Genomic DNA, 54,180 nt, shown 5'->3' with positions numbered 1-54,180 from the left:
TCCTACTGGTCCTACTGGTGATACTGGCCCTACTGGAGCTACTGGTGATACTGGTCCTACTGGTCCTACTGGCCCTACTGGAGCTACTGGTCCTACTGGTCCTACTGGAGTTACTGGTCCTACTGGTCCTACTGGTCCTACTGGAGCTACTGGAGCTACTGGTCCTACTGGAGCTACTGGTGATACTGGTCCTACTGGTTCAGGATTAAATTCTTATGGTTATGTATACCAGCTTGCTACAATTGGAAATGCCACTGTAGCTGGAGGTGCTGATGTTCCATTTAGTAATAATGGCCCATTAGCTGGTGGCGTAAGTCACACTGCAGGTACAACTACTGTTACAGTTCCTAATACTGGTGATTACGAGATTATTTACAGTGTCAACATCACAGCCGGAGTCGGTGCATCAATCGCAATCGCTGTAAATGGTACAGTTGATACCTCTACTCCCGTTACTGCTCTTGTAGCAACTGGAGAGGTAACAGGTCATGCAATATTATCGTTAGCAGCTGGAGATGTATTAACATTAAGAAATAACTCTGCAATACCACTTACCACAGATCTAGCACCAGCTGTTGGAGCTCAATTAGATATTCTTCAAACAGATTAATTTGTCTAAATTTAAAATTTTGTGGAAAATTATATGTTTTAAAATATAGCAGTAAAAGACAAAGCATAGATGGCTTAAGCCATCTATGCTTATTCTTTATCATTCAGAATTTTTTTTACTAATTCAAAGATTTGAAACCCTTTGTATGAAATTATTTGATTTTTCAATTCTTTGATCCTAACTTTTAGATTTTAGGCTTTCAAAATACTTCTTATTATATTGAACTGCTCTACTATCTGGCTTAATTTTTTCAGCTAATTCATTACACTTGATTGCTTTATCAGTATTTCCAATTTTATCATAACAAACACATAGTTCTAGTAAAGGTATATAGTCCCAGGAATCATGACGAATAAATCCCCAGGAATCTTTAGGTTTCTCAAGCTTCATTGCTAAATCAAACCAGAATATAGCTTTATTATATCTTCTAAGCTCTTTATAGTAATACCCTATTTCACAGCACACTTCAGCCCTAGGAGTATCATACTCAAAACTCCTAAACAATGCTCTCAATCTCTCTTTAGAGTCTCCAATATTCTTATAAACTTGTGATAGATCAAAGCATGCACTTATATTATCTTCAATCCACCCTCTACCAGTTTCTAAAAACTTTTCATAATATTCTATGGACTCATTATATTTTCCATTAAAAAATAGCTCCCTTGCATAATAATATAGATTCCTGGGACTAAATTTTCTATTTTCCTTAATCATCTTTTCAAATATCTTCATATTTCTTCCTGGAGGATTAGGATGTATCTTTTTATGAGTAATACAAATATCTGTATTTATTTTTTTTCCTGATATAGCAAGATATTCATGGATTGGATCAATCCACTTGTAATTTTTAGCCCTTTTACTTAGCCTTTCTCTATAGTATGATAAACAAGGTTTACCTTCTTTATTACATCCCAAATTATATTTCATATAAACAGCGTCTATATCAGGAGCAAGAGTTTTCTTTAATTCTAGAAATTTTTTGCGGTCTTCTTCTAAAATCACGTCGTCAGCATCTAACCAGAGTATATAATCCATAGTTGCCTTTGAAAAAGAATAATTTCTAGCTGCTGAAAAGTCATCAATCCATTCGAAATCAAACACTTTATCTGTATAATCATTTGCTATTTCTTTTGTATTATCTGTTGACCCTGTATCTACAATTATAATTTCATCTACTAAATCCTTAACAGATTCAAGACACCTCCCTAAAGTATCTTTTTCATTTTTTACAATCATACAAAGACTTATTTTAATCATTAATATCAACTCACTTTATAATATAATAAATTTCAGCCTTTATGAATCAGTCGCTATTAAATTTCCGCATAATATTATATGTCGCTTTCTCCTATTTTGTCATAAATTAATAAATCCCTTAGCATATTTGATTTTCCAAGCTCCCATTGTAATATAATCTTAATATTGTTGTCATAAAATGGTAATGTTATTTTGTTATTATATAATTACAAAATTAATAAAAGAACTGAGTCCCCCTTTTAACTCAGGAGCTTCTGCTTATTAAGTAGAAGCTTTTTATTTTGCTTTATTGACATTAATGCAATTTTAATTTAATATTTAAGGTAATAAAACAAAAGCGGTGATAAAATGGATTTTAGACAACTTGAAACCTTTGTAGAGGTAGTAAAACTTAAAAGCTTTTCTAAAGCGGCAGATAAACTGTATTTAACACAACCTACTATAACAAATCATATTCAAAATCTCGAAAATGAATTGGGCACTTTACTTATTAATCGACTTGGAAAAAATATTTCAGCTACTGAAGCAGGCACGCTATTATATAAGCATGCTTTAAATATTATTAATATGAGAGACATGGCTCAATTCGCTATAGGATCATATAAAGGAAAGATTCAAGGGCATTTAAACATAAGCTCTAGTTCTATTCCTAGACAATATGTTTTACCTTATATTCTAAAGGAATTTTCTCAAAAATATCCAGAGATTACTTTTTCAATAAATGATAATGATTCAAGAAATGTTATTGAAAATATCCTTTCAGGAGTTAATGATTTTGGAATTGTCGGCGCAAAGTTCCACTCTCCTCATTTAGATTATATTGACTTGATAGAGGACGAATTAGTAGTCGTTGCACCTAGTGATAAGAAATACAATTTAGCAGATAAATCCACCCTTGATTTAGATACGATACTTCAGGAAAACGTTATATTAAGAGAAAAGGGTTCTGGATCGAGGTTGTTATTCGAAAAAGCACTTAAAAATAGTGGTGTTGACCTCAATAAGTTGAATGTAGTAGCATGTATTAAAGATACAGCAACTATTAAAAAATTTATTGAGTTAAAGACTGGTATAAGTATTATTTCTAAGCGAGCAATAGAAAGAGAAGTTGAGTTGGGTTTATTTAAATCCTACGATATAAAGAATATTTCTTTAAAGAGAAATTTCTATTTTGTATATCATAAAAATAGACATTTGTCTCCATTAGGTCAAGCATTCAGAAACTTTGTAATTGAGTATGTTTCAGTAAATAGGAATATATAAGTAGAAACTCTGGATAAATTATTATCCAGAGTTTCCTTTTACTATTTAATTCATAAATCAATTTAACAAGATCTTATGCTAGATAGAAAGCTTTATATCCCTTGTAAGTCATATAAACATCTGCTTTACTTACAAGTTCATAAGGTGCATGCATACTTAACACTGGCACTCCACAATCAACTACTTCCATACCATAGTTAGCAAGCATATAAGCGATAGTTCCACCGCCACCTTGATCAACCTTTCCTAATTCACCCATTTGCCAAACTACATTATTCTCATTAAAAATTCTTCTAATATCGCTGATGTATTCTGAGTTAGCATCATTACTTCCTGCTTTTCCCCTAACTCCAGTAAATTTAACTAAAGTTATACCCTTTCCTATATAAGGAGCATTTCTTTTGTCAAGTACCTCTGGATAATTTGGATCAAATCCAGCAGAAACATCTGCAGATAATACCCTTGAATTAGCCATTGCCCTCTTAGTTTTGATTTCAGAATACTGACTATCCATAAGAGCCACTAATTCAGCTACCATATTTTCAAAGAATTTAGACTGCATACCCGTATTTCCAACGCTACCTATCTCTTCTTTGTCAACAAATAGTCCTACAGCAGTTCTTCTTGGCTTATCTACCTCTAGAATAGCTTTTAAAGATGTAAATGCGCAAACTCTATCATCGTGACCATATGACCCAACTAAACTTCTATCTAATCCAACGTCACGAGATTTACCAGCTGGAACAGCTTCTAATTCAGCAGTAGTAAAGTCTTCTTCAGTTATACCATATTTTTCATTTAACATACTTAAGATATTAAGCTTAATCTTATCTTTAAGGTCATCTTCATTATAAGGTATACTTCCTATTATAATATTTAAGCCTTCACCTGTTATACCTTCACCTAGCTTTTTAGCATATTGATCTTTAGCTAAATGAGGAAGTAAGTCTGTAATCATAAAAACAGGCTCATTTTCATCTTCACCTATAACAATATCAATTTTTTCTCCATTATTTTTGATTACTGTACCATGTAAAGCTAATGGTAAAGCAACCCATTGATATTTCTTAATTCCACCATAATAATGAGTCTTTAGTAAAGCTAATTCTGAATCCTCATATAATGGGAATTGTTTTAAGTCTATTCTAGGAACATCAATGTGAGAACCTACAATATTCATACCCTTTGTTATATCCTCTTCACCAATGACAAACATTACTACTCCCTTATCTTTGTTATCAGCATATATTTTAGTACCAGGGCTTAATTCAATATTTTTTTCAATCGCTTCATCAATACTTATGTATCCATTTTCTTTTGCTATTCTAATTATCTCTCTAGCAGATTCTCTTTCTGTTTTCCCTGTATCAAGAAATGTCTTATATTCATCATTAAAGCTGAAAACCTTTTCTTGTTCACTTTCACTAATTTTTTCCCAAACATTGCTCCACTTGTGAGTTAACTTTTCCTGTAATTTTTTGCCTTCTGATTTTTCTGACATGTATATCCCTCCAATATATAAATTTAGTGTTCCTAAATATTATACTACAATACGTGACAAAAAAATGTCAAATAATATTAAAAAAAGTTATAACTTCTTAATATTATTTTTATATGCAAATATAGCAGCTTGAATTCTATCACATACTTCTATTTTTTTGAATATATTAGAAACATGATTTTTCACAGTCTTTTCACTAATAAAAAGCTTCTCAGCTATTTCTCTATTATTTAATCCTTCAGCAATTAATATTAAAACTTCATATTCTCTTTTAGTTAATGCTTCAATTTTTAATTGATCTTCTGTTTTAGTCTCTTCACTGCTCATTTCTGATGCCAAAAGACTAGATATACTAGGCTGAATGTATGTTTCTCCGTTGGCTACATCTCTAATAGCTTTAATTAAGCTATCGGATTCGGCATCCTTCAAAACATATCCATTAGCACCGATATTTATTGTCTCATTTAAATATTCCCTATCATCATGTATAGTTAAAATAATAACCTTAGTTTCGACACCTATATCTCTTAATCTCCTTAATGCTTCAATTCCATTCATCCTAGGCATATTAATATCTAACAAAATAACATGAGGTTTATGCTCTAATGTCTTTTTTACAGTTTCTTCACCATCTTCTGCCTGTGCTACTACCTCAATGTCCTTTTCTAACTCTAAAATCTTTTTTAATCCCTGTCTCATTAGGGAATGATCGTCAGCTATTAATACTTTTATTATTTTACTCTTCATTTAAATCATCCTTCCCATTTAAAGGTATTTTTACATTAATTTTAGTACCATTGTTTACTGAGGATTCAATATCTATTGTACCGCCTAATAACTCAGCTCTTTCCTTTATTCCAATTAATCCAAAACCACCACTTGGCGAGCTATTAGCTTCCGATACTTTATCCATATCAAAACCTATTCCATCATCTTCAATATAAAGGTTAAGATTTTCTTGATTTGTTTCTATCTTGACCTTTATATACTTAGCTTTAGAATGTTTCCTAATATTGTTTAATGATTCTTGAATTATTCTAAAAGCTGCTATTTCCACATATTGATTAATTTCTTCCTTATCATTTGATAATTGTAAGTCAGAATTAATCCCTGTCTCCTCAGAAAAAACAGAAACATATCTCTGAACCGTAGGCACCAATCCAAGGTCATCTAAAGACATGGGCCTTAAATCATATATTATTTTTCTTACGTCTTTTAGATTACTTCTAACTATTTGCTTCAGTTTTCTTAGTTCTTCTTTAGCTCTATTAACGTCAATGGATAAAAGTTTCTCACATAATTCAGCATTTAACGCTAGATTAGCCAAAGATTGGGCTGGGCCATCATGAATATCCCTTGCAACTCTTTGCCTTTCCTCTTCTTGTGCTTCTATAATTTTAATGCCAAGGAATTGCTTCTTATTCATATTATCAATAGTGTCAATTATATTATTTAAATTACCACTTAAATAGCCCATTGCAACACTAACTTGAGTTGTAAGTCTCTCAGCTCTTTCCAGTACTTCTATAGAATCCTTTAACCTCAACTCTAAATTCTTTCTTTTTTCAATAATAGCTTTTTCTTCTTCTCTTTTCAAAACAAGCTTTACCCTCAAATCGTTTGCCTTTTCATATGCTTCCTTTATATCCTTTTCAGAGTAAGTTTGAAAATCTTTACTAACTATTACTAATTTCTTTCTCCGTCTTCTCTCTTCGGCTCTTAATAAGTCAACTTCTCTAATTATTTTACTAGCTTTCTCTTGCAATTCATCCAACTCTTGTTTTGTTCTATGGTAGTTCTCTCTTACTTTTTCAGTAATAGCAAAAATTTCTTCCTTGCTACTTTCAATGGTATCTAATACACCTTTAAGTATTTCATTAATCCTATTTTTATCTAAATTTTTCTCCATATCTTACTCCTCATCCTTATATTTCATAAATAAGAAGATAATAAATTAGACTAGATATCTATATCTATTCTACTTTAAAGCTTAATTATCCTTTATTATGTAAAAATAATATCATAATTTTAATTATTTGTTCAAATATTGTCAATTAATGTAAATCATTCTGTTTTTTTATATCAAAAAAGCAGAGGATTTCCCTCTGCCACTTTATTCAATTACTTCAATATTATAAATATAATATCTTTCCTTTTGCTTTAATAATTTTATCTTATATAAAAAATCTTCCTTTGTTTGTTTATCTTTATAAGCTATTTCCCACTCTAATACTAAATAAAGTTCAACGTTTGTTTCTTCATATTTAACACTTTCGACAGACTTTATTTTCAGCCCAAAAGGATAGCTATAATCTGTAGGTAGCTCTCTTGATTTTTTAATGATATTAATATCCTCTAAAAGGAGTTTTCCTCTTTCTATCCCGGTAAGCTTTTCCTCTACAGTATCAATATCCATTTGATTAAACAAGCCTTCATTCATAATATGCATTCTCTCACTCAATAATTCTTCTATATTTGATAACTCTATGTCATTAAACTTATCTTGATAAGAAAAAGCTTGTACACTTAATCGGCTAGAAAACACAATTGCTATAAAAATAAGCAATGTAAGTAAAATTTTAAACCTTCTCACAAATAAGACCCCCTATAATAAATATACTAATTTTATTATAGGGGATTAATCGCAAAAAATTTATCAACTACTGTAGGCTACAATAATTTTCTTTAGACATTTTATTTATTCATTAAACATCCATAGACTCTATTTTCTCTTTTTCTTCTTCAGTTAACACTTTTTCCAAATCTATTAAGATAATTAACCTATCTTCCTTTTTTCCAACGCCTGTAATATATCTTCTCTCAATGCTACTTACAATATCTGGAGCTGGGTCAACATCCTTGTCTTCAAGTCTTATAGTTTGAGATGCTTCATCTACTATAAAACCTATCTGTCTGTCATCTAAATTAATAACTATTATTCTAGTGTTACCATCAATTTCTTTCTCTAATAAATCAAATCTTTTCTTAAGATCTACAATAGGTATAACCTTACCTCTGAAGTTAATAATACCACTGACAAACTTAGGTGCATTTGGAACCTTAATGCTTTCTTGATGAGGAACTATCTCTCTTACATTCATAATATCTATACCATATTCTTCATTACCAAGCTTGAATACTACATATTGGTTTTCAGCCATGAATAAAACCCCCTTTATTTTAATCTTAATCGTTACAACAGCTTTATATATATCTTAATTCTACATTTTTCGCACATTTCCTGCCTTTCAAGAAAAAAAATTGATATTTAGTCAACTATTTCAATATTATCTAATTGTTTTCTAAAGCTTTCTCTAAAGTTTTTAAGATACTCTTTTCTAAGTTTCTGTTGTTCTTCTTTCTCTTCATCAGTTAATCCTTCTTTTTTCGATTTATTTGCCAAAAAGTTTATTCTAGCAATCTTTTCTTTAGATAGCATAATTATCACTCCTTTAACTGTTCTTTAAACATTAAGTGTAAATCTAATCTATTCTTAATGTTAATACCTCTAAAGTAGGTATTTAAACAATTTTAATAAAAATAGATAGTAAACACAAATTAGTATCTACTATCTATTATAACTACTTAATTATACATTTATAATTTTCCCATTGTCAACAACAAGTTGACCATTTTTAATTACTTTGTCAATATGATTAATTCCAAAGTGATAAATAATATAACTAATATTAGGAGAATCAAATATAGCTAAATCTGCTTTTTTGCCTACAGCTATGCTTCCGATTTCCTCTTGTCTTCCAATTGAGCAAGCACTATTTATTGTTACAGCTGTAATTACCTCTTCTGGTGTCATTTTCATTCTCAAGGATGCCAAAGTCATTATGAATTGTATGTTTTCTGTAGGGCAGCTACCTGGATTATAGTCCGTAGACAACGCCACAGGAACTCCTAGCTCTATCATTCTTCTAGCATTAGCAAATTTACCCATTCCAAGATTAAATGATGTTCCAGGTAGTAAATCAGCAATTACTCCTTTTTCTGCCATCATCTCCATACCCTTTTCGCTAGCTGCTACTAGATGGTCAGCAGAGATTGCTTCTACATCTGCTGATAATTCTGCTCCTCCTAATGGCTCAATTTCATCGGCATGTAATTTTGACTTCATACCATATTTTTTAGCTGCATTTAGAATTTTTTTCGTTTGTTCTACAGTGAAAACTCCCTCTTCACAGAAAACATCACAAAAGTCAGCAAGCTTTTCCTCTTGAACCTTAGGCATCATGTCATTAACAACTATATCAACAAATTCATCAACATTTCCTTTATATTCTGTTGGAATTGCATGGGCCCCCAAAAAAGTTGAAACTATATCAGCAGGATGATTTTCATTTAATTTTTTTGCTACCCTTAGCTGTTTTAATTCCGTTTCTGTATCTAATCCATACCCACTTTTTGCTTCTACAGTTGTCATACCAAATTCTAGCATAGTATTTAGGCTCTTTTCTGCCTTTTTATATAACTCTTCAAAGCTAGCACCTTTAGTAGATTTAACTGTACTGTGTATTCCACCGCCGGCCTTTAGAATATCTAAATACTTTGCTCCCTTTAATTTCATATCCAATTCGTTCTCTCTAGATCCTCCATGAACCAAATGAGTATGGGGATCTACTAAGCCTGGAGTAACTGTTTTACCTTTTCCATCAATTATTTGTGTATCGTTATCCATTTGTATATTCGATGGAAGTTCTCCTTGACCTACGTATTTTATTACTCCATCTTTTATTGCTAATATACCATTTTCTATCAAGCCTATTTCCATCATTTCCTTACCAACTCTAGGTCTATTTTCTCCTTCTAGAGTTATTAGCTGAGAAATATTTTTAACTACTATATCAGCTATCATAGAATCCTCCTATTCATAAATTCTTTTTTCAAGCAATTGTTCATCTGAGAAATCTTCAAGCTTTAGGTAGTAATCTGCACAATTAATTAATGCAGCTGTAGGAAGAAGTCCTATTATTTCACTACCTATTACATTTACTCCATATCTATTAGCTTCTCTTTCAATTAAATCAAATACTCTAAATAAAGGAGTTTTTGTGTAGTCAACCATATTCATAGATACTTGTACTATATCTCTTTCCTTAATCTCTATACCTATTGCTTTACAATATTTTAGTCCTCCACTGCTTCCTCTAATACCTCTAGCAATTTTATTTGCTATTTTAAGGTCATTAGTATCTAAATTCACATTAAAAGCTACTAACGGCATTCTAGCTCCAACAGCAGTAACTCCTGATTTTGTATTTAATTCAATTGGACCAAAGTCTGGTTTCCACATTTCTTCCTTCATCTTTTCATTCATACCCTCATATTGGCCTTTTCTAACTTTTGCTAAATTTGATCTATGGGTTGCCGAAGCAGATTTCTCATATAAGAATACTGAAATACCTAATTCATTACCTATTTTTTCACCCAATTCTTTAGACATATCTATACACTCATCCATAGTAACTTCTGATATAGGAATAAGAGGTATAACGTCTGTTGCTCCCATTCTTGGATGCTCTCCTGAGTGCTTTGACATATCAATAAGCTCAGATGCTTTCTTACATAAATTAAAAGCTGCTTCCTTAACTGCACTAGGATCACCTATAAAGGTAACAACGCATCTGTTATGGTCTTTGTCAGGTGCATAGTCTAATAACTTAGTTCCCTCTACTTTTCTTACCTCTTCAACTATCTTCTCAATAATATCTTTATCTCTACCTTCACTAAAGTTAGGTACACATTGTACTATCTTTGCCATTTTTATTCCTCCTTATTTTGTCTCTCTAGAATATTGAAACATTGAAATTATCTTAGCTTAAAACTATATAGTTCTTTTTTTAATGTAATTCAAAAGAATGTGAAGAATCAATTCTTTTAAATTAATTCTTCACTTATTATATGCAAATTACTAAGACTAAAGCTTCAATAAACTACTTAGTTGTTTTTCAAAGCCTTTTCTACTAAATTTTCTACTAACCCTTTTTTAGGAATATACGGTAATGTAATATGGTCCTTTCCATCATTGATTTTATTGTATTCAATAGATGTTTCTATGGAATTTTCATTTCTAGCCCAAGCTCTTCTTGCTACTCCTCCCATAACATCCCATGGGATAGATGATTTGATTATTTCATCAACTTCTTTACTTCCATCAAGCACTAAACCAAATCCACCATTAATTGACTTACCAATACCAACTCCACCACCATTGTGAAGGGCTATTAAACTCATACCCCTAGCTGCATTACCTGCAAAGCATTGTGTTGCCATATCAGCCATTATATTACTTCCATCTTTAATGTTAGCTGTTTCTCTAAATGGTGAATCTGTACCCCCTGTATCATGATGATCCCTTCCAAGCATGATAGGTCCTACTTCACCATTTCTAACCATCTCATTAAATTTAAGGGCTATATCCCTTCTTCCCAATGCATCTTGATAAAGAATTCTAGCTTCTGTTCCTACAACAAGCTTGTTATTATCTGCATCCTTTATCCATACATAGTTATCTCTGTCTTGTCCTCTTCTATTTGGATCAATAATATCCATTGCAGCTTTATCTGTTTTTAATAAGTCATCATGCTTACCACTTAAGCAAACCCATCTAAATGGTCCATATCCATAATCAAAAAGCATAGGTCCCATTATATCCTCCACATAAGACGGAAATACAAAGCCTTCACTTTCATCTACACCATTTTTAGCAATCTCTTTAACTCCTGCATCATATACTGCTTTCATAAAGCTGTTACCATAATCAAAGAAGTAAGTACCTCTATCAACTAATTTCTTAATTAAATCATAGTGCTTGCGCAGGGATTCATCGACTAACTTCTTGAACTTTGCTTTATCATTTTTCAATAGCTCTGTTCTTTCATCAAATGATAAACCTTCTGGGCAATATCCTCCATCATAAGGTACATGGCAAGATGTTTGGTCTGATAATAGCTCTATATGAACGTCGTTCTCCACTGCATATTCCAATAATTCTATAATATTTCCATGAAATGCGATTGATAATGGCTCTTTTTTCTCCATATACTTATGGGCCAAATCAAAGGCTTCCTTAGGACTCTTAGCTATTTCGCCTACCCAGCCTTGTTCATGTCTAGTAACTATTCTTGAATAATCTACTTCAGCAACTATAGCCACACCATTTGCTATCTCTGCTGCTTTAGGCTGAGCTCCACTCATTCCACCTAGTCCTGAACTTACAAATAAATGTCCTCTTAAATCTCCATCCTCTGGAACTCCAAGCTTCATTCTACCAGCATTAAGGATTGTATTAAAGGTTCCATGTACAATACCTTGAGGACCTATATACATCCATCCACCTGCTGTCATTTGACCATAGTTAGCAACTCCCATAGCTTGGGCATTATGCCAGAAATCTTGATTGTCAAAGGCTCCTATCATTAGAGCATTAGTTATTATTACTCTAGGTGCTTCCGGTCTAGATTTAAATAATCCTAATGGATGTCCAGAAGCAATAACTAATGTCTGCTCATCAGTTAATACCTCCAAATATTTCTTTATTAATCTATACTGCATCCAGTTTTGGCACACCTGTCCAGTCTCCCCATAGGTAACAAGTTCATAGGGATATAGGGAAATATCAAAATCTAAGTTATTATCAATCATTACTTGGAATGCTTTACCTTGAATACAATTACCCTTGTAATCATCAATTGATTTAGCCTTTATATTTCCTTCAGGTCTAAATCTATATCCATAGATTCTTCCCTTTGTAAGTAGTTCTTCCAAAAACTCTGGTGCTAACTCTTCATGTAATTCTTCAGGTATATATCTCAACGCATTTTTTAAGGCAAGCTCAGTTTGATGTTTATTCAGTCTGAATTCTCTCTTTGGTGCCCTTCTAATCCCCTCAACAAATTCAGGCATTTTAGGCAAAGTATTGTCTAATTTAATTTTCATTGCTTGTGAAACGTCAACATTGTTAATCATAAAAACTCTCCTTTCATATTAATGGATTTTGAAACTTGAGGAAATTACATATTTACATCTTAAATATATTTCTATATGAAACTTCCGCACTTAATAAAACTATAACAAGTTACCAATGGCTTTTTCTACTTCAGCCACAATCTCATTAGATTTAATTAAATCTTCACATTTATTTATCTCTTTATACATTATTTTATCATCTACAATTTTATCAGTATTTTCCCTTATAATTTTATAGGCTATACTAGTACCTGCACCTAATTGCTTTTTACCTCTCAAGTCTATAGCTTGGCATGCCCCTAGAATTTCCATAGCTAAAACCTTTCTTACATTCCCTAGTATTTCTCTTGCCTTTCTAGCTCCAATAGTTCCCATAGAAACATGGTCCTCTTGATTTGCTGAGGATGGTATGGAATCAACACTTGAAGGATGGGATAAAACTTTATTTTCAGATACAAGTGAAGCAGCTGAATATTGTACAATCATAAAACCTGAATTCAAACCTCCCTTTTCAACTAGAAAAGCAGGTAGGTTACTTAAAGCAGGATTTACTAATCTCTCTAATCTTCTCTCAGAAACATTGCCTAGCTCAGCTAATGCTATACTTAAAAAGTCAAAGCTTAATGCCATTGGCTGACCATGGAAATTACCACCAGATATAACTTCTTCAACCTCTTCAAATATAAGTGGATTATCAGTGGCAGAGTTAATCTCTATATTTATCTTTTCAATCACATAATCAATAGCATCTTTACTTGCTCCATGGATTTGAGGGATACATCTAAGTGTGTAAGCATCCTGTACTCTTATCTCACCTTGCTCAGAAGTCATTTCACTTCCATTCAAAATGCTTAGAATATTTTTTGCTGTATTCATTTGTCCATTATGAGGTCTAACACTATGAACCTTTTCATCAAAAGCAGTAACTATACCATTTAAAGCCTCCATAGTTAATCCTGCTGCAATATCAGCCATTTTTGAAATATTTATAGAATCATATATAGTTAAGGCACCAATAGCAGTCATAACCTGAGTACCATTTATTAAAGCCAATCCTTCTTTAGATGTAAGTCTAATGGTATCTATTCCCGCAGCTTCCATAGCCTTCTTACCACTTAATCTTTCTCCTTTATATATTGCTTCTCCTTCTCCCAATAACACCAGTACCATATGAGAAAGAGGTGCAAGATCTCCACTGGATCCCAATGAACCCTTTTCAGGAATAATTGGATGAACACCTTTATTAACCATCTCAATAAGCTTTTTCAGAGTTGAAAGTCTAATCCCTGAAAAACCCTTTGCAAGAGCATTTGCTCTCAATAGCATTACTGCTCTAACAATTTCCTCATCTAGTTGTTCTCCAACCCCACAAGAGTGACTTGTAATCAAATTAGTTTGAAGCTGCTCAGCTTCTTCCTTAGAAATAACTACATCACTAAATTTTCCAAATCCAGTTGTAATACCGTATACTACCTTTTCACTATCAACAAATCTATCTACAAGCTTTCTTGATTTATTGACTTTTTCTACTGCAGCATCTGTTAATTCAACAGTGTAGTTATTTCTAGCAACATTTATTACGTCTTGTATTGTTAAACTATTACCATCAAGTATTACTTTATTCATATGATCATCCCTTCTTTTAAAATTTTCATTAATTAAAATATTCTGTATTTGATTAAAATATCCTGCAAAAAATATAAAAAGATTGTGTATTTTTCAAGCTTTATCGGTTTTTCTCTTTACTTTGATAAAGCATTAATTTGATGATTAGCTGAACCTCAATTGAAGATAACAACACTCCTATAACAAAAAAATCAAAAAGGATAGAGTGAAGTTTATTCACTTCAGTCTACCCCTTTAAAAATTTAAAATATTTTATTTTCTTAATATCTTTATAAATATTTATACTATGTAATTATTCTAGAAATTATTAATGTCTTTCCTATATTATAAAATTAAAAATAAAGCTATTATACTTCCTAATAAGTTAAAAAATCCTATGAACGTAAGAGCCTTAGATAGATACTTAGTTTTCTTGGATTTTTCCAACACCTCTTCATCATTAGTCTTAAGTGACTTTTTAAATAATGACCAGGCTCTACTTCTTGCAAAAACTGCAAATATTAATATCAATAGTGATACAGCAAACAAATTATCTGAAACTATTTTTACCCTTGCTTCTTGGGTATCAGCAAATAAACTTAGAGTAACAAATATTAAAAGAATTATAATTGAAACAATAACTACTTTAAAAAAATGCTTACTTCTAAAAAAACTTACTTTGTTTTCTTGATTGCTTTCTCCAGTCATATAATCCCCCTTCCAACATTATTAATAATGCTATTTTACCAATTTTCATTATTTAATTCAATCTAAATAAATCTTTTTTCTCAAATTAACTTATTAAATCTTTAATATAAATTAAAGTTATATATCTAATCTTTTGATTTTAAATAAAACAAGCAGCAAAAAGCTGCTTATCTTAAATTTGAATTAATGTAATTGTAAATATCTTCTGGAGTTCTTCCCCTTGCATCTACTACCACGGCATTTGTAAGGGTATCTTGCATTCCTGAAAAGTTTTTATCTTGTCCTGATATAACAACTGCATCGCAGTTATCAATATCTGACTCATTGCCTAAACTACTTACTTCACAACCTTGGCTTCTTAAATAGTCTGAAACGTTTCTTAAACTATCTTCAACAACAACTCTTCTCATCAAACCTTCACCTCCAAATATTTTCATAAAATATTATTAGTCCAGCAAAGGTTTTTTATACTTAAAAGCTTATAAAAGAGCTATTTTCTTTTCCTGCAACTTTCCCTTGATAAAACTTTATGAGGTAATACAATATCTTTATTCGTAATTTCTTCCCCCTTTAATTCTTTGATTATTCTTCTTATAGCAACTGCTCCAATATCATAGAAAGGTTCTCTAACAGTTGATAGTTTAGGTCTAAAAATAGATGCTAGATTAATATCTCCATACCCTGAAACTGATATATCATCAGGAATTTTTATTCCATTATCATAGAAATAATTCATAACACCGATTGCAAGTTTATCACTGCTACAAAACACTGCTGTAACCTCATTAAAATCACACGATATAGCCACCTCATATCCATCCTTTATTTCTCTACCTTTAGCATATGCTACATCAATTACACTACTATATTCTTCTACGGCTTTCTTATAACCATTAAATTTTATTCTCTCAACGGATTCATCATCACTATCACTGCTCTCTTTATGCATTATGTATTTTACCTTTTGATGATTTAGCTCAAACAGATATTTAGTCATTTCATATGTAGCTTCAAAATTATCAATAGACACAGTAGAATGATTTCTTATATTAAAGAACCTGTTTAAACAAACAAATGGAATATCATGTTCAGTCAAGAGATTATCTATATCTTCATTTGGATCATTTGAAATAAGTATTATTCCCTCTACCTGTTTCATCTTTAAAAGATGCATATATCTCTCTTCCATCTTTTTATCTCCATATGTACTACATAGTAAAATATCATAGCCGTACATTTTCCCGATTTCCTCTATTCCTCTTACCATTTCTGTAACATCTGAGTTGCCAATGTCTGTAACTATTACTCCAATTAAAAAAGATTTTTTCGTAACCAGTGTTCTAGCTATTTCATTAGGTCTATAATTTAACTCCTTGATAACTTCTAAAACTTTTCTTTTAATCTCTGGACTTACTGGCTTTGAATTATTGATTACCCTTGACACTGTTGAAATGGAAACACCAGCTGATTTCGCTACGTCTTTAATAGTTGCAGTCATATTATCACCACCTTATATTTTATAATTTCTTTTATATCCTATTATAATACATATTCCCAATTTTTGAGGACAAAATCCAATAATTTTATTAGATATAGAAATGCGACTATCATTTATATAATAGCCGCCATAATATCTCCAACTGTTCTTACAAAGTTGTATGTGTTATAGTCGAACTCTTTTTCTTTAATGGGAACAGAAATCAATAGTACTCCTTTAGTTCGACCTTGGTCTATTAGAGGAGTAACAATTATAGATTGCCAATTAGGAGTTCCTGTTAATACGTTAATATTTTCAACATCCTCCCAATCAATGAGAAATTCACCTTCACCTTTGTTAACGACTCTATTGATGACCTCTCCATTATATCTAAATTCATTAATCCATTCTTCTTTAAATATTTCCCGGGCAAATACTTCACTAATGTTTTTATCTTCTTCTATTATAAATAAAGCCCCTTGTTTACCCTCAACTATTTCTATAAGCCTACCTAAGAACCTGTAGATTTTATCTTTTTTACATGCCTTTTCTTTAATAAGGTCAATAATTTCTACCATGGCTAATATATTTCTTTGGTCTTGAACAGTATTCCCTGATACAATTCCTACCAACCTATCTAATCTCTTTCTTGATCCTCCAATATCACTACTCCACATAACAAAGTTATTTCTACCGTTTTGTTTTGCATGATAAAGAGCTTGGTCAGCTTTTTCTATTAATTCTTCTTTATACTGTCCATGTTTAGGTAAAATAGATATACCTAAACTAATTGTTAATGGATGCTCCTCACCTAATAATTGCGCCTTTTCAATTTTTTGTCTAATCTTCTCAGCTACCTTTATACTATCTTCTTTACTTGTATTAGGAAGCATTATAATAAATTCTTCTCCCCCATATCTTCCTACTATATCTGTATCTCTCACATTGTCTAAAATAATATCTCCGACTTTACTTAGTACTTCATCTCCTGTTCTATGACCAAATGTATCATTTACTACTTTAAATTTATCAATATCTATCATAATCACTGCAAGGCTCAATCCTGCTTTTTTATTTTTCTTTAATATTTCTCCTGATAATATATCGAAATATTTTCTAGTATAAGTTCCTGTAAGCATATCTATTGAAGAAGTCTTCTTTAAATTATAGTTATCTATATTAATGAATGATAAATAAGACAGAGCTTCTATAAGTTCAAACCTCTCCTGATCAAATCTGTTAAATAAGCGGTCTGAGTCTAAATAGATGTAGCCAACAATCTCACCACTATTGAAATTATCACAGCCTTTACGTCTATCATCATCTAATGACATAGAGCTTTCTCTGTTTCTTTTCTTCTTATATATAGGTACACAAATCAAAGACTTAATATCTTCTTCCAAATATACGTATTCTTTATGAAATTTTGCAGTACTTTGAATTAATAATCCTGATTCTTTTTGCTTAACCCTTGATATAACTTGATTTATAATCGTCATATCATAATTTCCTGTTGAGGATTTTAGAATCTTCAGTTTATCTTTTTCTCTATCATAGATACAAATAAATCCCCTACTTGCAAAGGTTTCTTTCATCGCAAATTTTAAGATTAAATCTAGGTTATCTTCATAACTACCTGTAAAATGCTTAACTAGTTCATCTAAATCGTCAATATTATCTAATGTAGTTTCATTGAAATGAGCAAATACAGCATAATAAAACTCTTTTTTATTAAACAATTCTCTAAAGTCAGCTAAGTCAAAGTGTTCTTCAAAGAAAATATCAACAGTTATATCATTTTCATAACTCTCTACAGCTAGAGAACCCATTATGAAATTAATCTTCTCTAAGAGTCTATCTATATTATTAGCCTTTAATAATAGCATAGCCATATCTCGACTAGAGATTTTCTTAATAGCTCTATGCATTAAATCTAAAGTAATAACAAAATAATATATGGACTGATAATAGTTTTTCTTTTTATAATACTCAATCCCTAGTCTTCTGTTAATAATCATGTCACAGTCTAAATATTTATTTTTCTCATTTTTTTCTATATTAAGTAATTCACTAATTGGGTCTTCAACAAAGTATGTCAATAATAAGTTTCTTTTTATATTTAAGTAATCTGTTGTAAATTCAGATAATATTTTCTCATCTTCATTTAAGATTTGTCTTGCATATTCAATATCTCCTGAATCTATTGATATCCTTGCAAACTCAAGCAAAGCAAACCTTCTTATACTTTTCAAATCACTATGCTCAAGACTAGCCCTCAACTCATTTATAGATTTTTTATCTAACACATTTCCTTTGATATACTTGATAACTAACATTCTACTTTCTGCTAATAATGTGAGTTTAAGCTTATTGTTATTCTCAATAGATTTTTGACAAGCATCTAACGCCTCGTCCCATTGTCCTATATAGATATTGAATTCACTTAGAAAATCGTAATACTCTCCTATATTTTGTCCCTGTTCAGGCTGCTTGTAAAACTGTTCCTTAACAGTCTTGTATATTTTATATGCCTTTTCAAAATCTCCCATATTTAAATAAATTCTGCCTAAATCAATATTTATTAAGAATAAGTCTATCTCATCCTGAATTTCTGTAGCTAGTTTCCTAGCAGAATTTATATATTCTTTCGCTTTTTCATATTGATTTAACTGTATATACGTTTCTCCAATATTAATAAAAAATACTATTTCATTTTCAAATGAATTATACTTTTGACTAACATTTAGCCCTTTTTCAAAGTATTCCATTGACTTATCTAAATCATCATAATGATCTGCATAAATTACTCCTATGTTATTTATAGCTTTTGTTGATTCAATGAAATCCTGAGCTTTATTGAAATACTCTATACTTGATGCAAAACATTTCCTTGCTTTTTCAATATTATAATGGAACATATAATAAACCCCTAAATGATTATAGAAATGGGCTACATGTGTATAAAGCTTTTCCTGTTTCGCAGTATCTATATATTTATTAGTTGTATTTAAAATTTTACTATATTCATTTTTCTGGAAGTAAAGCTTATTCATTAATCTTGCACCTTCGATATATCCCTCAACATAATTAACTCTTTTTGCTAAATCCTGCGCCTGACTTATATGTTCTTCTGCCTCTACCAGTGCATTTCTCCAAAGATATATATCAGCAATGGAATTTCTAGCAATAACAATAAACCTCTCCTCACCTAATAATATTGCTCCTTCAAGAGCCTTAAAAAGCTGATCTAAAGCCTTATCATTAAGTCCTTGGAAAGAATACAATCTACCCAAGTTTACTAGAACTTCTAGCTTATTTATATCTATTCTATCCTTTAATAGCTCATCTGCTTTTTGCCATAGAGATATGGCTTGAACATTTCCAACAAAGCCTTCCATCCTTTTTGCTAAATCAACTGTATACCTTATTGCCTTTTCCGTTTGGTTCGATAAGGTCAAATGATATACTAATTCGTCAATATTTCTTCTTTTCCCATCACTATAAACATCTTCAAGAACTTCAGAAATTAATTCATGTAACTCTTGCTTCTCTTTTTTCTCTATTCTATGATAAATATATTTCTTAGTTTGAAGATTATAAAAATCATAGGTATAACCCCAGTCTTCAACTTTTTCATCAATTATCTTAATTGCTAGAAGCTTATCAATAATGTTATCAAGGTCTTCAATATCCAAACCTAAGATATTTGATAATATTCCCTTAGAAACTGAAGTTCTGAATAGTGAAATAATTTTAGCTACTTCATACATTTCATTTTCTAATAAATCTATTTGTCTTTTTATAGCCTCATTAATGTTAGATGGAATGTATATATTAGAATATATTTCTGTTTTTAAATCCCAATTACCTATTTCATCTATAAAAAGCTCTCCTGTTGCATGGAAATTCTTTATAACCTCTTCAATATGTCTAGGATTGCCTGCTGTTTCATTCATAAGTCTAGCGCCTAATTTCACAGGCATGTTTCTAAGACCTAAAATATTTTTAATCATAAGTGCTGTTTCTTGAAGATTAAATTTCAATAGGTCAATCTCTTCAACCTTATGGTAGCTAGACCATTTATTTATAATGCTATCTAGCTCTTTATCATTTTCTATCAATGCTTCATTATATGAAATGATAAACAATAGTGAGGAATTCACCTTGTTCCTAATGAAATAATTGATCAGTCTCAAAGTATCAATATCACTATTATGAAATTCATCAAGAATGATATAAGTCGGTCTACCCTTAATAAAGTCTACGATAAAATTAGATATCCTATCATATAATCTTAGCATCTCACGCTCTCCACTTAAGGCTGAAGAAGGAGCAATATCATTAACAGCACTTAATTCTGGTATTATCTTAACTAGCTCACAGCCATATTTATCAATTAAATCACTATCACAGTTTTTAATCATCTGTCTGAGTATCTTCTTTATTGGACCTAACTGACTTGTATTGCCATCAGTAACTGTTGTATAGTAAACAGATCTTCCCTTCATTCTTAACAAGAAATCTAATTCTTTCAATAATCTAGTTTTTCCAACTCCTTCTTCACCATGTATCGAAAAAACTTTTTTTTCATATACTCTGTTTTCAAATTCTTCATCTATTTTAAATACTTCATTAAGCTCTTTTTCCCTTCCAATTATTTCAGTAGAAAAATTCAAGTGATTTCTTTCATTTTTAAAGTCTAAATTATAATTGGTTTGCGAAATGCTATTTATAGACTCAATAATAAGTCTCAAGTTTGCTTCTCTACTATTACTATCTTTACTGGTCATCCTATTTATCAAATCTTTTATAATTCTTATACTATGTTCCTTTTTCATTATCTCGTCAGGATTTTCCTTAATAAATCTATCTAAAAGAAAGCTAAGAATCATACCTATGGAATAAATATCACTTCGTAAATTTTCCTTTTCTTTACCCATAAAAAACTCTGGAGCTATAAATGAACGACTATTTTCTCCATACTCATCTCTTATTTTCAATTCGTAAATAGATGCAATATCTTTGACCTTAATATTGATATTGTCACTTTGTCTTATACAATAAATATTGTTTGGATTCAAAAAGTCATATGTTATTCCTCTAAACTGAAAATAGTCAACTAAATCACATATTTGCCTTGTAATATCTAAAATTTCTTCGAAGGACAGGCTGCCAGAACTATTAATTAAGGTACTTCCATCGGCGTATTCCTTAGTGTAATAGAATTGATTTCTAGTAGTCTTTTTATTATCAACTACACTTAATATATCAAATTTGCCGTTTTGTAGAAGATATTTATTTTTTATATTTGTAAGATTTAAAAAGCTATTACAAAAAAAATCAAAAATCTTTTTATTAGCTAAATTTTTCTCACAAATTTTTAGTAATATTTTTTTATTGCCACTCCATAAGTCAATAACCTTATAGACAGTACCATTAGTCTCTTCTACATGAATACCTTCAATTTTGTATCTATTGTTCAGTAATTGCATGTTTAACACTTCCTTCAAAAAAAATAAACTTTAATATTGCTCATCTCTAAATTATACCATAAATAGTAATTTATAATAAGCTTCTGAAGAAAAAATATGTAAATTTGTTGATAAATACTAAAAACCTAAGTGTACTTATATTCATACTATAATTGATAGCTGGTATAATACCATTACAAATAAAAACATGAATAATAGTAAACTTAGGTTAATAATCTATTCCTCTTCTGTTTGGTTGTCACCTTTCATAGCTAAATACAAAGACTCTAGACTTTTCATTAAAAAGGTCTTATCCTCTTCTTTAAAATTTCTTAGCTTGTCAGATAAGAAAAGTCTTCTTTTATCTAGAACCTTATCGACTACATCGTGTCCCTTCTTTAGAACTTGTATTCTTACGACCCTTTTATCTTTCTTATCCTTGGTTCTTACGACCAATTCGTTTTTCTCCATTCTATCAATTAAATCTGTTATGGTACTGCATGCTAATTTCATCTTCTGACTCAGTTCTCCAATAGTCAAGTCTCCATCACTTATTAGCCATTGCAATGCGATAAATTGCGGACCCGTTATATTAAAGTCTTTCAGTATTTCCCTTCCTTTTTTTCTTATAATATGATCAGTCTTTCTTAAGTACCTCTCTATGCCGATTACACTTTCTCCAACATCTATATTTTTCAATTTTCGAACCTCCATTTTACTTCGGTATACTAAATATATTATCATTTTATTTACTTCTTAGCAACACTTCTAAGTTTCCACTCTATGAAAATTATTATTTTAAAAATAGTACTCTGGTCATATTATTGAACTTGTACACATATTTTTGTCAATAAAAGAAGGTTTTCGATTTCTTTTATAGAATATTATTTCTACGAAGAAGAATTTTTGTAAAAGGTGGGAGCAGCGTGAATTCAAAAAACACTAGGTCTAAAAAATCAAAATCATTTTCACTATTAATAGTTCCCCAATCTAATGATGTTAAGCAATTTAATGTGGCATCGTGGATACCAAAGCTTCTGATATTACTTATTATTATAACCATATCCTCCTCAAGCTATTTTATTTGGGATCTGTATACCTCTTTTAGTGATTTACAAGATGACTATATTGTTAAATCAAAGAGGCTGGATACTCTAACGAATATCACTACAAATCAGAAAGAAGAAATCAAGGTCTTAGAAGCTACTATCTCTGAATTTAATGACGAATTAGAATCAATATCAGAGTTACAGCAAACTGTAAAAAGTCTAGTTGGTCTTGATGGACAACCTAAGGAAGAATCGAAGGAAAGTAATGATTCGTCTACGGAATCAAAAAATACAGATGCAAAATTAAAAAGCTCTACTTCTATTACTAGAGGTACTATTCCTATCCTAAGAAAGGATTCGCTAAAGTTAGAGGATATACCTAGCACCCAAATACAAATAAACTCAATATCTCAAATGTTAGAAAAAAGTCAAACAGATCTTAATGTTCTAATTGAAGATGTTGAACAAAGACTTGATTATTTAGAGGCTAAACCTAACTTAGAGCCAACTAAGGGAAGTATTACTTCTCCTTTTGGTTATAGAAAAGATCCCTTCACTGGTGGTACAGATTTCCACTCAGGGATTGATATCGCCAACTGGTATGGGACAAAGGTTAAAGCCGCTGGAAGTGGAGTTGTAACATTTGCAGGATATAATGGTAGCTATGGATATGTTATTGTTGTTAAACATGGCTATGGATATGAGTCGATATATGCTCATAATAGGAAGCTCTTAGTTAAGGTTGGCGACAGAATTAAAAAGGGACAAGTAATATCTGAGATGGGTAGTACAGGAAGAAGTACTGGACCCCACCTTCATTTTGAAGTCAGGTATCATGGAGATCCAGTAAATCCATTAACTGTTTTAAACAATGATGATTAACATCTGATGAGGAGGTAATAAAATGCTAGGAAAAGGTTCAAAGGTATCTAATAAAATGGATACACTAATAGGTCAAAATACTAAATTAGAAGGTAAAATTGAAGCTAAAGGTACTGTAAGGCTTGATGGCGAACTTGTAGGTGATTTAGTAATTGAGGGTAGTATAATTATAGGAAATAAAGGTGTAGTTAAAGGTAATATTATCTGCAATAATATTGTTATTTCTGGTACTGTTGAAGGAAATATAGATTGTAAAGAACAATTACATCTAACAAACGCCGGACATATTAATGGTGATATTAAGGTTAAATCTTTCATTGTAGATGAAAATGCAGTTTTTGAAGGAAAATGTAAAATGCAAATTGATGGGAAAAGCTCAAATTCTTTAAATAAAGGAGATAAAAACCCTTCATCTGAAAAGAAATCGCAAAAAGCTGACAAAGGAGCCTAATGGCTCCTTGTTTATTTTATAAATATTTTAAAACAACCTGGTACTACTTTAAAAGTTGCAGGTAATTCACCACCATATTCTCCATCTATATCTACATCTATTGGATTATCACAATCAATAGTAATCTTTTCAGTCCTAAAATATTTAACTTTTGGATGATTTATGTGCTCGCCTTTTATTAAGTCTATTAATATAGTAATAATATCTTGAATTTCAGATTTTCTAATAATGATAGTATCAAGTTTACCATCCATTATATCTGCCTTCGGAGCTAGCTTTTTAAATCCGCCAATATAAGAGCTATTAGATATTAAAAACAAAGCTATCTCTTCACCCATTATGGAGTATTCTTCACTTTCAATATTTACCTTAAATGCATTAAACATTTGCCTCGGTATTTCCTTTAACCCTTCCATATAATATGCCATCCTTCCTAGAACTGTTTTCACTTCACTAGGAACCTGATGGGCAATGTTAGTCAACAGACCTCCAGCAGCCACATTAACAAAATAGCTATCATTAATTTTTCCAAGATCAGCATCAAGTGTTTTCCCATTCATTATCATGTTGCAAAACTCTTTAGCATCTTTAGGTAATCCTAAAGAATTTGCGAAGTCATTTACTGTCCCAGCTGCTAATATAGCAACCGGAATCTTTCTCTCACTCTTAGCTATACCACTAGCTACTTCATTAATTGTTCCATCTCCTCCACAAGCGACAATTATATCCCAGTCTTCCTTGCATGTCCTTATGGTTTCATTCATTGCATCATATTTCTTTTCTGTTGCAAATTTACCTAATATGTATCCATTATCTAGTAGTATTTTGCATATCAAATCTAGTCTACGTTGAATAGTCTGAGTTCCTGAAGATGGATTATATATTACTCTTATCTTTTTCATAATATTCTCCTACCTTAATAATCTAGTTTACACATATATTCCCTATTTATAAATTATAAAACATAATAAATCATTATATATCAAATAAAGAAAAAAATCCAGACAGTTAAATTTTAACCACCTGGATTAAAAGTATACTTCTATGGTTATCCATTTACACCCATATAATTTGCAATATTAGCAGACTTAGACACTTTTCCTATAATCTTATTTTCTTTACAGGTTAAAATAGTAGTTATGCCAGGCCCATGACCCATTTTAATACAATCACTATGTATTACAACACCTATACTTATTGCACCTTTCAGATATCCTCTACCATAACTATTATCACAATCTCTCAATAACACCAAATCTCCAAATCTTAATTTATCTAACCCCCACTTTTTGACTTCTTCTTTATCAGCAGTCATTATATCATAGTCTCCATTATAACTACTTGAAGAACCAATTCCTGATCCCATAAGGTATGGAGGTACCTCTGCCACTACAGGAACACTTATTTTCCCATCTAAATCTTCAATTCCCAGCTTTGAGAACAACTCTGGATCAATATTCATAACCTTTATGTCTGGATAATCCAATAGTTTCATTCCTTGTCCCCAAGACTTAATAAGTATCTTATCATCCGTAGTCATTTTCTCTAAATCTTCTTCAGAAAAATAAACCAGTACATGTTCGATTCCACCATGAGTACCTGTAACAAAACCTTTTGCACCTTTAGCATCCCCTGTGACGATCCTAGCTTCATTTCCAATACAAGATAAAAGATTTAACCCTCCATTTGCATATTTATCACTATTTTTTATACTCACTCCTGGCTCTACATGGTCACCTACCCAATCCATCGCTGAATCACCTATCTTAACATTATAAGTAATTCCTCCCGTTGCAGGTAAGGCCATAGACTCTCCTTCATGACTTAATCTATAAGGATTAAGAGCCATGGGATGATGTACCTTGCCTTGAACTGATTGCTTCACTAATTTATCTTTATTAGTTTTCATCATATCATACCTCCTCTAGTATATTCCTTCTAATATCTTTTTAGCTTTATCTGGATAATTTGTGATAATACCATTTACCCCTAAATCTATGACTTTCTTCATGTCTTCATCACAATTTACAGTATATGTATTAATCTCAACATTTCTTTCCTTGCATTTTTTTATAAGATCAGGATAAAGTGCAAAATAAATTGGGTGTATGACATCAATATTTAATCTAATTACATAATCCCAAGGATTTACTAAGCCACACATATACAATGCTCCTGTCTTAATACTGCTATTTATTTCTTTTATTTTGATTAAACTATAATGATTAAAAGAAGATATTATTGTTCTATCCATTAATTTAAATTTTTCTAGAACTCTTATTACTTTTTCCTCTATTTTGTCATATTGAATTATTCCATTTTTCAGCTCAATATTAATAAGAATATCTTTCCCTTGAAATAAATACAAAACCTCTTCTAAGGTTGGTATCTTCTCATTAGCATACTTTTTATCATACCAGTATCCAGCATCTAACTTCTTTATCTCATCTAAAGTAAGATCCTTTATAAAGCCTATTCCATTAGTTGTTCTATCTACTCTTTCATCATGACAAACTATTAACTTGTCATCCTTACTTATATGAACATCTAGTTCTATTCCATCGGCCCCCATATCTATTGCTTTCTGAAAGGATATCATAGTATTTTCAGGGGCGTGTCCCGATGCTCCCCTATGAGCAATAACAAAAGTCTTCTTCATCATTATCATCTCCTACTGCGCTAATGACTTAAATAAGTTAAATGGTACGTAAATTAGATTTGACAGATATAAATCTAACACTATAAAAAATATAATATATGGAAAATATTCACTTTTCTTACGCTCCTTATAAAATAAATATGTAACCAATCCCGTAATTAGATTTATAAGGATAGGCATTACATACGGTACTATAGAGGTTGTCAAAATATCTGGCATCATTGCTATAGCTGAGGATAAATAAAAATTATTATCAAATCTAATAAAGTTTATTAAGATATAAGTTATTATAAATAAAGCTAACTTTAATTTTTCTTTCCTGATATTTAACATCTTAATTATAGCAAATACTCCTAGGAAAGCAAATACTATGTATGTTATATTTATAATTCCAGTTGTCATTATTATATATGTAAATGCAAAGATTGGGGCTGTTATAGCCTTTAAAAATGCACTGATATAATCAGATTTTGTTAGTTTCTGAGCATTTGCTACGAAAATATCATTATTGCTATTTACATTTAAAGCATACTGGGTCCCTGAAGTAATATCTAAAAATATTAAATATTCACCATGATTTGTTGCCATAATCGCTGGCTTAATAGAGATGCTCTCAGTATTACTTAGAAATTCCGGTTCAGAAAGATTACCATCCTCTTTAATTTCTAACTTAAATACATCAGGCTTTACAGCATATTTATTTTTTTGATTCAGTCCCGTAGTTATTAACTGTACCTTTGAATCATTTTTGTGTAATAAGAAATCTTCACCTACTTCACTAACATAATCAATGTCACCTTGCATTATATACTTTTTACTTTCTTCATTTAATGTGTTTTTATCAATGATTCTTATATCACCATATACACTTCTAGCTCCACCAGAAACTTGAGTTGCTTCATAAAGTAAATAATATTTGTTATTAAGCTCAGTTATTTCAAAATCATTAAGACTAGAATTAGTACCTAGCTGTTTCTCTCCTAATTTTTTTATTTCTTGCGCTTCTCCATTTTCAATACTACTATATAATACTTCCACCATATTATTGTTTGGTTTATTTACTAAGAAAATATATTGTTTATTATCAATCTCTTTATAAATTACCTTATATAGATTCCATATGTTATCAAGGGTTATGATATTCTTGACCTTTCCGTTTATCATCTCACTAATATAAACCTTGTCTTTATTAAATGCTTGAATAACGGATTTATTGCCAATTTTATTAGCATCAAATTTAGTAACTTCTTTAAAGACAGTTTTTGGATTTCCAAAACCAGCTTCACTCTCAAATTGATTTAAATATAATGTTTTACCTTCCACATAAAACAATTTATCATCTACCAAATCTACATTCCATTTACTTGTAACCTTTATTGTCTCATCTTCTACTTTTCCACTTTTTATTACTTCCCCACTTTTTTCTAATAAAAAATAGTTTATGCTTCCATCTTTATTAAAAGTAGTTGTTAAAAGCTTGTCTCCCAGATCCCCTATCAAAGGATTCCAACTATTTTCACTAGTACCAACCTGTATACTTCTTCCCCATTCTTCTGAAAAAGTCTGAGTCTGAACACTTAAGTTAAACATCATATGTATCCCTATAATGACCAAAGATATGATTAATATTGCAATAATCGTTTTATAATACTTTCTATTTTCACCATATGTAGTCATCAAATTCCCCCTTTTAGTTGATGCATTTTTGTCATAATGATAGTCATATATTTAATTTGTGCTATTATTCCTCCTTTTTTAATTAATTAGACATAAATTATTAGTTTAGAAACTATATATTTGTAAATTAATTCTATTTTTCCATAAATTTTAATTTACAATTTCTTTAGTTAATAATTATGTGCTATATTTTACTTTATTATTATAATTATACCAATGGTAATAAAAAAAGTGAATTATCAGAATGTTTTTAATTATTACACTTTCTTAATAATATTAGTTGAAATTAGTTAAAAAAGAAGTGGCATGATTGCCACTTCACTTTTAAAATACCAAAAAATTATTTTCTATTTTCTGTTTTATCCAAAATTGCTTGTAATCTTCTAGCTTGCATTCCAGTCTCTTCAGCAAACATTTTAAAGGTCTCCGCTATTTCTGTATCACTGGTATTTTTGGAAAACATTTCATAATCTCTAACCATTTCTTGTGCATCTAATAATTTCTTTTTAATCATGTCTTTTTGATCCATATTCATAAAAATTCCACCTCCTAAGATTTTATCTATATTATTTTTTCTTACATTAGACTTTTATATGTACAATGACTTTTTATTTATAATAAAAAATAAGTTACAAAAAAATTAGAAATATTACTTTTTTTTAATATATAATATTTTTATATGAGAAGGTAATATATTTTGAGTATCGAAATAATTTATAGAGAATAGTATTTTTTATATTTATTTTGACCGAAAAGGAAGAGGAGGTATGACATGGGAAGCTTTAAGACTCTTAAGGATTTTTTTATTAAACATAAGTGGTACTATATTATAGGCATAGTTTGGTTGCTTATTGTAGATATAGTGCAATTGATTGTTCCTCAAATTTTAAAGACAGTTACTGATTTATTAGAACAAGAACTGCTAACCACAAGTGAGTTGTTAAAGTATGCTGGATATATTATTCTAACTGGATTAGTTATTGGTCTAGGAAGATATTTCTGGAGAATATATATCCAAGGTACTTCAAGAAAGCTAGAGTACTATATAAGAAACAAGCTATTTCAACATCTTCAAACTTTGTCTACTAATTATTTTAATAGACATAAAACAGGAGATTTAATGGCCCACGGTACTGAAGATATTAACAGAATTAGAACGGCATTAGGGCCAGGTATTGTTATGATAACAGATGCTATTTTTATGACAGTTGCAGTTTTATTTATGATGATAAAAACAACTAATTTTAAATTAGCTATACTAGCCCTTATTCCATTGCCTTTCCTGGCAATTACTGTTGGTAAGTTTGGAAAGATTATATTTAAGCGTTCAAAGTTGGTACAAGAATCATTTTCTGACCTTTCAGACAAGGTTCAAGAGAATTTTTCAGGTATAAGGGTAGTTAAATCCTTTGTGCAAGAAAAACAAGAAATTGAGAAGTTTACTGAATCAAATCAACGTAATTTTAGTGCTAATATGCATCTAATAAAAATTCATGGTTTATTTGACCCAATGGTTAACTTTATTTCTGCTCTTAGTTATCTAATTGTTATATGGTATGGTGGAACCTTAGTAATAAGAGGTACCATATCATTGGGAGATTTTGTTGCCTTTACTAGTTATTTAGGCTTGCTAGTATGGCCAATGATGGCATTAGGATTTGTCATAAATATACTTCAAAGAGGTGCAGCTTCAATGGATCGTATAAATACGATTCTTGGTGAAAATCCAGAGATTTACGACCATGAAAACATAATAGATAAAACAAATATACAGGGAGAAATAGAATTTAATAATGTATCCTTTAAATATCCAAGTAGTAATGAATATGCCCTTAAAGATGTTAGTTTTAAGATTCCTAAAGGCTCCACTCTAGGCATTGTTGGTAGAACTGGAAGTGGAAAGACTACAATTGTTAATTTATTATTGAGATTATTTGAAATAGATGAAGGGGAAATCTTAGTTGATGATATACAAAGCTCTAAAATTCCACTAAAAACTCTTAGAGAACATATAGGTTATGTATCTCAAGATAATTTCTTATTCTCTAATTCAATAAAAAGTAATATTGCCTTTGCATTTGAAACTGAGGTTGAGGATAGTAGAGTTCATGAGGCAGCTAAAATTTCAGAAGTATACGATAATATAATGGAGTTTCCAGAACAATTTGAAACTGAACTAGGAGAAAGAGGTGTCACACTTTCTGGTGGCCAAAGACAGAGAACAGCTATGGCAAGAGCCATTATTAAAAACCCTAATATTTTAATATTAGACGATAGCTTATCAGCTGTTGATACTCAAACCGAAGAAAGAATCCTAAGTAATTTAAAAAATGTAATGGAAGATAGAACCAATATAATTATTGCTCATAGGATTTCCACTGTTAAAAATTCAGACGAAATAATCGTATTGGATGAAGGTAAAATTATAGAAAGAGGAACCCATGAGGAACTATTAAAAGTCAATGGACTTTATAGAGACATTTATGAAAAACAATTGCTTGAAGAAAAACTAAAAAATGAATAAGGGGAGGGGATAATATGGCAAATATACATAACGAAGAAACCCTCGGTAAGGCCTATGATTCTAAGCTTATGAAACGATTACTTTCTTATGCTAAACCTTACTGGTTCTTAATTTTAATATCAATCATACTGGTAATGTTTGTCACTGGAACACAACTGGCTAGACCTTATATTATTAAGTTAGCTATAGATGATCATATTAGTGCACATACAACTCCAATGTATGTTTTCAATAAAGGAGATTCACCTGTTGATGGTATAGAATTTGAAGATAAAATTTACGTTAGAGAAAATAAACTATCTCAGGAGCAAAAAGAAAGATACATGGATCTTGAAAAGGAAATGCTTATTAAAGAAAAAGGAGATTATTACCTTATAAATGGTATTATTGAGATAGAGAGTCAGAATGTTAATAAGTCGGAGATAACAGTAAAAGAGGACAATGGAAATTATAATATTGTGTCTAACAATAAAGAATACTCAGCAAGATTACTTTCAAACGAAGAGTATTCAATCTTTAGAGAGAACGATCTTAACGGACTTTCCAATCTTGGTATAATCTTTCTAACTATAATCGTTTTAGGATTCATCTTTAACTATGCTCAGGTATATATACTGAATTATGCAAGTAAGAAAATTATATTTAATATGAGACAAGAGATTTTCTCACACCTTCAAAAAATGTCTTTAGCATACTTTGATAAGAATCCAGTTGGTAGACTTGTTACTAGAACAGCAAATGATACTGAACGACTAAATGAAATGTATACAGATGTTATGGTTAATTTGTTTAGAGATATTTTCAAACTAGTAGGAATAATAATAATTATGCTACAGTTAAATTTAAAGCTAGCTCTCTTAAGCTTTACAGTAGTACCTTTTATTTTAATTGCTTCCGCTATATTTAGATATCATATAAGACATGTCTATAGAGCAGTTAGAATAAAAATTGCTAAAATTAACTCTACATTAAATGAGAACATCACTGGAATGAAGACAGTTCATATATTTAAGAAAGAAAACAAAAAGTTTAGAGAATTTGATGAAATTAATACTGATTACTTAGAAACAACTAAGAAACAGGTTAAAATCTTTGCTACCTTTAGACCTGCTATTGAAATCATAAGATCAGTTGGAATAGCTCTCATCATTTGGTATGGTGGAGGCAGAGTATTAATGGGAGCTGTTGAATTCGGTGTTTTATACGCTTTCATTAATTATTTGCAAGAGTTCTTTAGACCAATTATGGAATTAACTCAAAAGTATAATATCTTACAGGCCGCTATGGCTTCATCTGAAAGAATATTTAAGATCCTAGATACTAAGCCCGATATCAAAACAGTTGAAAAGCCAAAATCTTTAAAGAAAATTAAGGGAAAAATTGAGTTCAAAAACGTTTGGTTTGCTTATGAAAAGGAAAACTGGGTCCTAAGAGATGTAAGCTTTACTATAAACCCTGGTGAATCTGTTGCCCTTGTAGGAGCTACCGGAGCTGGTAAATCTTCAATTATCAATCTTATTAACAGATTCTATGATATTCAAAAAGGTGAAATCTTAATTGATGGTAAAAATATAAAAGAAATAGACAAATATGAGCTTAGAAAACATATAGGAATAGTTTTACAAGATGTTTTCTTATTTACAGGAAATATTAGAGATAATATTAGATTAAATAATGAAAATATTGACCAAGATAAGGTAGAAGAAGTCGCTAAATATGTAAACGCTCATAAATTTATAAGTAAACTACCATCTAAATATGATGAGCCTGTTATGGAAAGAGGTTCAACGCTATCTTCTGGACAAAGACAATTATTGGCCTTTGCTAGATCTTTAGCCTTCGATCCAGATATTCTGGTCTTAGATGAAGCAACGTCCAATATTGATACAGAAACTGAAGTACTTATTCAAGATGCATTACTTAAATTAATACAGAATAGAACTTCTATAGCCATTGCCCATAGACTTTCAACAATACAACATTCTGATAAAATAATTGTTCTTCACAAAGGTAAAATTAGAGAAATGGGTAACCATCAAGAATTGCTTGATAAAGGTGGAATATACTATGATTTATATAGATTGCAATATAAAGAGAATTTCACGCCAGAGGATTCAGAAATATTATAAATCTATAATTGTTTAATTCATACTATATTTTAAATTTGTTAATTATTTTCTTATTTGGAATTCAAACAGAAAAAATACAATCTGTTAATATGTTTGTATTTTTTCTGTATTTTTTATAAAATGATTCTGTATTAAAATTATTCTAGGAGTGACGAGATTAATGTATGACTTTCATGTTCATAGTAGCTTTTCAGGTGATTGCAGTTATTCAATGGAGGATATGATAAAGGGAGCTATCAGAGTAGGAGTCAAGTCTATAGCTTTTACGGACCATATAGATTATGAATATGGTTCTCCTGATATAAATTTTGTTTTTGATGTTAAAGATTACTTAAAGGATTTTAATAAGCTTAAGAATAAATATGGTGATCAACTAAATCTGCTTATTGGTGCAGAAATTGGTATGCAACCTCATCTAAGCAAGAAAAATCTAGACTTTATTAACAGCTGTGATTTTGATTTTATCATTATGTCAACTCATGTGGTTCAAGGTTCAGATCTACATGTTGGTAATTATTTTAAAGAAAAAAGTTCTAAAGATGTTTATGAGAAGTATTATGAAGAAGTACTTTCTAATTTAAATAGTATTAATAATTTTGATGTCGTTGGTCATTTAAATTTAATTGAAAGATATGTAAAATACATGGATGAAAAGTTACATTTAGATGATTATAGAGAGCTTATGTCAAAAGTATTAAATGAAATAATTTCTATGGATAAGGGAATAGAGTTAAATACCTCTGGTATACGTTATGGTATAGAATCCTTTCTACCAAGTAATGAGATACTAAAGCTTTATAAAGAACTTGGCGGAGAAACTATAACCATAGGTTCTGATGCTCACAATCCTAAAGATATATGCAGTCACTATAAAGAAGCAATTGACGTTTTGAGAAGCTTAGATTATAAATATATAACAGTTTATAAGAATCGAAAAAAGCGATTCATAAAAATAGATTAGGGACCATGCCCTAATCTATTTTTATTTCATCACTTTATTTATAGTCACTCTTTTATCATTGCTGCAATTCTCACATTGATATAAATGAACACATTTATTATGGGATACACCATCTACTTTTTCAGTTATATCACTGGCTAAATATGGACTATAATCATCTAAATAGTCTACTAAGGGTCCTTGGTCAGTCATATTACTTCTACATTTTGGACATTCCAGTTTATATTCAACTAGTCCATTGCATAAAGGACATATTAACTCCATACCTATCCCTTTCCTTTCTTGTGTCTATTTTTGTATTACCAACTGGCTTTCCTAACACCTGGTATCTCACCTTTATACGCTAACTCTCTAAAACAAATCCTACAAACCCCGAATTTCCTTAAATAACCATGAGGTCTACCACATATTCTACATCTATTGTACCTCCTTGTCTTGTACTTAGGTTTCCTCTGCTGCTTAACTTTCATTGATTTCTTAGCCAATTTAATACCTCCATATTTTAATTTAATATTAGACTACCCAAATAAAAATAAAAAATAAGCCTAATCAGGCTTATTTAGTATAGTAATCTCTATTCTCCTATTTTTACTTCTTCCTTCAATTGAATCATTATCTTCAATAGGATTATGTTCCCCCCAACCTATTACAGAAAATCTTTCAGGACTCATTCCTTTTTCCTGAACAAAATACCTCACAACACTAATAGCTCTAGCTGAAGACAATTCCCAATTAGATGGAAATCGCTCCGTATTAATAGGCACATTATCAGTGAAACCTTCAATTCTAATTTCATTCTCTAAGTCTTGTATTTTATCAGCTATTTTCTCTAGAATTACATATCCTTCATCAGTTAAATCTGCTTGAGCACTATTAAAAAGAATGCTATCCTTAAATCTAATAAGCAATCCATCATCCTTTTGAATGAGATAAACGTCATTTAATAGCTCATTATTTCTTAAATATTCAATAAAATTCTCGTTTGAAGTAGTTATATCTTTTTCAATATTTTTTAATTTAAAAAGCTCTTCAGCTAAAGTTACATTAGTTTCCTCAAGTTTCTGGTTTTCTTTTTCTAAATTTTCATTTTCACCCTGCAATTCAGTCTTTTCTGTTTCTAAAACATCAACTCTACTATTTAGCTTTTCTTTAATATCATAGAGTATACTATTCTCATTTGCTGATGTTACGAAAAATATAATGAAAAAGCATAATACAATAGTGACCATATCACTATATGTTAATATCCAATTACTAGATATATCTATCTCTTCATTATTAGTTTTATTTAAATACTTCATATGAATTTCTCATCCCTTCCACAGAAGTAGCACGTGGATAAGTTAATTTCTCATCATCCATCAACATTGAATTCATTTTATCAAAAACATTTCTAGTGGAGTCATTCTTAGCAATTAAAATAATTCCTTCTGTAATAATTTTATACAGTAGCATCTTCTTATCAATAAAATCTTTAACTCTACCCATTAATGGTACAGCCATAAAGTTTGCAATTAGAGCTCCATAAAGGGTACTAACTAAAGCCGTAGCCATATTAGAAGCTATTAATTCAGGCTGGTCAATATTGGACAATAGCCCTACCATTCCTACTAAAGTCCCAACTAACCCGAAGGCTGGCGCAACCTGAGCTATCATTTTAAGAACATTATAAGTTCTATATAGATTTACTTCCTTAGCATGTATTTCTTTGCTCAAAACCGTTTCTATATCCTCTGATTTTTCGTAATCACATACTAGTGTTAAGCCATTTTTAATAAAGCCATCCTCTTCTTTTTCAATATCACTTTGAACCTTTAGTGTACCAGCTTTCTTGATTTTCACTGCATATCTATATATTTTGAAAATCGCAACTTCATAATCAATATCATTTTTAAAGCTTTCTTTAATTAGTTTTACCGATGAGAGCAAAGTATTAAAGGGATAACTTATAATTATTGACAGTACAATACCAGCAATAATAAGCTCTAAAGCTTTTAGATTTATGAAGTCATTCAGTGAAATACTTCCTAAAACTGAGTGTACTAATAATATTAACAATAATGTAATGACTAATATTCTATACTTCATTTAAACTCTCCTCTACATAATCTCTCTTAAATTGTATCATATTTCTACAAATTTTACATTTACATATTTGAGGAAATCAACAAGAGAGTTCATTAAAGAAGTATTAATTTAATAACTTTTGAATATCTATATAGAAATGTTTATAAGTTATATTTCATTATTATTTATATAACTTTACTAGATTAATGAGGTGATAACTTGAAAAAATCAAGCTTTTTATATGGGGCATTTATATTAGCCATAGTAAATTTTATTGTTAGAGCATTAGGTTTTAGCTATAAGATTATACTTTCAAAGATAATTGGTGCTGAAGGTATAGGATTATTTCAAATGGTTTTTCCAGTTCTTATGGTTTTTATAACTATTACCACAGCTGGAGTTCCTGTTGCAGTGTCAAGGATTGTAGCTAAGCATAATTCCCTTGGTAATCATAATGACATAAAGAAAACCTTTAAAGTTGCATTTGGTCTAACTTTTATAGTAGCTCTTATACTATCGTGTATCATCCTAGCATTTAGTAAGTTTATAAGTATAGAAATTTTAGAAAGCGAAAAGGTTTATCCTTCTGTTATACTTTTATCTCCAGCTATGTTATTTATATCTCTATCCTCTGTAATGCGAGGTTACTTTTATGGCTTAAAGAAGATTAATCCAGCTGGAATAGCTCAAATAATAGAACAAATAACAAGAATTTCATTTGTTTTGTTAGTAATCTATTTACTGTATCCTGTAAGCCCTAGACTAGGTGCTTTTATTGCTGTGTGTGGAGTTAGCGTAGGAGAGCTATTTGGACTTTTATGGTTAATATTAAATTATAAACTAGTTAATAGAAAAATGATAAATAGATCTATAAGTAGAATTTCTTCAATAGAAATACTTTCAAAGGTATCATTAATTGCTTTGCCCATAACTATCTCAAGAATTATTAATGTGGTTCTTCAAATGCTTAATGCTATTCTAATACCTCAGAGACTTGTAGCCGCAGGATTTACTAAGTCAGAAGCAATTTCAACCTTTGGTAGAGTTACAGGAATGACATTACCAATAATATTTCTACCCTTTATTGTAACTTCAGCGTTAGTTGTAAATATAATACCAAATTTATCAGAGGAATTAGCTTTAAAAAATTTTAGAACAATAAAAAGGAATATTTCTACATGCATTAGAATCACTTTATTCGTAGCTATCCCCCTCACCCTTTACTATGTTTTCTTTGCAAATTCTATAGCTAATTTCTTTTATAATGATCCTTTGGTAGGAAAATACATCGGTATAATGGGCTATGCTACTATTTTCTTGTCGTTACAACATACTATGTCAGGTATTTTACACGGTTTGGGCAAGGAAGTATATGCAACTATTAACTATGTAATTGGCATGAGCATACAATTAGCTTCTACATATTTTTTAGTTAGCAAACCTAGTTTAGGCATTAACGGTTTTTTTATAGGTTTTTTAGCATCTACATGTCTAATATGTTTATTACATTATATAGTGCTTAATAGATTTATAAATATTAAGCTAAGTATTAAGAATCACATAATTAAGCCTTTTTTATCTGCTGCTTTCTCTATAGTAGTAATGATGTTGCTGGGTATTTTTATGAAGGATTTAGGAATTAAAAACTATGTAGTATTCTTCTCATGTTTTTTATCTGGAGGTTTATCGTATATCTTAATTCTTCTTATAACAAAAGGGTTACCTCCTTTAATTACAGACAGATTGGGATTTAAAAAGTCATAGAATAGATATTAAAAATTATTTTGTATTTTGTATAAAAATAGTAGGTAAAAAAATACAGCTGATTAACAGCTGTTTGGGAACTAAAATATAAGCAAATTAGCAGACTTAACTTATATTTATATAATAAACTTATTTATTAACATTTTTAAGTGACTCCAGGATAGTGAGTATCGGAACAATCCCATGATATTCATTATCCTTGGAAACAATTACGTAATCATAGGTTCTTTCTTCTCTTCTTGACATAGCTAATTCAACTACTTTCTTTATTGAAGCTCTATAATCAACTGTTAAGGGCAATTTCAACATTATATCTTCTATATATTTTTCTTCTGTACCCTTAAATCCATCTTTAAGTAATCTAAAATAGAACTTATTTCTCATTATTAATCCAATTGGTTTATCATCCTCTACCACTACTAGTCCCTGTAATGTATGATGATTTACAAAAATTTCATTTACATCCTTTATCGTTGATGTTTTAACTATTGGAGTATCCTTTCGAGACATATTACCAATACAATAGTCGTTTAAATTTCCCTCTTTTAAAGTTGTCCCTTTAAAATTTAAGTCGCTTATTAACTCTAGTTTTCTAAAGTCTATGCTCTTAAAAATTTCTTCTTTTGGCTCCTGTAGAAGGTATCCTTGTCCATACTCTACGCCTAGTTCAATTAATGTCTTTAACTCATTTTCTGTTTCTATTCCTTCAGCAATTACCTTTATGCTTGTATTTTTAGAAAACTCGCAAAATGTCCTCATTAAATCTTGTTTAAATTTATTTTTATCTATATCTCTAACTAAGCTCATGTCTATTTTGATAAAATTTGGATGTGTCTCTGCTAATAAAACTAGTCCAGAATATCCTGACCCAGCATCATCCAAAGCAATCTGATATCCTTGTTCAGAATAATTATCTAATGCATCTCTAAGCTTCCTATAGTCACTAATTGCAGTATTTTCATTTATTTCAAAAATAATATCATAAGGATTTATATTGAAATCTTGTAATAGTAGTTTTGTAAATCCTTGTTTAAATTTCTTATCTTGTATAGTATTAGGGTCTATATTTATAAAAAGCTTTTTATCTCCTACCCTTGCTTGACTATTTTCTAATGCTTTTTGTCTACAAACCAGCTCTAAATCCCAAAGCATATCATATTCTCTAGCAGATTTAAAAAGGTTTAGTGGGCTAAAATAGTAAGAGTTTTGGGGACCTCTACTTAAAGCTTCATACCCTAATATATCCCCACTTTTCAGTCCAACAATTGGCTGATAAAGTGTTTTTATTTTTCTATTATCAATAATATCTTTAAACTCATAATACAAATTATGTTTAAGAGCCCCTTCCATAATAACCCTCCTAATATAATTAATGCTATTTACACTATACAATAATTTCTAAAAAAGTGTATTAAAAGGGTGTTAATATTATATTAATTAAAGAGCTAAATTTATTTAACTAATGTTAACAATTAACTTTTTTTCCAAAAAATAAAAATCCCTAAGCTAAAGCTTAGGGTAAACCCCCGTTATGTCGTCGCTCTTATAATTCACGCCCGCTTCTTAGCAGGTGGGTACTCTGCCTTCAATTTCTGAAGTCCTAATTAGGCATGACATACATTGAAGGACCCGAGTTCCCGATAATTCAATGTCGGTTGAATTATCAAGGCTAACGAACATCTCAGGATTGTTTTGTTGCTCTTATTATACTACAAAATACTGTTTTGTAAAAACCATTAATTTTACATTAACCTAAAAATCCTTCTATTATCTAGTGTTATGTAAACCATGTGAGCTTTTCCTCTATTTTTCAAGACTTGACTTTATATTGCTTTTCTTATTAGAACTATAAGTTTGTCTCTATCCCATGCTGTAATAACCTTTAGAGAGTTCTATAATGCAGCTATAAGTCTATCCATATCATTTGTATAGGCATACCACTTTGAGTCGTTATATAGCCCCTTAATGGCCTCTCTATCATAGTATTCGTCTTCTATGTATCTGATATTCCCCATTATTTTCAACTCCTTTTCTTTATATATTATGGAAGCATTTAATCATCATAAGTAATTTAATTGAGAAAATTAATAATTGCTTGACCAGTCAGGTACTCATTCCATGAATTCTTAATTATGATTTTATCATATTTTTTTAAGTTTAAATAATTCTATTTCACATCAAAAATCATCAAATAATATTTCAAGAGTTCTAATAAAATAAAAAAACTATGAGATTACATCCCATAGTTTCCTTAGTTTAAAGTCTCTTTATTTTCTATTATTTCGTTTAATTCATCTTCATTTATATTTTCAGTTTCTAACAATCTGTTTGTTATCTTATCAAGTAAATCTCTATTTTCTTCTAAAAGCTTTCTAGTCTTTTTATATTGGTCATCAATTAGAGATTTAACCCTTCCTTGAACATGGGCATTTGTTCCTGAGTTATGACCTAATAATACATCATAGTTCACTAGACCTGATTCACTATCCATACCTAGCCTACTTATCATAGTTAGAGCCATGTCAGTAGCCTTCTCTATGTCATTTGAAGCTCCTGTAGTAATCATATCCTTACCAAAGATAATTTCTTCAGCAGCTCTACCTCCTAAGGCTATCATAATATTATTCATAATATCTCTCTTAGTTCTATACATTTTATCTGGTGGCAGGTTCATACTGAATCCTCCTGCACCTTTGGTACTTGGTATTATTGTTACTTTTGTAACCCTGTTTTCTGGAGATACAAGCTTAGTTACTAAAGCATGTCCAGATTCATGATAAGCAGTGATTTTTTTGTCTGAGAGAGAAATTGCACTTCTATCCTTTTTCTCTTCTCCAGCTACAACTGTATAATATGCTTTATCAATATGGATCATAGTAATCTTTTCTTCATTCCTCTTAGCAGCAATCATAGCAGATTCATTCATTAGATTTTCTAATTTAGCTCCACTAAAGTATACAGTTTGATAAGCTACTTTTCCTAAATCAACATCCTTAGAAACAGGTTTATTTCTACTGTGAAGTTTTAATATTTTATGTCTAGCATTTACATCTGGTAAACCTACCTCGATCTGTCTATCAAATCTACCAGGTCTTAGTAAAGCTTCATCCAAGGTATCTATTCTATTTGTTGCTCCGACAACTACTATTCCTTCGCTTCCTTTGAATCCTGACATTTCAGTTAATAAAGCATTTAGTGTTCTGTCACTTTCATCATTACCACTACCAGATGCTCCCCCTCTTCTCTTTTTACCTAATGCATCAATTTCATCTATGAAAATAACACATTTCTCTGATTCCCTTGCTTTTTTAAATAAGCTTCTTATTCTACTAGCTCCAAGTCCTGCATAAACTTGAATAAAATCAGATCCAGTAACTGCAAAGAAAGGAACCTTTGCTTCTCCAGCTAATGCCTTTGCCAATAATGTCTTTCCTGTTCCAGGAGGTCCGTATAACATAACACCCCTAGGCATTCTAGCACCGTATTTTTCATATTTTTCAGGTTTCTTTATGAAATCTACCATTTCTTTTAAGCTTTCCTTAACTTCTTCATTTCCCGCTACATCGTCAAAAGTAATTACTGATGAATTGTTACCATCATCATCAATATTGGACATTTTAGTAATTTCTTTCTCAGCTTGCTTTGGAGAATTCTTATTCAAGAAATAAGCAATTCCAGCAAATCCTAGAATTACAAATATAAAAGTACCAATATCTTTTATTGATGTATTACCACTATTCTCTTCAACAGTAACTCCAGACATTAAGAGCTTCTCTTTAAACCCTTCTGTTCTTGGATTATCTGTTTTGAAATACTTTCCATTTTTTAATGTCCCAGTTATTTTCTCGTTATCACTTAAAAATACTTTGTTGATTTCTCCTATGTCCACTTTATCCAAAAATTCCGTATATGAATAATCTGTATATTCTTTTTTATTATTTAATGTAAAGTGTATTCCCAATGAAGTTATTATAGCTATCAAAATTACAATAGCTAATATTTTTTTCTTTTTTGTCAACTTCATTCTTATCACCCTTCCTAGTTTACATAATGTCGGAAGATATATTATAGCATAAATTTATGATTTTGTCTAATTTTAGTACTTCTAATCTATCATATATTCCAATTCAATATTTTATGTAAAATAAAAGGCACACGAAAGTGTGCCTTCCTTAAATTATCTAAACTTATTCCGATTCCTTAAATGCCTGTAGTAATTTATCTAATTTCTTAGCTTGATTCTCATTTAACATAGGACGAATACGTTCCAGTTTTTTCATTCTCTTCTCAAACTCTTCTTCATCCATGTTTTCCTTCATTTGATCTTTAAATTTAATTATCTCAACAAAAATATCATCTTCAGATTTTCCATCATATTTCTTAGCCAAGTCTTTTAATTTACTTAACTGCTCATCAGTTGGGTTTAACTTATCCTTGAGTTTGTCTATTACTTTTTCAACTTTATCATTGTTTTCACTCACTATATCTCCCCCCTTACTTTTATACATAAATCTATATGTATAAAAGTAAGGATATATTACTGAAACTATATAAATTCTTATCTAAGACAAGCTACTTTTCTGCAACTACTATTAAAGGATATGATTCACTATTAAACTTACTTCCATTAAAATCTCCGTAAAAATTAATTTTATTAAATCCACAATCTTTTAACATATTATTAAACACATTACTTCTCAATGGTAAAAGAGGAACTGAATTGTCATATCCCTTAGCTTCTCCGTCTCTATCTATTAATATCTTTGTATTGAAATACATCTTGTCTTCTTTAAGATTGTAATCATATTTTCTAATAAACTTAACGCCTTCTTCTTCTCTATCAATTGTTGGAAGACATTCTAAATCATATTTAAAAATTCTATCATAGTTAATAATCTGAATCACTAACTTACCTTTTTCCTTTAACATTTCATTTATAAGTTTTAACTCACTAATTACATCTTCATAGCTCTGAAGGTGTACAAGAGAATTTCCAATACAATATATTAAATCAAACGTAGTATTAAATATCTCTTTAATATCTCTCATATCTGCCACCCTAAAATCTATTTCATTCTCAAACTCAGCTGACTTTTCCTTAGCAATTCTTATCATATCTTCATCTAAGTCAATACCCGATACCTTGTGTCCTAGCTTTGCCAGTTCAATTGAATAGCTCCCTGTACCACAGGCTATATCTAAAACACTTACTGGTTCTTCACCTTCAATTTTATCTAACATAAAGTCTAACTTTACTTTTGAATAAGGAAAAATAATATCGTAGTATTTACTTAACTCTTCATAGAACCCCATCTAATCACTCCTTAAATTTTCTATTATAATTATACCCTTATCATTGAGAAAATTACATATTAAAATTCTTATAAGATTATATTTGATTTAGTAACTATGTACTTCTTCATTATTAAAATAAATTACTAGTAACAAAATTTATGTGAATTTCATAGTATAATATACAGATCATTTTGTTATGAAATTATTTGAAATTAGGAGGCATAATGGTGAGCGAAAAAGCTTTAGTTCCTTCAAAGGAAAATAAATCAATTCTACAGAATAATTTTATTATTCTACTATTACCCTTACTTTTATTATTTATAGAAAAGGATTCAAAAAACAGTCCCTTTAAAAGTATCTTAGAACCAATTAATAACACTATAAAATCTCTAGATCTTAATAATACTTTTAAGTCTTTAAATCTTAATAATACTTTTAAATCTTTAAATCTTGAAAATATCTCTAAAACATTCGATCCTAGAACAATAGCTCCCAAAATTGAGGTTTTAAAAAAAGTTGGTCCTTATCTACCAGAAAATCATATACCTACGGTAAATAATCTAGTGCTTACTTTTGAGAAAGTCAATAGGATTATGTCATTAGTAGACTTTGTTTCTACATCGAATTCATATGAACCGATTTATTCTGCTGAGGTAACTAGTAATAAAGAAAGATTAGCAAATATTATTAACGTACTTAAGGATGAAATTCCAGATGATAAAGCTAAAACTATTAGACCAATTTTAGATATCGTCACTAATACTGATAAAGTTAAAAGCGTTGTAAATGTTGCTTCTAGCGTATTAAATCCTTCAAAGAAAAGTCGATTTTCTATTGAAGACATAATTGAACTTGCTTTACCCTTCTTAGAAGGGAATAAAAATTTTAATAAAGATAAGGTAAAAGAAGTTATGGGTATGGTAGAGATGCTTAAGTTACTTAATGATGATGACGACAAAGACAAAGAAAGTAAAGAATAAAATATTTTTTATTACAATGTTTACATTTTTATTACGTTACTGTGACAATGGAATTATCTTCCTTATCATATGATATAATATTTAATATAAGAATAAGGGAGATGGTATTATGAATGTACTTATCATTATTATTGCATTTCTAATATATTTAGGCGTTGAAGTTTTGAATTTCGAGACAAAAAAACACATAAAGACAGATAAGAGCTAATCTGTGCCAGTTATATACGAGCTTTTATCTGTCTTTATTTTTTTATTCTAAAATATCTTTATAGCTTAATATAGTAATAAGATCCACAGTGTGATTGTCTTGATTATGAATAATACTAATGTTTTCTGCTTTGCCCAGGTCTTTTCTACCTACTAAATATCTTCCTAATATCTCTTTAGCTACATCACTATTAGCTTCGCTATAATGTTGAAAGAAATCTTCTTCATTGAACTTTAATTCTAAATTATATATCCCATTACTTCTTCTTGTTCTTATTTCCTTAAATTTGTTAAGCATAAATCCACTCCTCATTATATAAATATTATTTCCTTTTTCTCAACTCAAATTTCTTTCAAAATATGGATGTATATAAATTAAAAATTTGGACATACTAATCTAATGTAATTTTTTAAATGTATAAGGAGATTGTTATGAAAATTAAAATTAGGTTAGTTTTATGCTTATTTATTATTATTTTTCTATTTTTTATTGGTTCATTGAAAAAACCATTATTGTCTATTAAATATAATTCAACTGAATCAAAAGAAAATGAAAATCAAGAATCATCAAAATCAAATATAATAATTTATAATGATATTTCTGATATTAATAAGTGTATAAACGAAGTAAAGAAAGAAAATAAAAATATTTCAATAAATTCTATAACGATGTTATCTGAAGAAAATATTAAGAGAATACCTAGTAAAACTAATATGGTGGCATTAAAAAATGGAAGTATTAAAAGTACTAACCAACAGATTTCAAATATTATAAACTCTACTCCTCTATCTTTAGAAACCGCTGAAGTTGTAGCAGAGTATTGTGCTAAATTAGATATACCAATTTCTCTAGTGTTAGCCCTTATAGATCTAGAAAGTGATTTTAATCAATATGAAGTTGGAGCAGATAATGATAGAGGTTATTGCCAGATTATTCCTAGCACCGAAAAATGGTTAGCTGAAACCTATGGTTACATATTGGACTTAAAATACGATTCTGATAAAATTTTTGAACCACAATATAACATCGGTTTAGGTATGCTATATCTACATATTTTAAAAAATGCATATGGAGAAAACTATCATAAAATTCTATCTGAGTATAATCGCGGCATTTATAATTTAAAGAAATATTATAATGAACATGGCACTTATGTTACTAGTTATTCTAGAGGCATAATAAGTCGAGAAAAAAAGTATTTACAGCTAAATAATTAGTGTTTCGTTTTATCATATTCCTTTGCAAGGAGCTCATCTATTGTATTTTCTATGAGCTTCTTGTATTCTTTTTTAGATTTAATCCTGCTAATACAATAATACTTCATGTCACTATTTAATTTGTTATTATAAAGAATATCATTATAATCCTCAAGCTCTTGTTCTACTTGCCTAAGCTTATGATTCCACTTCTTTATTAAGTCCAATATTATCACTCCATTTTATCATTTATCTAGGTATATAATTTTTATTTGTCAATAGTAACCACACTTAAATAAGTCCTTATAGCAATTTGATATTATATCAGCAAGACATCCTAACAATAATGATTTAATCATTTAGATTATTTTTCTCAATTTGGAATACTAAAATTCTAGGACATTACTATATGAAGAAATTGTCTATTTATAAATTAAATATATTTCTTTATAAATTTTAGCATGCAATTTTCTCAAATAAATATTTCATTTTTTATCATACTAATAATATGAGGAGGTGAAACTTTGAGTAGAAAAAATAATATAGCGCCAGAAGCAAGAAAGGCTCTTAATCAGTTCAAAATAGAAATGTCTAGTGAAATTGGTTTAAATACCGAGTCGAAGGATGGAAAAAATATTAATACTGTAGTCATGGACGCCTATAAAGATAGAATGTCATATGAAAACTATGGTGATGATTACAACGACTAGATAAGTCATTATTTAAGAAGATTGGATATTTACAAATTAGATATATTCTTGTATAAAAATTTAACAAGGAATTCCTTTAATTAAAAATATTGTATCTTTTTCATCTTTTATAGCAAAATATTGAATAATTTAGCGAATTTAAGTATCTTGACCTATTTAATTTTTACCTTAAATACTATATTAATAGAGTAAGGGGATTTTACTCTATTAATATAGTATTTAGAATGGACAAGTTTATTCATGTTTAATTTAATGAGGGGGAGAATATTGTGGATAGTTGTATGAGAAAGGTTCAGATTAAAACAAATGATGGTTTAGTTTATTTTGGAGATTTAATTGAACAAAATTCTTTAGAAATTATTATTAATAATACTACTTTTATGATAGAGGGTAATAATTCTGTTAAATATGATTATATTAACAAGATAAACTTTTCTAGAAAAGCTTCCTTAAAAAGAAAAAACATAATCTGGTTTACAAAAATATAGATGAACTATGCATTTTTACTCTACCTCAATTTTTTTATTATTATTCGTTAAAAATTTGTCAATCATTATGATTTTATGCTATAATATAGCTATAATATTGAAGATATTAATCTATTTTTAACAGGGAGGGATTTTGATGTGTAGTAAGGAAGATAAATGTATATGTCCAGTTAAAGATTGTCAATATCATAACGAATGTGAAAAGTGTATTTCTCATCATCTCGGAAAGAAGGTCCCTGTATACTGTATAAAAGAGACTATGAAAAGACAATAACATATTTCTTTATAAAACAAAGGATAAGAAATCAGTTTTCGATTTCTTATCCTAACTTATCTATAGCCTCTTGTATATCTTTTGGTAATGAGGCCTTAACCTCTAGCCTTTCTCCAGTTCTAGGAGAGTTAAACTTTAATGAATATGAATGTAGAGCTTGCCTAGCTATAACTGTACTGGGCTTATTGTACAATACATCTCCTATTACAGGATGACCAATATATTTCATATGAACTCGAATCTGATGAGTTCTTCCAGTAAATATTTGTGCTTCTAGAAGACTAGTATTTTTAAATTTCTGTACTGCTTTATATTCCGTAATTGATGGCTTTCCATCTTCTGTTACAATGTTTCTAATTGTATCATTCTTATCCTTACCTATAGGCTCATTTATTACCCCTATATCTTCATCAACCCTTCCTTCCACTAAGACCAAATATTTTTTCTCTACTGTATCATCATCAAATTGCTTAGACATTTGCTGATGTCCAAATGGATTCTTAGCCACTATTACGATTCCAGATGTATCCATATCTAATCTATTGACAAATCTTATTTTCTTTTTAATACTTTTTTCTTTAAAGTAATAAGCAATTCCATTGGCCAATGTATTTGAAGTATGACTCTTAGTAGAGTGTACAACTACACCAGGTTCCTTATTTATGAAAATCAAATCATTATCCTCATATATAATATCAAGTTTCATCTTTTCTGGCTTGTAATTATGCTGTTCATCTTCCATAATTATGACTATAACATCATCTTTTTTTATAGCTCTTTTTTTATTTGCCTTTTCCCCATTATGTAAAATCCTTTTATTCTTATAAAGTTTTCTAAATAGTCTACCTGATATATCTAAATCATTTTTTAGAACATCTTCTAATTTCTCATTATTAGACTTAACAGTATATACTAAAGTACTTTCATTTTCTTTTAAATTCAAATTTTCACCCCTAGTTTTCTAATCTGTGTTAATGATGTATAATATATGTGTATATAATATATATTATAACTCATTTATTACATTTTTCATAATCATACTTAATACTGTTGGAGGGAATTATATTGACTAATTGTAATTTAAATAATCACATTATTAATATTATACATAATAATGATAAAGAGTCGATAAAAACTGCTGAAGAGCTAGCAAAAAAATTAAAATCACATGGATATCAAGTTTCAAATACCTATGACTATTGTGCAGAATTAAACATTTGTATAGGAGGAGATGGAGCTTTTCTAAGGGCTGTTCATAATTATTCTTTTCCAGATATACCTTTTGTAGGCGTTAACACTGGTCATCTTGGTTTTTTTCAAGAAATATCACCAAGTGATTTAGATAACTTTATAGAATCCTATAAGAAAAAAGATTATACCATGGAAGAAATCTATTTAGTAGAAGCCATAATCTGTACTAGAACAAGTTGCATAGAGCTTGTGGGCATAAATGAAATAGTCATAAAAGGTATCAATTCTAAAGTAATTCATATGAACGTATCTATAGCAGATAATTACCTAGAAAGATTTAGTGGTGATGGCCTAATAATATCAACACCAACAGGAAGTACTGCTTATAGCTATTCTGCTGGTGGGAGTATAATATTCCCTACCTTAAAAGTACTTCAAATAACCCCTTTAGCACCAATTAGCTCAAAGGTTTATCGTTCATTAACCACCAGTGCTATTGTTCAACATGATATGGTTATTAAGGTAAATCCAGAATATAGAGATGAGAATTCAATCCTTATGGTCGTAGATGGAATTCAACATAAATATGATAATATAGTTGAAATAAACCTAAAGCTCTCAGACATGACAATAAATAAACTTACCCTAGACCCCCATAATTTCTGGTGGAATCTAAAAGATAAGTTTATCTAAACTTCTGCAGATTTCATATTCATGTGAGGAGCTTTATTCCCAAGATTAATCCCTACTAGTAACCATATAAATACGTCTATTTGTTCAAGTAAGGGTACTGCATCAACAATACCATATATTAAAAGCGATACGAAGAATATAAATGAGATAGTTGATATAATATTTCTATTAGAAGTATTGTTAAATGCTTCTAATTTTATTTTTTTCCATATTAATCTACTCAAGTATACGTATGCTCCTAGTCCTATAACTCCTCCCTCAACCAATATTTGTAAATATAAATTATGAGCATGGGATACATACCAAGTTATTTTATCTGAATAAGTATGTATTTCATACCATGAAGTTCCTTTTCCTATGCCCAATAAAATATTCTCTTTTATTATTTTTACCGATGCTTTCCAAACTTCTAATCTGTATGAAATACTAGAGTCTGTTAATAATTTATTAGCCGACAACCTTCCTGCTTCTGTAAAATAATCAAAGCACACTAAAGCCATGACTACAATAAATGTATATTTAATATATGATTTCTCATATAAACTTGCAATCCCAAGAGCAATACATAAGGATATCCATCCTCCTCTTGAATAAGTTAATAATAAACTTGTTAGAGCTATGGCAACTGTAGCGTAGCTATATATCTTTAACCTATTATTCTCTAAATATATAGTTACAGTAAACCCTGTAATTATTACTAAATTTAAAAAAGCTGATAATATATTTGGATTATAGAATGTTGAAAAAACTCTAAAGTTTATAGTATAAGTTCCTTGGTCAATCCAACTATCAGGCATACCACCAATTCCTGTAATAAATTGAATTAGACCAATAATTGATACTATAAATCCTAGTCCTAATATTATTATTATTACTTCATTCATGTCCTTTTCTTTTATATATCTTCCAACTAAAATAATAAAAACCATTTTCATAATAAACAAAATAGTAAAGAAAATACTAATATACCATAGTTCAGAAACTATGGAAGAAGCAATCATAGAAATAGTAAGTAGTATAAGCTCTTTTCTACTCATTATATCCTTTATAATAAATTCTCCTTCATTAAATCTAACAATAAACAAGAGTAAAAACACCAACGGTATAAAGGATAGTAAGGGAAATAATCCAACTACTATTAATAGAGAATATATAGTTAATTTAATAGTTTTTTCACTACTTAGTCTTTTCATTGTATGACCCTCATTTTCTTGATACTCTAAATATTAATTTTATAATCTTTTTAAGAATTATGCAATATAAAGAGTAAGAATGTTAGATATATGATACTAAAGATGCATCTAAGTTATTTTTTGTCTAGCTATCAATTATATTTTTTTATAATATTGTTAAATAGAAATAAGTAGATATAAACAATATTAGGGCAGATATTCAAAAGAATAACCACCCTAATTATTAACATGAATCATTTTCATAAACTATATAATTCTAAGCAAGACTTTTCTGTAATTTCTTTGAAACTACTCCTACTCAGCCATTAATTTTTCCATCTCATCAACTAATTCTCCAAATAGCTTCAATGCATCATCAACTGGCTGTGGGCTCGTCATATCCACTCCAGCCTTTTTAAGAACATTTATTGGATAGTCGGAGCTTCCACTACTTAGGAAGCCTATATACTTATCTAAAGCCTTCTCTTCGCCATTTAAAATTTTCTGTGCTAATGCTACTGCTGCTGAAAAACCAGTAGCATATTGGAAAACATAAAAGTTGTAGTAAAAATGGGGTATTCTTGCCCATTCCATAGCTATTTCTTCATCTATTACCATATCTGAACCATAGTATTTTTCGTTTAATTCCTTATATATATTGCTTAGTTTATCTGATGTTATAGATTCTCCCTTTTCAGCCTCTTCATGTATCAATTTTTCAAACTCAGCAAACATAGTTTGCCTATACACAGTTCCTCTAAATTGCTCTAAGTAGTGATTTAATAAGTATAGCTTCTCATTCTTATCATTAGTGTTTTTAAGCATATAGTCCATTAAAAGTGCTTCATTGGCAGTTGAGGCAACCTCTGCAACAAAAATACTATATCCTCCATATACATATGGCTGATTCTCTCTCGAATAGTAGCTATGTAATGAATGACCCATCTCATGAGCTAATGTGAATACATTATCTAGCGTATCTTGATAGTTTAGTAAAATAAATGGATTTGAATCATAAGTGCCCCATGAATATGCTCCACTTCTTTTACCCTTATTTTCATAAACATCTATCCAATTATTCTCTAGTCCTTCTTCTACCCTATTTAGATAATCTTTACCTAAAGGATTTAAGCCTTTTAAAACAATTTGCTGACCTTCATCATAAGGTATTTTCATTTCAACATTTTTAACTATAGGAGTGTATAAATCATACATATGTAGCTCATCTAACTTCAAAGCTTTTTTTCTTAATTTAACATATTTATGCATAGAATCAAGATTGTCATGAACTGCTTTAATTAAATTATCATATACTGATGTAGGTATATTATTTGTATCTAATGAAGCTTGTAGTGCTGAATCATATTTCCTTATTTTAGAATAGAAAATATTCTTTTTTATCTCTCCAGTTAAAGTAGATGCAAAAGTGTTTTTAAATCCTTCATAAGTCTTATATAACCCTTCAAAAGCTTCTTTTCTAACTCTTCTATCTTTACTCATCATTAGAGGAATAAACTTACCATGGGTTATTTCTACCGTCTCATCATCCTCATTTTTGATTTCTGGGAATTTAATATCAGCATTATTTAACATTGAGAAAGTATCTTCTGGCGAATTAGCAACATCACCAACTTGTGCTATTATGGCCTCCTCTGTGGGACTAAGTATATGTTCTCTTTTTCTTAATATTTCATCCAAGTAATGCTTATACTGCTTTAATTCCTGTTCATCTTCCATGAATTTCTCTAACTCTTCTTTGCTGAGTTTTAAAATCTCAGGAACAATAAAGGATAGTCGTTCTTCTACTTGGACCATTAAGCTCTTAGCTTTATCATTTAGCCCTTGATACTTGTCTTTTCTTGTATCTTCATCTAATCTCATTTTTGCATAAGTGAATATATTTTCAGACTTTCTTGAAATGTCTAATTTAAGCTCTATTACTTTTAATAAAGCTTTAGGATCTTGAGTTACATTCCCTTTGAACTCAGTAATTTCCTCTGATAATTTCTTTAATTCTTCAAAATCCTCTTCCCACCTTTTATCATTTCCATATAATGATGTTAGGTCCCACTTGTATTTTTCCTCAATATCCTTTCGCTCTAGTAATTGATTCTTTTTATCTGTCATTAATAATCAACTCCTTAAATAATATTCTTAATTTTAGCCATAAAATTATTTCTTGTGTAATTTATCAATTCTATATTGTATACATATGTAAATTTTACCACAATTCTGAATAATATAAACCCATTATTAATTATTTTTTTAATGTTTAAAAGGATACCTAAGGTATCCTCTTAATTAATGCAATATAAATTTAAAATATATTTTTAAAATACTACACCAACTACTAAAGCAGCGATTATTATTACCATCAATATAACCAATAGTTTCCACACATATCTAAGCCATCTATCATAAGGAAGCTTAGCTATTGCCAATCCACCCATAACCACAGCACTTGTAGGAGTTATCAAGTTAACTATACCCGATGCTGACTGGTAAGCTGTTATAACTATATCTCTAGCTACATTTGCAAAGTCTCCTAATGGTGCCATAATAGGCATAGACAAAGTGGCTAATCCTGATGTAGATGGAATCAAGAATGACAAAGGAATATAGAATAAATAAGTAAGTACAGCAAAAGCTATTGATCCTACATCTGCTAATGTATTCTCACCTAAATTTAATACTGTATCAGTTATCTTTCCTGAATTCATAACAACTGTTATACCTCTGGATACACCAACGATTAATGCTACTCCTAATAGATCTCTAGCTCCTGAAACAAAGGATGAGATTAGCTTTTTCTCTCCTAGTCCTGCAACTAAACCAATAATGATGGCTGAAACAAGGAATAGTGCAGTTAATTCACCAAACCACCACCATAAGGTAGGTATAGCTGTTATACCGATATCCTCAAATGGTATAACTCCAAAAACCATAATTAAAAAAGTTACTCCAAATAAGATTAAAATAAGTTTCCTTTTTCCAGTCAACTCAGGAAATTCATTTTCATCGTCCTTAGATAAAAAAGATTTCCTATTCTCTTCCCACATATCATGTACTATAGACTTTGATGGGTCTTTTTTCACTTTTTCCGCATATCTCATAACGAAAATTATTGCAGCCAATTCACCAACTATTAGAATAAGTAACCTTAACCCTATTCCTTGCCCAATAGAAACACCTGCAAATCCAGCTGCTATTCCTGTTGCAAATGGGTTAACAGTAGATCCTAGTACTCCAACTCCAGCTCCTAATAGTATAACTGAAACAGCTGTTACAGAATCATAGCCAGCTGCTATGAAAACAGGCAAGAGTAGTGGATAAAAGGCTATTGTCTCTTCTGCCATACCAAAGCTGGTACCTCCTAATCCAAAGAGTATCATTAGTATAGGAATCATCCATTTTTCATTACCTTTAAGAGTACTGGTTACTCTAGCAATTCCTGCATCTATTGCTCCAGTTTTCATAACAACTCCTAGAAAACCACCTATTACAATTACAAATAAAGCTACATCCTTAGCTTCATAAAATCCTTCTACTGGAGACATGACTACATCCCAAATACCTTGTTTTTCCTGATCCACGCTATGATAAGTTCCGGGTATTGGCTCTTTTTTAGCAGCTTCTGGATCTACATAATCATATTCACCAGCAGGCACTATCCATGTTAGCACTGCAACAATTATAATAATTAAAAACAAAATGGTATATGCACTTGGCATCTTAATACGTCCCATTTATTTCCCTCCTAGTTATTTAAGAAAATTATATTTTTAGTCTAGTTATAATTTCCCCAACAGGAGATAATTTATGAATTAAGCATAAAAATAAAGAATCCCATACTTATTAGGATTCTTTCAGCTCTAGTCATGTAAGCACCATAAAATCAATGATTCGATATCATTCATTTTATGATATAATATAAGTATGAT

The 54,180-nt window shown here is 29.9% G+C and carries 50 protein-coding genes and 1 other RNA gene; 14 read left to right on the top strand and 37 right to left on the bottom strand.

The annotated features are described in order from the left end of the window. On the top strand, window positions 1-610 hold a 610-nt coding region (locus tag JMO20_RS04380), incomplete at its 5' end, for a BclA C-terminal domain-containing protein (protein WP_424141320.1). Between the two features lie 177 nt (window positions 611-787). Here the strand turns inward: JMO20_RS04380 and JMO20_RS04375 are convergent. Further along, a complete protein-coding gene (locus JMO20_RS04375) occupies window positions 788-1,846 on the bottom strand; it encodes a glycosyltransferase (protein WP_279380052.1) in 1,059 nt (352 codons plus the stop codon). 369 nt (window positions 1,847-2,215) lie between these two features. Between JMO20_RS04375 and JMO20_RS04370 the strand changes: the two genes are divergently transcribed. After that, window positions 2,216-3,130, top strand: a complete 915-nt coding sequence (locus JMO20_RS04370; RefSeq protein ID WP_202708319.1) for a selenium metabolism-associated LysR family transcriptional regulator — start codon at window positions 2,216-2,218, stop codon at window positions 3,128-3,130. Between the two features lie 73 nt (window positions 3,131-3,203). Here JMO20_RS04370 and JMO20_RS04365 read toward each other — a convergent pair whose 3' ends face one another. The 15 genes from JMO20_RS04365 to JMO20_RS04295 all read right to left on the bottom strand — a co-directional run bounded on the left by JMO20_RS04365 (window position 3,204) and on the right by JMO20_RS04295 (window position 22,568). Further along, window positions 3,204-4,631 carry an aminopeptidase gene (locus JMO20_RS04365; protein WP_202708318.1) on the bottom strand — a complete coding sequence of 476 codons (1,428 nt, stop codon included), beginning with the start codon at window positions 4,629-4,631 and terminating at the stop codon, window positions 3,204-3,206. A gap of 87 nt (window positions 4,632-4,718) precedes the next feature. After that, window positions 4,719-5,378: a response regulator gene (locus JMO20_RS04360; RefSeq protein WP_202708317.1), complete on the bottom strand. Its 660-nt coding sequence runs from the start codon at window positions 5,376-5,378 to the stop codon at window positions 4,719-4,721. Beyond that, window positions 5,368-6,540 (bottom strand): sensor histidine kinase, encoded by a 1,173-nt coding sequence (locus JMO20_RS04355; RefSeq protein WP_202708316.1) that lies wholly within the window; start codon window positions 6,538-6,540, stop codon window positions 5,368-5,370. Before JMO20_RS04355 ends, JMO20_RS04360 begins: the two co-directional genes overlap by 11 nt. A gap of 204 nt (window positions 6,541-6,744) precedes the next feature. After that, window positions 6,745-7,224, bottom strand: coding sequence for a hypothetical protein (locus JMO20_RS04350; RefSeq protein ID WP_202708315.1), 480 nt, complete (start codon window positions 7,222-7,224; stop codon window positions 6,745-6,747). A 112-nt stretch (window positions 7,225-7,336) separates the two neighbouring features. Beyond that, the gene (locus JMO20_RS04345; RefSeq protein WP_202708314.1) at window positions 7,337-7,792 is read right to left on the bottom strand and encodes a chemotaxis protein CheW; all 456 of its coding nucleotides are present in this window, start codon (window positions 7,790-7,792) and stop codon (window positions 7,337-7,339) included. Window positions 7,793-7,899: 107 nt separating this feature from the next. Further along, complete coding sequence (locus JMO20_RS04340; RefSeq protein ID WP_202708313.1) at window positions 7,900-8,070, bottom strand: DUF896 domain-containing protein; 171 nt, start codon at window positions 8,068-8,070, stop codon at window positions 7,900-7,902. A 150-nt stretch (window positions 8,071-8,220) separates the two neighbouring features. After that, window positions 8,221-9,495: an imidazolonepropionase gene (hutI, locus tag JMO20_RS04335; protein ID WP_202708312.1), complete on the bottom strand. Its 1,275-nt coding sequence runs from the start codon at window positions 9,493-9,495 to the stop codon at window positions 8,221-8,223. A gap of 9 nt (window positions 9,496-9,504) precedes the next feature. Further along, entirely contained in the window at window positions 9,505-10,401 is an 897-nt protein-coding gene (ftcD, locus tag JMO20_RS04330; RefSeq protein ID WP_202708311.1) for a glutamate formimidoyltransferase, read from the bottom strand. 176 nt (window positions 10,402-10,577) lie between these two features. Beyond that, entirely contained in the window at window positions 10,578-12,608 is a 2,031-nt protein-coding gene (locus tag JMO20_RS04325; protein ID WP_202708310.1) for a urocanate hydratase, read from the bottom strand. Between the two features lie 99 nt (window positions 12,609-12,707). Further along, a complete protein-coding gene (hutH, locus tag JMO20_RS04320; RefSeq protein WP_202708309.1) occupies window positions 12,708-14,234 on the bottom strand; it encodes a histidine ammonia-lyase in 1,527 nt (508 codons plus the stop codon). A 324-nt stretch (window positions 14,235-14,558) separates the two neighbouring features. Next, complete coding sequence (locus JMO20_RS04315; RefSeq protein ID WP_202708308.1) at window positions 14,559-14,921, bottom strand: hypothetical protein; 363 nt, start codon at window positions 14,919-14,921, stop codon at window positions 14,559-14,561. Window positions 14,922-15,088: 167 nt separating this feature from the next. After that, on the bottom strand, window positions 15,089-15,331 hold the full coding sequence (locus JMO20_RS04310; protein WP_243414627.1) for a YkuS family protein: 243 nt from the start codon (window positions 15,329-15,331) through the stop codon (window positions 15,089-15,091). A gap of 80 nt (window positions 15,332-15,411) precedes the next feature. Next, window positions 15,412-16,419 carry a LacI family DNA-binding transcriptional regulator gene (locus tag JMO20_RS04305; RefSeq protein WP_202708306.1) on the bottom strand — a complete coding sequence of 336 codons (1,008 nt, stop codon included), beginning with the start codon at window positions 16,417-16,419 and terminating at the stop codon, window positions 15,412-15,414. 113 nt (window positions 16,420-16,532) lie between these two features. Then, window positions 16,533-21,890 (bottom strand): diguanylate cyclase, encoded by a 5,358-nt coding sequence (locus JMO20_RS04300; RefSeq protein WP_202708305.1) that lies wholly within the window; start codon window positions 21,888-21,890, stop codon window positions 16,533-16,535. 216 nt (window positions 21,891-22,106) lie between these two features. Then, complete coding sequence (locus JMO20_RS04295; protein ID WP_243414626.1) at window positions 22,107-22,568, bottom strand: MarR family winged helix-turn-helix transcriptional regulator; 462 nt, start codon at window positions 22,566-22,568, stop codon at window positions 22,107-22,109. A gap of 227 nt (window positions 22,569-22,795) precedes the next feature. Here JMO20_RS04295 and JMO20_RS20575 point away from each other — a divergent pair, with 227 nt between their 5' ends. Both JMO20_RS20575 and JMO20_RS04285 read left to right on the top strand, forming a co-directional pair. Then, the gene (locus JMO20_RS20575) at window positions 22,796-23,800 is read left to right on the top strand and encodes a peptidoglycan DD-metalloendopeptidase family protein (RefSeq protein WP_341533979.1); all 1,005 of its coding nucleotides are present in this window, start codon (window positions 22,796-22,798) and stop codon (window positions 23,798-23,800) included. A gap of 22 nt (window positions 23,801-23,822) precedes the next feature. Next, a complete protein-coding gene (locus JMO20_RS04285) occupies window positions 23,823-24,251 on the top strand; it encodes a bactofilin family protein (RefSeq protein WP_202708303.1) in 429 nt (142 codons plus the stop codon). Window positions 24,252-24,262: 11 nt separating this feature from the next. Here JMO20_RS04285 and JMO20_RS04280 read toward each other — a convergent pair whose 3' ends face one another. The 5 genes from JMO20_RS04280 to JMO20_RS04260 form a co-directional block, all read right to left on the bottom strand. After that, window positions 24,263-25,153: a diacylglycerol/lipid kinase family protein gene (locus tag JMO20_RS04280; RefSeq protein ID WP_202708302.1), complete on the bottom strand. Its 891-nt coding sequence runs from the start codon at window positions 25,151-25,153 to the stop codon at window positions 24,263-24,265. A 146-nt stretch (window positions 25,154-25,299) separates the two neighbouring features. Then, entirely contained in the window at window positions 25,300-26,163 is an 864-nt protein-coding gene (locus JMO20_RS04275; RefSeq protein WP_202708301.1) for a DUF4438 domain-containing protein, read from the bottom strand. Window positions 26,164-26,175: 12 nt separating this feature from the next. Continuing rightward, complete coding sequence (locus JMO20_RS04270) at window positions 26,176-26,910, bottom strand: glycerophosphodiester phosphodiesterase (RefSeq protein WP_202708300.1); 735 nt, start codon at window positions 26,908-26,910, stop codon at window positions 26,176-26,178. A 12-nt stretch (window positions 26,911-26,922) separates the two neighbouring features. Beyond that, a complete protein-coding gene (locus JMO20_RS04265) occupies window positions 26,923-28,587 on the bottom strand; it encodes a hypothetical protein (protein ID WP_202708299.1) in 1,665 nt (554 codons plus the stop codon). 340 nt (window positions 28,588-28,927) lie between these two features. After that, on the bottom strand, window positions 28,928-29,122 hold the full coding sequence (locus tag JMO20_RS04260; RefSeq protein ID WP_202708298.1) for a hypothetical protein: 195 nt from the start codon (window positions 29,120-29,122) through the stop codon (window positions 28,928-28,930). A gap of 237 nt (window positions 29,123-29,359) precedes the next feature. Between JMO20_RS04260 and JMO20_RS04255 the strand changes: the two genes are divergently transcribed. From JMO20_RS04255 to JMO20_RS04245, 3 genes are all read left to right on the top strand, one after another. Continuing rightward, window positions 29,360-31,111 (top strand): ABC transporter ATP-binding protein, encoded by a 1,752-nt coding sequence (locus JMO20_RS04255; RefSeq protein WP_202708297.1) that lies wholly within the window; start codon window positions 29,360-29,362, stop codon window positions 31,109-31,111. Window positions 31,112-31,125: 14 nt separating this feature from the next. After that, complete coding sequence (locus JMO20_RS04250) at window positions 31,126-33,240, top strand: ABC transporter ATP-binding protein (protein ID WP_202708296.1); 2,115 nt, start codon at window positions 31,126-31,128, stop codon at window positions 33,238-33,240. A 160-nt stretch (window positions 33,241-33,400) separates the two neighbouring features. Next, window positions 33,401-34,201, top strand: a complete 801-nt coding sequence (locus JMO20_RS04245; RefSeq protein ID WP_202708295.1) for a histidinol-phosphatase HisJ family protein — start codon at window positions 33,401-33,403, stop codon at window positions 34,199-34,201. A 21-nt stretch (window positions 34,202-34,222) separates the two neighbouring features. Here the strand turns inward: JMO20_RS04245 and JMO20_RS04240 are convergent, their stop codons facing one another. Genes JMO20_RS04240 through JMO20_RS04225 form a run of 4 tightly spaced genes read right to left on the bottom strand, consistent with a single transcriptional unit; the run spans window position 34,223 to window position 36,289 of the window. Beyond that, window positions 34,223-34,465: a hypothetical protein gene (locus JMO20_RS04240; protein WP_202708294.1), complete on the bottom strand. Its 243-nt coding sequence runs from the start codon at window positions 34,463-34,465 to the stop codon at window positions 34,223-34,225. A gap of 35 nt (window positions 34,466-34,500) precedes the next feature. After that, entirely contained in the window at window positions 34,501-34,686 is a 186-nt protein-coding gene (locus JMO20_RS04235; RefSeq protein ID WP_202708293.1) for a type Z 30S ribosomal protein S14, read from the bottom strand. Between the two features lie 60 nt (window positions 34,687-34,746). Then, on the bottom strand, window positions 34,747-35,502 hold the full coding sequence (locus tag JMO20_RS04230; RefSeq protein ID WP_202708292.1) for an OmpA family protein: 756 nt from the start codon (window positions 35,500-35,502) through the stop codon (window positions 34,747-34,749). Further along, complete coding sequence (locus JMO20_RS04225) at window positions 35,486-36,289, bottom strand: motility protein A (protein ID WP_202708291.1); 804 nt, start codon at window positions 36,287-36,289, stop codon at window positions 35,486-35,488. Before JMO20_RS04225 ends, JMO20_RS04230 begins: the two co-directional genes overlap by 17 nt. Window positions 36,290-36,487: 198 nt before the next feature. Between JMO20_RS04225 and spoVB the strand changes: the two genes are divergently transcribed. Then, entirely contained in the window at window positions 36,488-38,032 is a 1,545-nt protein-coding gene (gene spoVB / locus JMO20_RS04220; protein ID WP_202708290.1) for a stage V sporulation protein B, read from the top strand. Window positions 38,033-38,161: 129 nt separating this feature from the next. On the opposite strand, the gene JMO20_RS04215 is transcribed toward spoVB, so the two are convergent. The 6 genes from JMO20_RS04215 to JMO20_RS04195 form a co-directional block, all read right to left on the bottom strand. Beyond that, window positions 38,162-39,382, bottom strand: a complete 1,221-nt coding sequence (locus tag JMO20_RS04215) for an EAL domain-containing protein (RefSeq protein WP_202708289.1) — start codon at window positions 39,380-39,382, stop codon at window positions 38,162-38,164. A 169-nt stretch (window positions 39,383-39,551) separates the two neighbouring features. Next, a non-coding RNA gene (gene ssrS, locus JMO20_RS04210) (6S RNA) lies at window positions 39,552-39,723 on the bottom strand. A gap of 201 nt (window positions 39,724-39,924) precedes the next feature. Beyond that, complete coding sequence (locus JMO20_RS20265) at window positions 39,925-40,047, bottom strand: hypothetical protein (RefSeq protein WP_279380051.1); 123 nt, start codon at window positions 40,045-40,047, stop codon at window positions 39,925-39,927. A 236-nt stretch (window positions 40,048-40,283) separates the two neighbouring features. Then, window positions 40,284-42,056: an ATP-dependent zinc metalloprotease FtsH gene (ftsH, locus tag JMO20_RS04205; protein ID WP_202708288.1), complete on the bottom strand. Its 1,773-nt coding sequence runs from the start codon at window positions 42,054-42,056 to the stop codon at window positions 40,284-40,286. Between the two features lie 163 nt (window positions 42,057-42,219). Further along, complete coding sequence (locus tag JMO20_RS04200; RefSeq protein WP_202708287.1) at window positions 42,220-42,513, bottom strand: Spy/CpxP family protein refolding chaperone; 294 nt, start codon at window positions 42,511-42,513, stop codon at window positions 42,220-42,222. A 91-nt stretch (window positions 42,514-42,604) separates the two neighbouring features. After that, entirely contained in the window at window positions 42,605-43,345 is a 741-nt protein-coding gene (locus JMO20_RS04195; protein WP_202708286.1) for a class I SAM-dependent methyltransferase, read from the bottom strand. Window positions 43,346-43,554: 209 nt separating this feature from the next. Here JMO20_RS04195 and JMO20_RS04190 point away from each other — a divergent pair, with 209 nt between their 5' ends. Then, the gene (locus JMO20_RS04190) at window positions 43,555-44,307 is read left to right on the top strand and encodes a hypothetical protein (protein ID WP_202708285.1); all 753 of its coding nucleotides are present in this window, start codon (window positions 43,555-43,557) and stop codon (window positions 44,305-44,307) included. Between the two features lie 250 nt (window positions 44,308-44,557). Here JMO20_RS04190 and JMO20_RS04185 read toward each other — a convergent pair whose 3' ends face one another. Then, a complete protein-coding gene (locus tag JMO20_RS04185) occupies window positions 44,558-44,812 on the bottom strand; it encodes a hypothetical protein (protein ID WP_202708284.1) in 255 nt (84 codons plus the stop codon). A gap of 134 nt (window positions 44,813-44,946) precedes the next feature. Here JMO20_RS04185 and JMO20_RS04180 point away from each other — a divergent pair, with 134 nt between their 5' ends. Next, window positions 44,947-45,732, top strand: a complete 786-nt coding sequence (locus tag JMO20_RS04180) for a lytic transglycosylase domain-containing protein (protein WP_202708283.1) — start codon at window positions 44,947-44,949, stop codon at window positions 45,730-45,732. On the opposite strand, the gene JMO20_RS04175 is transcribed toward JMO20_RS04180, so the two are convergent. Next, window positions 45,729-45,938 carry a hypothetical protein gene (locus JMO20_RS04175; protein WP_202708282.1) on the bottom strand — a complete coding sequence of 70 codons (210 nt, stop codon included), beginning with the start codon at window positions 45,936-45,938 and terminating at the stop codon, window positions 45,729-45,731. The two genes, JMO20_RS04180 and JMO20_RS04175, sit on opposite strands and share 4 nt — an antisense overlap. 297 nt (window positions 45,939-46,235) lie before the next feature. Between JMO20_RS04175 and JMO20_RS04170 the strand changes: the two genes are divergently transcribed. The 3 genes from JMO20_RS04170 to JMO20_RS04160 all read left to right on the top strand — a co-directional run bounded on the left by JMO20_RS04170 (window position 46,236) and on the right by JMO20_RS04160 (window position 47,183). Next, a complete protein-coding gene (locus JMO20_RS04170) occupies window positions 46,236-46,421 on the top strand; it encodes a small, acid-soluble spore protein, alpha/beta type (protein ID WP_202708281.1) in 186 nt (61 codons plus the stop codon). A 269-nt stretch (window positions 46,422-46,690) separates the two neighbouring features. Further along, window positions 46,691-46,909: a hypothetical protein gene (locus JMO20_RS04165; RefSeq protein WP_202708280.1), complete on the top strand. Its 219-nt coding sequence runs from the start codon at window positions 46,691-46,693 to the stop codon at window positions 46,907-46,909. Window positions 46,910-47,045: 136 nt separating this feature from the next. Next, window positions 47,046-47,183: a hypothetical protein gene (locus tag JMO20_RS04160; RefSeq protein ID WP_202708279.1), complete on the top strand. Its 138-nt coding sequence runs from the start codon at window positions 47,046-47,048 to the stop codon at window positions 47,181-47,183. 46 nt (window positions 47,184-47,229) lie between these two features. Here the strand turns inward: JMO20_RS04160 and JMO20_RS04155 are convergent, their stop codons facing one another. Beyond that, complete coding sequence (locus JMO20_RS04155) at window positions 47,230-48,126, bottom strand: RluA family pseudouridine synthase (protein ID WP_202708278.1); 897 nt, start codon at window positions 48,124-48,126, stop codon at window positions 47,230-47,232. Window positions 48,127-48,248: 122 nt separating this feature from the next. On the opposite strand from JMO20_RS04155, the gene JMO20_RS04150 reads away from it, so the two are divergent. Beyond that, complete coding sequence (locus tag JMO20_RS04150; RefSeq protein WP_202708277.1) at window positions 48,249-49,067, top strand: NAD(+)/NADH kinase; 819 nt, start codon at window positions 48,249-48,251, stop codon at window positions 49,065-49,067. Here JMO20_RS04150 and JMO20_RS04145 read toward each other — a convergent pair. The 3 genes from JMO20_RS04145 to JMO20_RS04135 form a co-directional block, all read right to left on the bottom strand. Beyond that, window positions 49,064-50,260, bottom strand: a complete 1,197-nt coding sequence (locus tag JMO20_RS04145) for an O-antigen ligase family protein (protein ID WP_202708276.1) — start codon at window positions 50,258-50,260, stop codon at window positions 49,064-49,066. The two genes, JMO20_RS04150 and JMO20_RS04145, sit on opposite strands and share 4 nt — an antisense overlap. Before the next feature lie 294 nt (window positions 50,261-50,554). After that, a complete protein-coding gene (gene pepF / locus JMO20_RS04140) occupies window positions 50,555-52,366 on the bottom strand; it encodes an oligoendopeptidase F (protein ID WP_202708275.1) in 1,812 nt (603 codons plus the stop codon). A 203-nt stretch (window positions 52,367-52,569) separates the two neighbouring features. Continuing rightward, window positions 52,570-53,985, bottom strand: a complete 1,416-nt coding sequence (locus JMO20_RS04135) for a YfcC family protein (RefSeq protein WP_202708274.1) — start codon at window positions 53,983-53,985, stop codon at window positions 52,570-52,572. Window positions 53,986-54,180 lie beyond the last annotated feature (195 nt).

The organism is Sporosalibacterium faouarense, assembly GCF_016765695.1.
Classification (GTDB): Bacteria; Bacillota; Clostridia; order Tissierellales; family VENL01; genus Sporosalibacterium; species Sporosalibacterium faouarense.
This window is presented reverse-complemented; position numbering and strand designations above follow the sequence as displayed.

Bases quoted from the DNA above. Each gene is read 5' to 3' on its own strand.
- JMO20_RS04375 (WP_279380052.1), bottom strand. From the start codon at position 1,846: ATGATTGTAAAAAATGAAAAAGATACTTTAGGGAGGTGTCTTGAATCT.
- JMO20_RS04370 (WP_202708319.1), top strand. From the start codon at position 2,216: ATGGATTTTAGACAACTTGAAACCTTTGTAGAGGTAGTAAAACTTAAA.
- JMO20_RS04365 (WP_202708318.1), bottom strand. From the start codon at position 4,631: ATGTCAGAAAAATCAGAAGGCAAAAAATTACAGGAAAAGTTAACTCAC.
- JMO20_RS04360 (WP_202708317.1), bottom strand. From the start codon at position 5,378: ATGAAGAGTAAAATAATAAAAGTATTAATAGCTGACGATCATTCCCTA.
- JMO20_RS04355 (WP_202708316.1), bottom strand. From the start codon at position 6,540: ATGGAGAAAAATTTAGATAAAAATAGGATTAATGAAATACTTAAAGGT.
- JMO20_RS04345 (WP_202708314.1), bottom strand. From the start codon at position 7,792: ATGGCTGAAAACCAATATGTAGTATTCAAGCTTGGTAATGAAGAATAT.
- JMO20_RS04340 (WP_202708313.1), bottom strand. From the start codon at position 8,070: ATGCTATCTAAAGAAAAGATTGCTAGAATAAACTTTTTGGCAAATAAA.
- hutI (WP_202708312.1), bottom strand. From the start codon at position 9,495: ATGATAGCTGATATAGTAGTTAAAAATATTTCTCAGCTAATAACTCTA.
- ftcD (WP_202708311.1), bottom strand. From the start codon at position 10,401: ATGGCAAAGATAGTACAATGTGTACCTAACTTTAGTGAAGGTAGAGAT.
- JMO20_RS04325 (WP_202708310.1), bottom strand. From the start codon at position 12,608: ATGATTAACAATGTTGACGTTTCACAAGCAATGAAAATTAAATTAGAC.
- hutH (WP_202708309.1), bottom strand. From the start codon at position 14,234: ATGAATAAAGTAATACTTGATGGTAATAGTTTAACAATACAAGACGTA.
- JMO20_RS04315 (WP_202708308.1), bottom strand. From the start codon at position 14,921: ATGACTGGAGAAAGCAATCAAGAAAACAAAGTAAGTTTTTTTAGAAGT.
- JMO20_RS04310 (WP_243414627.1), bottom strand. From the start codon at position 15,331: ATGAGAAGAGTTGTTGTTGAAGATAGTTTAAGAAACGTTTCAGACTAT.
- JMO20_RS04305 (WP_202708306.1), bottom strand. From the start codon at position 16,419: ATGACTGCAACTATTAAAGACGTAGCGAAATCAGCTGGTGTTTCCATT.
- JMO20_RS04300 (WP_202708305.1), bottom strand. From the start codon at position 21,890: ATGCAATTACTGAACAATAGATACAAAATTGAAGGTATTCATGTAGAA.
- JMO20_RS04285 (WP_202708303.1), top strand. From the start codon at position 23,823: ATGCTAGGAAAAGGTTCAAAGGTATCTAATAAAATGGATACACTAATA.
- JMO20_RS04280 (WP_202708302.1), bottom strand. From the start codon at position 25,153: ATGAAAAAGATAAGAGTAATATATAATCCATCTTCAGGAACTCAGACT.
- JMO20_RS04275 (WP_202708301.1), bottom strand. From the start codon at position 26,163: ATGATGAAAACTAATAAAGATAAATTAGTGAAGCAATCAGTTCAAGGC.
- JMO20_RS04270 (WP_202708300.1), bottom strand. From the start codon at position 26,910: ATGAAGAAGACTTTTGTTATTGCTCATAGGGGAGCATCGGGACACGCC.
- JMO20_RS04265 (WP_202708299.1), bottom strand. From the start codon at position 28,587: ATGACTACATATGGTGAAAATAGAAAGTATTATAAAACGATTATTGCA.
- JMO20_RS04260 (WP_202708298.1), bottom strand. From the start codon at position 29,122: ATGAATATGGATCAAAAAGACATGATTAAAAAGAAATTATTAGATGCA.
- JMO20_RS04255 (WP_202708297.1), top strand. From the start codon at position 29,360: ATGGGAAGCTTTAAGACTCTTAAGGATTTTTTTATTAAACATAAGTGG.
- JMO20_RS04250 (WP_202708296.1), top strand. From the start codon at position 31,126: ATGGCAAATATACATAACGAAGAAACCCTCGGTAAGGCCTATGATTCT.
- JMO20_RS04245 (WP_202708295.1), top strand. From the start codon at position 33,401: ATGTATGACTTTCATGTTCATAGTAGCTTTTCAGGTGATTGCAGTTAT.
- JMO20_RS04240 (WP_202708294.1), bottom strand. From the start codon at position 34,465: ATGGAGTTAATATGTCCTTTATGCAATGGACTAGTTGAATATAAACTG.
- JMO20_RS04230 (WP_202708292.1), bottom strand. From the start codon at position 35,502: ATGAAGTATTTAAATAAAACTAATAATGAAGAGATAGATATATCTAGT.
- JMO20_RS04225 (WP_202708291.1), bottom strand. From the start codon at position 36,289: ATGAAGTATAGAATATTAGTCATTACATTATTGTTAATATTATTAGTA.
- JMO20_RS04215 (WP_202708289.1), bottom strand. From the start codon at position 39,382: ATGGAAGGGGCTCTTAAACATAATTTGTATTATGAGTTTAAAGATATT.
- JMO20_RS20265 (WP_279380051.1), bottom strand. From the start codon at position 40,047: ATGGGGAATATCAGATACATAGAAGACGAATACTATGATAGAGAGGCC.
- ftsH (WP_202708288.1), bottom strand. From the start codon at position 42,056: ATGAAGTTGACAAAAAAGAAAAAAATATTAGCTATTGTAATTTTGATA.
- JMO20_RS04195 (WP_202708286.1), bottom strand. From the start codon at position 43,345: ATGGGGTTCTATGAAGAGTTAAGTAAATACTACGATATTATTTTTCCT.
- JMO20_RS04185 (WP_202708284.1), bottom strand. From the start codon at position 44,812: ATGCTTAACAAATTTAAGGAAATAAGAACAAGAAGAAGTAATGGGATA.
- JMO20_RS04180 (WP_202708283.1), top strand. From the start codon at position 44,947: ATGAAAATTAAAATTAGGTTAGTTTTATGCTTATTTATTATTATTTTT.
- JMO20_RS04160 (WP_202708279.1), top strand. From the start codon at position 47,046: ATGTGTAGTAAGGAAGATAAATGTATATGTCCAGTTAAAGATTGTCAA.
- JMO20_RS04145 (WP_202708276.1), bottom strand. From the start codon at position 50,260: ATGAAAAGACTAAGTAGTGAAAAAACTATTAAATTAACTATATATTCT.
- pepF (WP_202708275.1), bottom strand. From the start codon at position 52,366: ATGACAGATAAAAAGAATCAATTACTAGAGCGAAAGGATATTGAGGAA.
- JMO20_RS04135 (WP_202708274.1), bottom strand. From the start codon at position 53,985: ATGGGACGTATTAAGATGCCAAGTGCATATACCATTTTGTTTTTAATT.